Genomic DNA, 57671 nt, shown 5'->3' with positions numbered 1-57671 from the left:
ACGCTGCCCTACGAGATCCTGGCGGGCACCACCGCCGCCGTGGACTTCCTCGCCGCGATCGACCCGGGCACGGGCGCCACCCGCAGGGAGCGGCTCGCCTCTTCGCTGGGCTCCCTGCACCAGCACGAACTGGCGCTGCGCACCAGGCTGGAAGAGGGGCTGCGCGCCCTGGGCGACCCCGTGACCCTGCACTCGAGGGCGGCCGACCGCACCCCGACCCTCCTGATGACCCTCGAAGGCCGCGACGCCCGCGCGGCCCAGACGCATCTGGCCGCGCGCGATGTCCTGGCCCCCGCCGGGTCGTTCTACGCGTACGAGCCCTTCACCGCCCTGAAACTGACGGACCCCGCCCTGCGCGTGGGCCTGGCGCCGTACAACACCGCCGACGAGGTGGACCGGCTCCTCGCCGGGCTTTCCTCCTTCCTCCGGCCGGCCGGAGGGGCCGAGAGCCTGTCCGGGTGACCTCTGATCGGACCCCGGCCAGGGCGGCGAATCGCCGGCGCTCCCCCCGGAAGTCCCGGATCGCCCGATCCACCTCACCGCGCAGGGTGACGTACGGGGCACCGCGTGCTCGTTTCCCGCCCGTGTCCGCAAGGGTCCACCCGACCAACGGACGGTAATAATTACCCGGCGCGCGAGCCTGTTACGGGATTTCTTGCGGGGAGAGGGCCATCACGGGGTAAAAATAAAAACATCCACCCGGCATCGGCGAATAAAATTGCCGCTACCGAATACCCGGTCCATCCCCTGATCCTCGACCAGGAAGATGACATGACCCCACCCGCGAGCGAGCATCCCCCAGCGGTCATCGGCACGGGCGTGACCGGCCTGTCACCGGCGTCCGCGCCGGCCCCGGCGGATCGGCCGGTCGCGGTCCGCCGTGGGCGCGCGCCCCTCGGCCGCATCGGGATCGCCGAGGTCGGCGTACCGGAATCGTGGCCCCTTCGGCAGGTGCCCGATCCGGCCGCCGGCGCCGGGTACGCCACCGCCACCGGGCGCCGTGGCATCGGCATGGCGGCCAACCGGTCCGTCCTCGCGCTCCCGGCCGCGATCGGGCCGGAGGCCGTGGCATGAGGATCTCGCAACGCGCCCGGTCCGTCGCGCCGTTCTACGCCATGGAGTTCGGCAAGCAGACCGCGGCGCTGGAGGCGCGGGGGCACCGGGTCGTCAGACTCGGCATCGGCGAACCGGACTTCGGCGCGCCCCCGGCCGTCCTCGACGCGATGCGCGAGGCCATGGACGGCAGGCCGATGCCGTACACGGCGGCGCTCGGGCTGCCCGCGCTGCGGCAGGCGATAGCGGGGTTCTACCTGGACCGGCACGGTGTCGCGGTCGACCCGGCCCAGATCGTGGTGACCTCGGGAGCCTCGGCCGCCCTGGTGCTGGCCGCCGCCGCGCTGGTCGACCCCGGGGACGAGGTGGTCATCGCGGACCCGTCGTACCCCTGCAACCGGCAGATCGTCGAGGGCTTCGGCGCCCGCGTCACACTCGTCCCGACCGGCGCCGGGACCCGTTTCCAGCTGGACGCGGCCTCCGTACGGTCGCACTGGACGGACCGCACCCGTGGGGTCATGATCGCCACCCCGTCGAACCCGACCGGCACCTCCATCCCGGCGGACGAACTGGCCACGATCTGCGACCTCGCACGCGAGCGCGGCGCGTGGCGCCTCGTCGACGAGATCTACCTCGGCCTGAGCGACCACGACGACCGGGGCGGACCTCCGCGCAGCGCGCTGTCGTCCGACCCCGACGCCATCGTCGTCAACAGCTTCTCGAAGTACTTCGGCATGACCGGCTGGCGGCTCGGTTGGTGCGTCGCCCCCGAGCCCCTCGTACCGGCGCTGGAGCGCCTCGCCCAGAACTACTTCCTCTGCGCCTCCTCTCCCGCCCAGCACGCGGCGCTGGCCTGCTTCACGCCCGAGTCCCTCGCGGTCTGCGAGGACCGCCGCGCCGAGCTCGCGCGCCGACGCGCGCTCGTCCTCGACGGTCTGGAGCGGATCGGGCTGCCGGTTCCCGTGCCGCCCGACGGCGCGTTCTACGTCTACTTCGACGTGGGCCGCACCGGGCTCACGTCCTGGGAGTTCTGCGAGCGCGCGCTCCACGAGGCACATGTCGCCCTCACCCCGGGCCTGGACTTCGGTGTGCACACCGCCGGGACCCATGTCCGTCTCTCGTACGCGGCATCGGCGGACAGCCTCCGCGAAGGCATCGCCCGGCTCGGGGAGTTCATCACCGCACTCCCGAAAGCGACACTCCCGTAAAAGCGACATTCATGTGACAGCGACGCTCGCGTGCGACGCTCGCGCACCCATGACCGGCCGAAGGAGCGAACATGAGCTGGACAATCGAACAGCGGGGGCGGGTCGCCATCGTGACGATGACGACCAATCCGGTCAACGCGCAGAACCGCGCCTTCTTCGCCGACCTGCACGAGGCGTTCGACCGGCTGGAGAGCGAGTACCCGGAGTGTCCCGTCGTGCTGACCGGTACCGGCGCCCGGTTCTCCGCCGGTCTCGACCTCGGCGAGCACTTCCCGCTCTTCGCCGGTGACACGGCGGCCGTCGCGTCCTGGTTCCAGGACTACCGGGCCACGAACATGCGGCTGTTCACCTACCCGCGCCCCACCGTCGCCGCGGTCAACGGGCACGCCTTCGCCGGGGGCCTGATCACCGCCGCCGTCTGCGACTACCGGGTCTCGGTGGCCGAGGGCGCGCGCTTCGGACTCAACGAGGTGCCGATCGGCATCCCCATGCCCGCCGTGTACGTCCGTATGCTCGCCCACGCCTGGGGCGACCCGGTCGCCGCCCGCACCTGCCTGCTCGGCGAGACCTTCACCCCGGACCAGGCGCACGCACTGGGCATGGTGCACGAACTGGCCCCGGCCGATGAGCTGTCGGATCGGGCCGTCGCCATCGCCGGGCAGACCCCCGAGGACTGTATCGAGCAGTACGCGTTCACCAAGCGCGCCTGCCAGGCCGCCGCCCTGCGCGACATCGCCGACCTCGCCGACCCCCTCGACAAGGAACTGCCCGACGGCATGACCAGCGACCAGGCCCGGCACGCCCACCGCCGCTACTGGCAGCAGCTGAAGGGACGCCCCGCGACGTGGTGGACCGGACGGGCGGAGGTCCCCGATGAGCAATGACAGCAGCGACGAGCGGCTCCCGGACTGGGTGACCTGGCGGCCCAGGCCGTTCCCCGACGCCAACCTGCTTCTGCTGCCCGGCCGCCGGCCCGCCCTCGTCGACAGCGGGTTCACCGGTCACGCGGCGGAGACAGCCGCGTGGGCACACGCCCACGCCGGGCGTATCGCGCTGGTCGTCAACACGCACTGGCACTCCGACCATGTCGGGGGCAACGCGCTGCTCCGGGCGAGGGGCGCCGGGATCGCGGCGAGCGCCCCGGACGCCGACGCCGTCGCCCGTCGCGACCCCGGCTGCTGCGGGGCGGAGTACCTGGACCAGCCGGTCGCCCCGTACACCGTCGACGAACCGCTCCACGACGGGCAGGTGCTCCGGCTCGGGGACGCGGACTGGCAGGTCGTCTCCACCCCCGGTCACACCCCCGGCCACCTGTCCCTGTGGCAGCCGGAGGAACGGCTGCTGGCGGTCGGGGACGCGCTGTCGGACTACGACGTCGGCTGGGTGAACCTCGCCCTCGACGGGCCCGGCGCCGCCGCCACCGCGCTCGCCTCCCTGCACCGGCTGGCCGCCCTCGGCCCCCGCGTACTGCTGCCCGCGCACGGGCCGGTGCCCGCCGACCCCGCCGCGGCGTTCGCCACCGCGCTGCGCCGGGCCCGGCGTCTCGTCGACGATCCGGCCGGGGCGGTCTGGTACGGCGCACGGCGGATCTTCGCGTTCGCCCTGATGATCCGCGGTGGGGTGGCCGCCGCCGAGGCGGAGCCGTATCTGCACGCGCGGGCCTGGCTGACGGACTCCGCGCGGCTCCTGGGCCGTACACCCGAGGCACTCGCCGCCGAACTGGTCGACTCGATGCTCCGCAGCGGCGCCGTCGTCCTCCGCGACGGACGGCTGTACGCGTCCGCCGAGCACAGGCCCGTCACGGCGGAGTCCCTGCGGGTGCCGTTCCCGCGCGCCTGGCCGTCGGCCTAGGCCCCCTCCCGACACCGGGGCGTACCCCAACCAGGTTCCGCCATCCCCTTGTTGAGTACTACACCGGGTACTAAATTACTTTCCTCTGTACCGGAACTGCCCCCCCCTTCAGAACGGAAGCAGACCCGCATGCGAGGCACCCCCCGACGAAGGAACCGGCTGAGCGTCTGCGGCGTAGTGATCGCCGCTGTCGTCGCACTGACCGGATCCGCACCCCCCACCACCACCGACGGCCCGGCCACCACCTCGTCCCGCACCACGGTGACGACACCGCGAATGGACTGCGCCGCACTGGCCAAGCGCACGGTCGAGGTGCTGCCGGGCGAGCCGGCCACCATCGACCTCGCCCGCGTCGCACCCGCGACGGCGGACACCCCCGAGCGGTGCGAGGTGACCGCGCTGATCGCACCGCAGCACCAGTTCACCCTGAAGCTGCCGACGAAGACCTGGACCGGGCGGTATCTCCAGTTCGGCTGCGGCGGACTCTGCGGCCTCACCGAGCCGCACGGACAGACGCAGATGGCCGAGCAGTGCCCCGGCTACCAGGACGGTGAGTACGCGGTCGCCTCAGGCAACGGCGGACACGTCGGCTCCAACGGAAGCTTCGCGCTCGACCCGAACCTGGTGGAGGACTATGCCTACGAGGCCGAACACCAGCTCTCCGTGGCATCGAAGAACATCATCGAGCTGTACTACGGAACGCCCCCGGACCACAGCTACTTCACCGGCTGCTCGGGCGGCGGGCGACAGGCCCTGAACCTGGCGCAGCGCTATCCGACGGACTTCGACGGGATCATCGCCGGCGCCCCCGCGGCCAACTGGGTGGCGATGTTCGTCTTCTCCGCCGGCTGGAGCGCGCGGGCCAACCTGGCCGCCGACGGTACGCAGATCCTGACCTCCGAGGACCTGCCGGTCCTGCACAAGGGCGCGCTGGCCGCCTGCGACCGGCTCGACGGGCTCACCGACGGGCTCATCACCGATCCGCGGGCGTGCTCGTTCGACCCGGGGACACTGCGTTGCGAGAAGGGCCGGACGACCGGCTGTCTCACCGCGGCCGAGGTCACGGCGGCGCGCAAGATCTACCGGGGCGCGGTCGACGAGCGCGGTGTCCCGTTCTACCCGGGCCACCCGGGCGGCGGGCAGCCGATCGGTTCGGAGCCGGCCTGGCAGAGCTATATCGTCCGCGACCACCCGGACGTGCCGTCGGGCGACGAGCAACTCGCCGACACCCACCTGCGCTACCTGGCCGCGCCGAACCAGGCGAAGTCGTACGACTGGCGGACGATCTCCTTCGACCGCAAGACGTTCCGCGAGCTGTCGACGATGTCCCCCGTCATGAACGCGAACGACCCGGACCTCCGCCCGTTCCGCGACGCCGGAGGCAAGCTGATCCTCTGGCACGGCTGGAACGACGCCCCGATCCCGGCGCAGGGCACCATCGCGTACTGGGAAGCGGTACGGAAGGTCACCGGCGCCGGCACCGACAGGTTCGCCCGGCTCTACCTCATCCCGGGCATGTACCACTGCGAGGGCGGTGACGGCCCCGACCGGGCGGACATGCTGACCCCGCTCACCGAGTGGGTCGAGGGCGGCGGCGCACCGGACCGCGTCGTCGTCTCCGAGCGCGACGAGGCCGGCACCACGGTCCGTACCCGTCCGGTGTACCCGTACCCCCGCGTGGCCGTGCACGACGGCGTCGGCGACCCGGACAAGGCCGCGAGCTTCACCTCGGGCCCGGGCCGGAACCACCCGCCGGCCCGCTGGGTCGACACGTTCCGCAGCGGCGCCCAGCAGTGGTGCGAGGTCCGCGACGGCAAGCTGGTCTGCACCCCGCACCGAGGCGACAACTGACCCCCGGCGCACCCGCCTGCCGACAGGCGGGTGCGCCGGTACACACCCCCACATCTACCGATAGCCAACTATCGAATGTTACCCTTCCGGCCATGACCCCAGACGCCTCACCCCGGCTGCGAGCCGACGCAGCGCGCAACTCCGAGAGGATCCTGCGGGCCGCGCGGGAGGTGTACGCCGAGAGCGGCCCCGACGCCATGCTGGAGGAGATCGCCCGGCACGCGGGCGTGGGCATCGCGACCCTCTACCGCCGCTTCCCCAACAAGGAGTCGCTCGTCCGGGCGGCCCTGGAGCAGAGCATCGCCGAGCAGCTGTCGCCCGCCATCGAGCGGGCGCTCGGCGACGAGGACCCCAGGCAGGGCCTGGTCACCCTGCTCGAAGCCACCCTCGCCATGGTGGCCCGCGAACACAACACCCTCGCCGCCGCGGACAACTCCGGCGCCCTCACCGTCGAGGTCACCGCCCCGTTCCTCGACTCGCTGATCCTGCTCGCCCGCCGGGGCCAGGACGCCGGTCTCCTCCGCGCCGATCTCGCCCCCGAGGACATGCACCGGATCATGGGCATGCTCGTCAGCGTCCTGTGGAACACGGCCCCCCGGGGCGACGGCTGGCGGCGCTACGTCGCGCTGCTCCTGGACGCCCTGTCCCCCACCGGGGCGAGCCCCCTCCCCCCGGTGACCCCCCTCTCGGGATGCGGCGGCGACATACCCCCGCACCGCCCGTAGCCGTCCGCAGCGGACGCCCTCGAACCCGCAGTACGATGAGGCGTGCCGCAGTACCCGAACAGCCCGGTCCCCGAAGGAAGCGACGTGTCCGTACGGAGCGGTCCGCGCACCGGACGGCGTCCCGCCGGCGCCGGACGCAAGCGCCTCGACGACGAGCGGCGTGCCGAGTTGCTCGGGCGGCTCCGGGAGATCGTCCTGACGGAGGGGTTCGCCCGGCTGACCGTGGACATCCTGGCCGCGCGCCTCCAGTGCTCGAAGTCCACGCTGTACGCGCTCTCCAGCAGCCGCCACCATCTCGTCGCGACCGCGCTCAAGCTCTTCTTCCGGGACGCGGCCGAGCAGGTGGAGAAAGAGGTCTCCGCGGTGGTGGACCCGGCGCAGCGGATCTCCACCTATCTGGCCGCGGTGGGCGCGCAGATGCAGCGGATGTCCGCGGCCTGCTACGACGACATGCTCGACGACGACACGACCCGGGAGATCTACACCGTCAACTCGCTCGCCGCGACGAGCCGGGTCCGGGCGATGATCCACGAGGGTGTGGAGTCGGGCGACTTCCGCTCGGTGCACGCGGAGTTCTTCAGCCAGGCCGTCGGGCTGCTGATCGACGGCATCCACAGCCGTGCGCTGCTCGGTTCGACGAGGCTGTCGTCCGGGGACGCGTTCATCGAGCTGAGCAACCTCGTCCTCGCGGCGCTCTCCAAGACGCCCGACCGCCCCGCCTGAGCCCCATGCCCGAACAGCGGCGTCGGCCGGCGTTACGGAGGCTTCGGACAACGGCCTTCCGGGCGGCGGCCTTTCGGGCGCGGCCTCCCTCAACAGCCCTCTCCCGGACCCTTGATGAACTTTTGATCACGCACTAACGTACGGCCCCCGACACCCCCTCAGGAGCCGCGCCCATGTCCTCGTCCCCCCTCAGCAGACGCACCCTCGTCAAGGCCGCCACCCTGGCGGGAGGGACCGCGGCGTTCGGGCTGCCGCAGATCGTACGGCCCACCCCCGCCGAGGCGTACTCCGTTCCGTCGAAGATGCGCTGGTGGTACCAGGCGCGGTTCGGGATGTTCATCCACTTCGGCTCGTACTCCCACCTCGGCAACGGCGAGTGGGCCATCTACACCGGCGGCTGGTCCAAGGACGACTACCAGACCCAGGTCAGCGCCCCCTTCGACCCGGCCCGCTTCGACGCGGCCACCCTCGCGGAACTGGCCCTGGCCGCCGGGATGAAATATCTGGTGATCACCGCGAAGCACCACGAGGGCTACGCGATGTGGGACTCCGACGTGGCGAGCTTCACCGACACGACCGGCGCCACGCCGTACAACCTGCGCGACTACAGCGGCTACCGGCCCGATCTGCTCGCGGACCTCAAGCGGGAGTGCGAGCGCCGGGGCATCGCGTTCGGGCTGTACTACTCGATCCTGGACTGGAACCACTCCTCCCAGACCGTCGACTACGACGCCACCTTCTCGACCATGGCGTCGCTCTCCGCGCGCACCGCCTATATCGCCGCCATGAAGGAGCAGCTCCAGGAGCTGCTGGACCGTTACGACCCGGCCGTCATGTGGTTCGACGGCGACTGGTGCGGCAACCCGGCCACCCCCGCGCTCGACGACTGGTGGATCGAGTCCGACGGTCAGGACCTGTACGACTGGCTGATCAGCCGCAAGCCCGACCTCATCGTCAACGAGCGGGTCAAGCGCGACCTCGGTCTCGGCGACTTCCGGTGCCCGGAGGAGAAGGTGCCGCCCGCGCCGCTGGACCGGCCCTGGGAAACCTGCGTCACCATGAACGGCGCCTGGGGCTACGACCGGTCGCGGGAGAACTCCTACCGGTCCGTCAGGGACCTCCTCCGGGAGTTCGTCACGGTCGTCTCCCGGGACGGCAACTACCTGCTCAACATCGGCCCCAGGGGCGACGGCACCGTCACCGCGGGCTCCGTGAACATCCTCAGTGGCTTCGGCGCGTGGATGTCCACGTACGGCGACAGCATCTACGGCACCACCGGCAGCCCCTTCACCACCGAGCCCGAGTGGGGCAAGGTCACCGCGAAGCGCGGCAAGCTCTTCGCCCATGTCTTCACCTGGCCCGCGGACGGCGTGCTCCGGATACCCCGGGTCCGCAACGCCGTCCGCCGCGTCCATCTGCTGAACGCTCCCGCGACACCGCTCCCGTACACCGTGCGGGGCGGCGCCCTCCATGTCACCGTGCCGGCCACCGCGCCCCACGCCGATGTCTCGGTGGTCTGCGTCGACGTCCTCGGTACGCCGACCACCGCCCCGGCCGGCGGCTGACCGCCCCCGTCGGCCGGGGCCTACCGGATCAGCCGCCGCACACCCTGCGGTAGGGCGTGTCCGGCAGGTACGTGTGCCACTGGGCCCTGGTCAGGTCGGCGCCGCCGGTCCGGGCGCAGATCCGGGGAACGGCGCGGGCGGGGTCGATGCTGTAGCGCTGCAACGGGTCGTGGGCACCGGCCGCGTACAGGGTGGTGCTGTCGGCGCTGAAGGCGAGCGAGTCGATCTCGTCGCCGGAGGTGGCCAGCCGGCCGCCGAGAGGCTGCCGGGTCGCGGTGTCCCAGAGCTGGAGGGTGCCGAAGTCACCGCCGACGGCGAGGGTGCGGCCGTCCGGGCTGAGCGCGAGGGCGCCGACCTCTTCGGGGTAGTCGCCGAGCGGGGCGGGGAAGACGTTGCGCAGGACACCGGCCCGCCGCCGAACGGCCGCGTCCCACAGCGTGACCCGCCCGGTCTGGTCGCCCGCCGCCAGCCGGGAGCCGTCGGGGGCGAAGGCGAGGGCTCCTATCCCGTCGCCCTGGACAAGGTCGGGCGTACTGGCCGTGCCGGAGGGCAGCCGGATGGTGCGGTTGTCCGCGACGAGCACCCGCCCGTCCGGGCGGACCGCCAGATGGTTGCCGTCCGTCCCCGGGAACACCCCGGTCCTGCGGTGGCCCACGACGTCCCACGCCTCGTTGCTCAGGCTGCCGAGGACCGGTGCGCGGACGGCGTACAGGCTACGGCCCTTGGGGCCGAGGGCCAGAGTGATCACGGTCCCGGGGGACGCGGGCGTCGACAGGTCCAGTGTGGTCCGCTCACGGTTCCGGGCCAGGTCCCAGAACCTGACGCGCTGGTGGACGGTGTCCCGGCCGGGGGCGGCGACGCCGTAGCCGAGGGTGGAGCTGTCCGGACTGAACGCCAGCAGGGCCAGCGTGCCGGAGGGATCGACCGGCGCGGCGGGATCGCGGGAGCCGGGCAGGGCGGGGGCCGGAAGCGTCCGTACGACCTTCCCGTCGCCGGTGTCGCGGAGCTGGACGCGGTACGTATCGCCGGTGCGTTCCGCGGTGGCGAGGGTCCGGCCGTCCGGGCTGAGCAGGACCGCGTCCAGCGGGTGGTCGGTCCAGGCGGAGGTGACGGCCGCCCCGATGTCCAGGGTGTGGACGGTGCCTGCTTCGAGGTAGCGGAGCAGGGGGCGGTCGGGGTCCCAGGCAAGGCCGCGATACAGGTGCTGATTGTTCAGATCCTGGCGGAAGACCGGCGCGTCGGGGGCCGACAGCCGCCACACCTTGATCTCGTCGCCGTCGGCGGTCGCCAGGAAGGCACCGTCCTTGCTGAAGACGGCGGACACCACACCAGGGACGTCGAGAGCGGCGATCCGCCGTCCCGACCTGATGTCCCAGACCTGGACCCCGCTGTCGGTGACGGCGGCGAACCGGCCGCCGTCACCGTCGAACACCGGCGCCGAGCGGTCGTCGTCGTGACAGCGCACGTCGGCCTTCCCCCAGTCACCGGACAGGGCGCGGTGGCGCGCGATGTCCCAGACCTGCGGGGCACGGTCGGAGAAGCAGACGGCCACCAGCCGGCCGTCCGCGCTCTGGGCCACATCCGCCGGGCTGGGCGCCTCGGTCTCGAACAGCGGACGGCCGTCCGTGACCGAGCGCAGCCGTACCCGGTCGTCGCCGTTCGGACCGCTCTCCAGATAGCTGCGCCGGTCGGCGCCGAAGTCCACGCTGTCCACCATGGCCGCGGGCGCGCCGGTCCACCGGCCGGTGGTCGTGTTCCACAGCCTGACGCGGCCCGCGTCCCCGGTGCTCCGGCCGTCGTCCTCGTACAGAGCGACTATCCCGCTGTCCGGATCGGCCGAGGCGACCTGTCCGGTCGGCAGTCGGCCGGAGGCGATACGGCGGTGCGCGGCCACATCCCAGATCCGCCAGGTGCGGCCGTCGACGCTGAGCAGGGTGCGGCCCGAGGCGGAGAGAAAACGGGTAGGGCTGTTCCCGGGCGCGGGGTCGGTGAACGCGTCCGTCTCGGACTGGGAAAGGGCTCCGAGCAGCGCCCGCCGGGTCTCGGGCAGCTGGGCGACGCGCCAGGCGGCGACGCCGAGCAGCTGGGCGGTGCGCGGGTCGGTGGTGCGCAGGGCGTCGGCGACCTCGGCGGCCTGGCGGGCCGTGTCGTCCGTGCTGCGGCGCTGGTTGTCGCGGTGCTGCTGCCAGGCGATCAGCCCGGCGACCAGCGCCACCACCAGGACCGCCGAGAGCGAGGCCATCAGGGTCAGGCCCCGGCGCCTGGCGTGGGTGGCGGCCCGGCAGTCCTCGTCCCTGGCCTCGTACGCGGCGGCCAGGAAGGCCCGCTCGGTCACGGTCAGCGCGGGATCGCCGGTGTGGTCGGGGAACAGTTCCCCGGCGCGGGCCAGCCGGGCGCCCCGGTATAGGGCGCCGGGGTCGCGGTCGTGCTCCAGCCAGACCCGGGCCGCCTCGGTCAGGCTCCGGTGGTAGCGGAGCCGTTCGCGGCCCTCCTCTATCCAGTCGCGCAGCCTCGGCCAGCAGGTGATCAGCGCCTCGTGGGCGAGGTGCAGGCCGTCCTCGTCGACGGTCAGCAGCCGGACCCGGGCCAGCCCCTCCACCACCACCGGGACCGAGGGGTCCCGCCACTCGTCCAGCTCGGCCCGGGTCAACGGGCGCCGGGTGTCGGGGGCGCCCTGGCCCGGTTCGACCATCCGCAGCAACAGCTGTCGGGCGGTGTGCGCCTGCGCCTTGGACAGCTGTCCGTACGCCTTCTCCGCGGTCGCCGCGATGGCTCCGCGTACCCCGCCCGCCGACTCGTACGCGGCGAGGGTCAGTATGCGGCCGCGCCGCCGCCGCCAGGTCTCCAGCAGGGCGTGCGACAGCATCGGCAGACCGCCGGGCTCGTCCAGCACCTCTTCGACGATCCGCGTGGTCAGCTCCCGTTCCACGATGAGTCCGGCCGCCTGCGCGGGTTTGATCACCACGTCGCGCAGCTCGCCCGCGCTCATCGGCCCGACCAGCAGCCCGGCGCCGTGCAGCGCCTGCGCCAGCTCCCGGTGCTCGGCACAGCGCGCGTAGAAGTCGGCGCGTACGGCGATGATCACCTTCAGCCGGCTCTCCGGCTCGCGGGCGGCGAGGAGCAGATCGATGAAGCGGTCCCGCTCCTCCTTGTCCCGGCACAGGGTGAAGATCTCCTCGAACTGGTCGACCACCACCCAGCTCTCCGGCTCGCTCTCCCCGGGGGTGAGCAGCCGCTCGTACGTCTCCACCGGCCGCGCCCCCGGCGTGAACACGCGCAGCACCGCCGGGCGTCCCCGGCCCGCGATCTCCTCCCGCAGCCGGGGCAGCAGTCCGGCCCGCAGCAGCGACGACTTCCCGCTGCCCGAGGCGCCGAACACCACCGCGAACCGGTGCCCGCAGACCAGCGCCCGCAACTCCTCCACCAGCCGGTCCCGGCCGAAGAACAGCCCCCGGTCGCCTGGCTCGAACCGCGCCAGCCCCCGGTACGGCTGCGGCGACGCGCTCTCTTCCTCCCGGGGCTCCTCCGCGACCTGGTCGTCCGTCTCCCGCCACCGGCGCTCCCACTCCGCCGGATCGCCGCCGCATGACTCCACGTACGCGCGGAGCACGGCGAGCGACGGCAGCCGTTCACCGGACGCCGCCTTCGACAACGTTGCCGCGGTGAAGCCCGCGCCCTCCGCCATCGTCCGGTACGAGGGGCCCCCGGCGGCCCGGCGCAGCTCCCGCAGCTCGTGCGCGAACCGCTGCGTCGGCCCGGCCGTCGGATCCACCGGTCTCTCCGGACGCCCCACAGCTCACCCACCTCTTTACGCATTCCACACAAAATCCACACAGCGGATAAACCGATATTCACCGGCGATCACCATACGTTCTCCACCGATCGGACGTCATCTGTTTCCGCTCAGATGTGGCCTTGACGACAACCAGGGGCCAGGTACACGCGTTTACCCCGGCAGACGTCTCCCGGACATTGATTTCCCTGGTGGAAGGGGGGTGAGCATCAACTCCCGCTCCGCCACCGTGGGTGATGGCACCGGCCGCCCTCATCCGGCCAGGATCCCGCCGGCCCCCTACCCGCCGGCCCTGCCGCCCTGCCGACAGGACCGGCGAAAGCCGTGACCGACAAGGCCCGACCACCCCCCGGGCCTTGTCGGCCACCCGCCTTTCGGAGCTTCCCATCGCCATCGCGCCCTCTCTTTCCCGTACCCGGCTCGCGGGACCTCCGCCACAGGGGGCCGCCCCGTGGCACCGGCGCCACCGCCGGGTCGGTCTCACCGTCCTGCCCGCCCTGCTCTCCCTCGCGCTCGGCCTGTGGGGGATCCGGCGGGAGGGAAGCATCTGGCGCGACGAGGTCGTGACGTACGACATGGCCCACCGCAGCCTCGGGGAGCTGCGGGACACGGTCGCGAACGTGGACCTCGTCCACGCGGTCTACTACCTGCTGTTGCACGGCCTGTTCCGCGTCTTCGACCAGGTGGACCCGCTGCTGGTGATGCGGTTGCCCTCGGTCGCCGCCACGGTCGCCGCCACGGCGGGCGCCACCCTTCTCGGCCGGCGGCTCGGCGGGCTCCGTACGGGCCTGCTGACGGGCGTCCTGTTCGCGCTGGTGCCGCAGGTGCAGCGCTTCGCGCAGGAGGGCCGCTCGTACGCCCTGGTCACGGCGTGCGTCGTGTGGGCGACGTATCTCCTGATCCACGCGGTCCGCAGCCGGTCCGCGTGGACCTGGGCCGGGTACGCGGCCTTGACGCTGGCGGCGGCGCTGCTGCACGAGTTCGCGGTCCTCGCTGTCGTCGCGCACGCGTGGGTGGTGCCGCGGGAGGCTCGGCGGCGCTGGGCCGTCGCCGTGCTCACCGCCTGCGCCGGGGTCGCGCCGCTGACGCTGCTGAGCATGGGCCAGTCGGCGCAGGTGTCCTGGATCGGCGTGGACGTCGGCGGGCTGGCCTGGTTCGTGAGCGCGGGCACGGTCTCCGTCCTGTGCGCCCGCTGGCTGCTGCGCCATACCGCGGAACCGGAGACCGAGGCCGCCCGGGAGACCGCCGCGGACTCCGGCTCCGCTTCGGTCTTCGGCCCCGGCCCCGGCTCGCGCTTCGGCCCCGGCCTCGACCACGACGGGGTCAGGCTCCTCGTCCGGACCGCGCTGCCGCTGGCCGTGCTGCCCAGCCTGATCCTTCTGCTGGCCTCGATCCTCCATCCCCTGTTCGTGGACCGCTACGTCCTCTACAGCATCGCCGGACAGGCCCTGCTGGCCGGTGCCGCCCTCGACCGGGGGCTGCGCGGCCGACCGCTGCGCGGCCCGGCGCTCCTCGCCGCCGCCCTCGCGATCCTCATGATCCCGACGTACTCGTGGGAGCTGCGCGCACCCGACAGCCGCCGCGACGACGCCACCGCCATCGCCCACGCCGTCCAGCGGCTGGAGGCGCCGGGAGACAGCGTGCTCTACACGCCGTCCCGCCGCCGCGTATGGTCGCTGACCAGCCCCGGGACCTTCGCGGGCCTCCGCGACATCGCGCTCGACAAGGCCCCGGCCCGGTCGGGATGGCTGTACGGCACCGAGGTGTCCGCCGCCACCCTCCGCGCCCGCATGCTCCAGGAGCGGCGGATCATCGTCCTGCGCGATCCGGAGGGCCAGCCCCTGGACGACACCGCGGAGGAGCAGGTGAAGCAGAACGTACTGTCCCGGTCGTTCGAGGAGTGCCGCACGCTGCGTCCGCAGGGCGCCCGCGTATCGCTCTACGCCCGCCCGGGGCAGTGCTGACACCACACACGCGAGAGGGGGCCGCCGCCCTTCCGACAGCGGCCCCCTCTCGCGTACACCGTCCGGTCAGGAACCGACGAACAGCACCAGCAGCAGCCAGACCACCGGCGCCGTCGGCAGCAGGGAGTCGAGCCGGTCCATGATGCCGCCATGGCCCGGCAGCAGGGTGCCCATGTCCTTGATCCCGAGGTCCCGCTTGATCATCGACTCGCCGAGGTCCCCGAGCGTGGCGCTGGCCGCGACCGCGAGGCCCAGCAGCAGCCCCTGCCACCAGCGGCCACCGTCGATCAGGAACTCCATGCAGAGCGCGCCCGCCACCATGGCGAAGACGACCGCTCCGGCCAGCCCCTCCCTGGTCTTGCCGGGGCTGATGCGCGGGGCGAGCTTGTGCGTACCGAAGCGCCAGCCCACCGCGTACGCGCCCGTGTCGCTGACGACCGTCAGCAGCAGGAACACCAGTACGCGCCGGGGGCCGTCATCCGCCGTGAGCATCATCGCGACGAAGGTGGCCAGGAACGGTACGTAGAACGCGGCGAAGACCCCCGCGGTCACATCCCTGAGGTACCCCTCCGGCGGTTCCGTCATCCGCCAGACCAGCACCGCGAGCGCGGTCAGGGCCATCGCGACCCAGGCGCCCTCGGAGCCGCGCGCGTATCCGGCGACGACCATCGCACCGCCGCCGACCGCCAGCGGTACGAGCGGGGCCTTGATGCCCTTCTTCTCGTTCAGCCGTGAGGTCAGCTCCCACAGCCCGATGACCACGGCGACCGCCACGACACCGACGAACACGGCCTTGACGATGAAGAGCGACGCCGCGACCACCGCGCCGAGCCCCACACCGACCCCTATGGCCGCGCGCAGATCACGGCCGGCCCGCTTCTTCGGCGGGGGCGAGGGAGAGACGGCCATGGGCTCCTGCGGAGTCTCGTCATGGAATTCTTCGCGGGAAGCGCCGAATTCGCCACGGAAAGGGGGGCCGCCCGGCCGAGCGGCCCCCCGGTCGTCAAAGTGATCCCCGCCGTTCGCGGGTCCGTCGGGCACGATGGGCATGGGCCGAGTCTGCGGTGCGCCCTGCCCATCGCAGGCGGGACCCGCCGGGGCGGCCCCCTGGTCGGTCGGTCCCCAGTAACCGGCTACCGGCGGGGCCCCCCGGGAAGAGTCGTTCATCAGACCTCGAGCAGCTCGGATTCCTTGTGCTTGAGCAGCTCGTCCACCTGCGCGACATACTTCGCGGTGGTGTCGTCCAGCTCCTTCTCGCCGCGGCGGCCCTCGTCCTCGCCCACCTCGCCGTCCTTGACCAACTTGTCGATGGTCTCCTTGGCCTTGCGGCGGACGGCGCGGATCGAGATCTTCGAGTCCTCGGCCTTGTTCTTGGCGACCTTGATGAACTCCTTGCGGCGGTCCTGGGTCAGCTCCGGGAACACCACCCGGATGATGTTGCCGTCGTTGCTCGGGTTCACACCGAGGTCGGAGTCGCGGATCGCCTGCTCGATGTTGCGCAGCGCGCTCTTGTCGAACGGGGTCACCACGGCCATCCGCGCTTCGGGCACGGCGAACGAGGCCAGCTGATTGATCGGGGTCAGGGCACCGTAGTAGTCCGCCACGATCTTGTTGAACATCGCCGGGTGCGCCCGCCCTGTGCGGATCGCGGCGAAGTCGTCTTTGGCGACCAGGACGGCCTTCTCCATCTTCTCCTCGGCCTCGAGGAGGGTCTCTTCGATCACCACTTGCTCCTGCGTGTCTTGAGTGGGCCCGGCACGCCAAGCGGCCGGCGGAACCTGCGTCGCGTCTTCTCCTGCACGGTGTCCGACCGGCAGGCCTTTGTCCATCCCGTACGGGACGCCCCGGATCAGTCCCGGGTGCCCTGATCGCTCACGAGCGTGCCGATCTTCTCACCCTTGACCGCGCGCGCGATATTGCCCTCGGTCAGCAATTCGAAGACGAGGATCGGCAATTTGTTGTCCTGGCACAGTGTGATCGCGGTCATGTCGGCGACGCGCAGATCACCCGCGATCACCTCGCTGTACTCCAGCGCGTCGAACTTGACCGCGTCGGGGTTGGTCTTGGGGTCGGAGTCGTACACCCCGTCCACCCCGTTCTTCCCCATCAGCAGCGCCTCGGCGTCGATCTCCAGGGCGCGCTGGGCGGCGGTGGTGTCGGTGGAGAAGTACGGCATGCCCATGCCCGCGCCGAAGATCACGACGCGCCCCTTCTCCAGATGGCGTACGGCACGCAGCGGAATGTACGGCTCCGCGACCTGGCCCATCGTGATGGCGGTCTGGACGCGGGAGTCGATGCCTTCCTTCTCCAGGAAGTCCTGGAGGGCCAGGCAGTTCATGACCGTACCGAGCATGCCCATGTAGTCGGAGCGCGCCCGGTCCATGCCGCGCTGCTGGAGTTCGGCGCCGCGGAAGAAGTTGCCGCCGCCGATGACGACCGCGATCTGAGCGCCGTCCCGGACAACGGCGGCGATCTCGCGGGCCACGGCGTGTACGACGTCCGGGTCGACGCCGAGCGCGCCCCGGCCGGCGAACGCCTCACCGGACAACTTCAGCATGAAGCGCCCGTGCTTCGTACCGTGCTTCTTGCCGTCGTCGCTGTTGTCGGCCTGATTCATGGAGATCTCCTCGTGCACATACGAAGAAGGCCATTGCCGGGGAAGTCCTCTACGGGTTCCCTGTGCGGCAATGGCCTCCTCGTCAGATCTGCGGCCGCCCGGTCGCGTCTGCGAAGCAATGCCGTCAGGCACACGCGGGCGACTGCCTCAGACCCTATCGGGGTCTTTGATTGATCGCGTACGGACTCAGACGCCGACCTTGATGCGCGTGAAGCGCTCCAGGGTGACACCGGCCTCGTCCAGAACCTTCTGGACGGACTTCTTGTTGTCCTTGGCGAACGGCTGCTCCAGAACGACGACGTCCTTGAAGAAACCGTTGACGCGGCCCTCGACGATCTTCGGGAGCGCGGCCTCGGGCTTGCCCTCCTCGCGGGAGGTCGCCTCGGCGACGCGGCGCTCGTTCTCGACCGTCTCGGCCGGGACCTCGTCGCGGTTGAGGTACTTCGGGGCGAAGGCGGTGATGTGCTGCGCGACGTCCTTGGCCACCACGGCGTCTTCCTTGTCCAGCTGGACAAGGACGCCGACCTGCGGCGGGAGGTCGGGCATGGTGCGGTGCATGTACGCGGCCACGTAACCGCCGGTGAACTGCGCGAAGCGGTCCAGGACGATCTTCTCGCCGAGGTTGGCGTTCGCCTCGTCGACGTACGCCTGCACGGTCTTGCCGGACTCGATCTCGGAGGCGAGCAGCGCGGCGAGGTCGGCCGGGGAGGTCGCGGCGACATGCGCGGCGATCGCGTTGGCGACGCTCTGGAACTTCTCGCCCTTGGCGACGAAGTCCGTCTCGCACTTCAGCTCGACCAGCACACCGGAGGTGTGGTCGTCGGCGATGAGGGAGACGACGGCGCCGTTCTCGGCCGAACGGCCCTCGCGCTTGGCGACGCCCTTCTGGCCCTTGACACGGAGAAGCTCGACGGCCTTGTCGACGTTGCCGTCGGCCTCGTCCAGCGCCTTCTTGCAGTCCATCATGCCGACGCCGGTGAGCTCACGGAGCTTCTTGACGTCTGCGGCGGTGAAGTTCGCCATGATCTGTAATTCTCTCTCGAAGGTCTGAAAGATCTACGGGTGAACGGCGGGGACCGGTGGGCCCCCGCCGTCAACTACCGAACCGGTGAAGGTCAGGCCTGCTCGGCGTCCGCGGCCGGGGCAGCCTCGGCCGGGGCCTCGGCGACAACGGCGTCGGCCGGAGCGGCCTCGGCGACCGGAGCAGCCTCGGCGGGCTTCTCGGCGTCGTCCTTCTTGTCGCCCTCGAGCAGGTCGCGCTCCCACTCGGCGAGGGGCTCGCCGGCGGCCTTCTCGCCCGGCTTCGAGTCACCGGTGGCCACGCCGGAACGGGCGATGAGGCCCTCGGCGACGGCGTCGGCGATCACGCGGGTGAGCAGGGTGACGGAGCGGATCGCGTCGTCGTTGCCCGGGATCTTGTAGTCGACCTCGTCGGGGTCGCAGTTGGTGTCGAGGATCGCGACGACCGGGATGTGGAGCTTGCGCGCCTCACCGACGGCGATGTGCTCCTTCTTGGTGTCGACGATCCAGACGGCGCTGGGCACCTTCTGCATTTCGCGGATACCACCGAGGGTCTTCTCCAGCTTGGCCTTCTCGCGCGAGAGGACCAGGAGCTCCTTCTTGGTGAGGCCGGAGGCGGCCACATCCTCGAAGTCGATGAGCTCGAGCTCCTTGAGGCGCTGGAGGCGCTTGTAGACGGTGGAGAAGTTGGTCAGCATGCCGCCCAGCCAGCGCTGGTTGACGTAGGGCATGCCCACGCGCGTCGCCTGCTCGGCGATGGCTTCCTGGGCCTGCTTCTTCGTACCGACGAACATGATGGAGCCGCCGTGGGCAACGGTCTCCTTGACGAACTCGTAGGCGCGGTCGATGTACGACAGCGACTGGAGCAGGTCGATGATGTAGATGCCGTTGCGCTCGGTGAAGATGAAACGCTTCATCTTCGGGTTCCAGCGACGGGTCTGGTGACCGAAGTGGACGCCGCTTTCCAGCAGCTCCCGCATCGTGACGACGGCCATGGCCGTACTCCTTGAGGTACTCGGTTGTCGCGTCCGCCGGACGACGGTCGCGCCTGACGCCCCGATCGCGCGTGCCACGGAGGACCGAGTAGCGCTGGCACCGGCTCGAAAGGGCCGATGGCGGGGCGTGCGAAGTCGATCCGGTGACCCGGATCGCCACGAGAAGTGTACGGGACCTTCGCACCCCCGGGTGACGGCGCTGTCCACAACCGGTCGGTACTCCACAGATCCGGTTCATGATCAGCGCGGTTGTGCCGTTTCCCTCGACACTACTGGCCATGATCACCCTGCGTACACCTGTCGTCCTCGCCGCCCTCGCGGCCTTCGCGCTCATCCTGTCCACGCCGCTGGTGCCGCTGCCGGGGACGGCGCCCGCCGTCGCCCCCGTCTCCGCCCCGGGCCGCGCCGACGACGGCCGCCGGTTCTGGCCGGTGGGCTCGCGCCCGGCGGTCCGGCGCGGCTGGGAGCCACCCGCCTCGGGGTACGGACGCGGCCACCGCGGAGTGGACCTCGCGGCCGTGCCTGGCTCACCGGTACGGGCCGCCGCCGGCGGCCGGGTCTCCTTCGTGGGCCGGGTGGCGGGCCGGGGCGTGCTGTCGATCACGCTCCCCGGCACGGGCGACCCGCCGCTGCGTATCACCTACGAACCGGTGGAGCCGCTGGTCGCGAAGGGCGACGAGGTGGTCGCGGGCCGGCCGGTGGCCACCCTGGCGGCCGGCCCCTCCCACTGCGCGACGGGCTGTCTCCACTGGGGTTTGCTGCGGGGCACGGCCTATCTGGATCCGCTGTCCCTGCTGCCCCCGGAGCTGCTCCACGGGGGCCCGTCGCGGCTGCTGCCCGTCTTCGGCGTCCCGGAGCCACCGTCCAGGACCACGGGCCGGTGATCCCGGAGCCTTACGCGTCCTCGGGGCCCGAGACAACCCGGGGCTCGGACTGCCTCAGGGCTCGGACTGCCCGCCTCGGGGCTCAGAGACCGCCCCGGCCTCCCACGCCCCTCAGCGCCATGGAGACGGTCGCCTCCACGATCTCGTGCGGCGTCTCGGCCACCCCCAGCTCGATCCGCCGGACCGCCGCGTCCACGACGCCCTGGAGCAGCATCGCGGCGAGACGGGGCTGCTCGTGGCCCAGCTCTCCGAGGGCCTCCACGATCATGGCGATCAGGCCGCCGTGCGCGGCGCGGATCTTCTCCCGGGCGCCGGCGTCCAGCTCGCTCGCCGAGATGGCGACGACGGCGCGGTGCCTGCGGTCGCCGACCAGGGCCAGCTGTCGGCGCACATACGCCTCGACCTTGGCCTCGGGGCCGTCCACCCCGGCCATGGCGGCCTCGACCTCGGCCGCCCAGACCGGGAAGTCGACAGCGCACAGCTCTTCGACGACGGCGGCGCGCGAGCGGAAGTACTCGTAGACCGAGGACCTGGCGAGGCCGGTGCGCTCGGCGAGGGCGGGGAAGGTCAGCGCCTCCGTACCGCCTTCGGACAGGAGGGAGCGCGCGGCGTCCAGCAGGGCGCCGCGTTGCATGGTCCGGTGCTCGGCCACGGAGGCCGCTCGAATCCTGGGCACGCACCCACTCTACGGATGGGGCGGCCGCACCACAGCGTCAACGTCCGACGTCGGCCAGCTTGGCCCGCAGTTGCAGCACGGACTTCGTGTGGATCTGGCTGACCCTGCTCTCGGTCACCCCGAGGACATTGCCGATCTCGGCGAGGGTGAGCCCCTCGTAGTAGTAGAGCGTGACCACGGTCTTCTCCCGGTGCGGCAGGGTATTGATCGCGCGCGCCAGCAACCGTCTCAGCTCCCGGTCCTCGGCGACCTCCACCGGGTTGTCGGCGGCGGTGTCCTCCAGGGTGTCCATCAGGCTGAGCCGATTGCCGCCCTCCCCTCCGACATGCAGCAACTCCTCCAGCGCCACCACGTTCGCCAGGGACAACTGGCTGAAAACCGCGTGCAGTTCCTCCAGCGCGATCCCCATCTCGGCCGCCACCTCGGCCTCGCTGGGGGTACGCCGCAGCTGTGCCTCCAGCGTGGCGTAGGCACGCTCGACCGCTCTCGCCTTCTGCCGTACGGAACGGGGGATCCAGTCCAGGGCCCTGAGCTCGTCGATCATGGCCCCGCGGATCCGGGTGATCGCGTATGTCTCGAACTTGATCGAGCGCTCGATGTCGAACTTCTCGATCGCGTCGATCAGTCCGAACACCCCGGAGGAGACGAAGTCCGCCTGCTCCACATTGGACGGCAGCCCCACACTGACCCGGCCCGCGACATATTTCACCAGTGGCGAGTAGTGCAGGATCAGTTGCTCGCGCAGCCGCCCGTCGCCCGTGGTCTTGTACGAACGCCACAACTCGTCGAGCGACGAGGGCGCGGCGGGCCGCACACCGCTCCGGGCAGCCGGAGGTGCTGCCGCGCGGTCAGACCCGGAGGTGTGCTGGGGCATGCGTCGCCTTGAGCCGTTCTGCCGTGAAGTGCGGGGGGACATCCGAGGGGTGGACAGCTGTCCGGACCTCGGTCCGGGCATCCGTCCGGGCCGGAATCCAGGTGAGCGTAGCGTGACTGGGGAGTCGCGCTGCGCGAGGACCGGACGGCGGAGTCCGCCCCGGTGGACCAAGGATCATCGTTCTCACCTTTTCACCCGAATGCTCCAGGTCAAGTACCGCCTCGCCGCGTGGCGGCGGACGGTGTCGGCCGGAAAGTCAACCGCCAGCCGTCGCCGCGCCGTTCGACGAACCCCAACGAGTGGAGTTCGTAGAGCTTGCCGAGCGCCTCGTCCACGGTCGTACCGGCCGCCCCCGCGATCGTCCGCCCATCGGCGTCCCCCTTGGCCGGCAGCGCCTCCAGGACCCGTGTGCTGACGGGATCGAGCAGGTCCCTGGGGAGTACGGGACCCTGGCGCCGCGGCGCCAGCTCACCGATGTCGCCCACCAGCTCGGCGACTTCGGCGGCATCCGTGACCAGCACTCCTTCGCCGCGCAGCAGTTCGTGCACCCCGGCGGAGAGCCCACTGGTGGCCGGCCCCGGCACGCCCATCGTGAACCGTCCGAGCCGCTGGGCGGAGCGCGCCGTGACCAGGGATCCGCTGCGGTATTCGGCCTCCACCACGACGGTTCCCCTGGTGAGGGCGGCGATCACCCGGTTGCGGAGGACGAATCTGCTGCGGGTGGGGTGGTCTCCCGGCGGTAGTTCGCCGATGACCAGCCCCTGTTCCGCGATACGCCCGATCAGCTCGGCGTGGCCGGGCGGGTAGGCCCGGTCGACACCGCAGGCCAGGACCGCCACCGTGGCCCCGCCCGCCGCGAGCGCCCCACGGTGGGCGGCGCCGTCGACCCCGAAGGCCGCCCCGGAGGTCACGACCCAGCCGCGCTCGGCCAGACCGGAGCCCAGGGCCGCCGCCATATGTGCCCCATACGGAGTACACGCCCTGGCCCCGACGACGGCGACGGAGCGCAGCGACCAGATCCTCAGGTCGGCCCCGCCACGCACCCAGAGCCCGATGGGTCGGGTCTCCCCGAGGTCGTCGAGCTGGCTGGGCCACTCCGGGTCACCGGGGCAGACGAACCGGCCGCCGAGCGCGGTGACGGCCGACAGATCGCGCTCGGGGACGGCCGCCGCGGCCTTGGTCCGGTAGCCGCCGAGCCGTCGCTCCGCGATCCCGGTGAGCCTCTCCCGGCCGCCGTCCGGCGAGACGAGCAGTTCCAGCAGCCCCACGGCGCCGAACCGCCGCAGCCACCCCCCGGCGAGCGCGTCCCCCGGCTCGAACACCCGGGTGAGCGCGGCCCGCGCGAGCCGCTCCCCCGGCACCACGGGCGTCATGACACCGCTCCGGCGGCCGCCGCGCCCCGGACGATGCCGGTACGCAGCTCCAGCGCCAGCGCCACATCGCGCTCCCCCGGCCGGTCGCGTCCGGCGAGATCCGCGACCGTCCAGGCCACCCGCAGCACCCGGTCCAGCCCCCGCGCGGTCAGCAGCCCGCGCTCCAGATCGTGTTCGGCCACGGCGAGCGCCCCCGGGGCAAGCGGCCAGCGGGTGCGCAGCTCATGGCCCGGGACCTCGCTGTTCACCGTCCAGGGGGTGCCCTCCAACCGGGCCGCCGACCGGGCTCTGGCCTCCCGCACCCGGGCGGCGACCACGGCCGTCGGCTCGCCCCGGGCGCCCTGTCCCAGCAGATCCACCCGGTTGACGGGCTGGACATCGACCCGCAGATCGACCCGGTCGAGGAGCGGCCCGGACAACCGCGCCTGATACCGCCGGATCGCCGAGGGCGGACATTCGCATCCCGCGCCGTACAGCGTGTGCCGCCCACAGGGGCAGGGGTTGGCCGCGAGGATCATCAGAAAGCGCGCGGGCAGCCGCACCACTCCGGCGCTGCGGGCCACCACGACCTGGCCCGACTCCAGCGGCTGCCGCAGGGCGTCCAGCGCCCGGCCGGAGAATTCCGGGGCCTCGTCGAGAAAGAGCACGCCCCGGTGCGCCAGGGACACCGCCCCGGGTCTCGGCAGCCCGTTCCCGCCGCCTACCAGTGACTGCATGGTCGCCGAGTGGTGCGGTGCGCAGTAGGGCGGCGTCCGGACGAGCGATTCCCCGGGCGGCAGCATCCCGGCCACCGAGTGCACGGCGGTGACCTCCAGGGATTCCTGTTCGGTCAGGGGCGGCAGGACCGCGGGCAGCCGCTCGGCCAGCATGGTCTTGCCCGCACCCGGCGGGCCCTGGAGCAGCAGATGGTGTCCGCCCGCCGCCGCCACCTCCAGCGCCGTACGGGCGGCCCGCTGGCCCGCCACGTCCGCCAGGTCCGGCCGGTGCCCGCCGCCCATGGCCAGTCCGGTGCCGATCCCCGTGCCGGGCACCAGCAGGCCCGCCAGGATCGAGTCCGGACGGCCCTGTTCTGGCTCCCTCGGCTCGTCGGGGACCGGTTCACCGGTCAGTACGGCGATCAGCTGCCGCAGGCTCCGTACCCCGAGGACCGATACCCCGGGCACCAGGGACGCCTCTCCCACGGTCTGTTCGGGGACGACGACCTGCCGGTATCCCGCCTCGGCCGCCGCGAGCACGGCGGGCAGCACCCCGCGCACCGGCCTGACCCGCCCGTCGAGCCCCAGTTCGCCGATCAGCACCAGATCGGCGATGGCCTCCGGGTCGAGGCGTTCGGCCGCCCCGAGCACCGCCGCGGCGACGGCGAGATCGAAGCCGCTGCCGCTCTTGGGCACGGAGGCGGGGCTCAGCCCCACCGTGAGTTTCTTCTGCGGCCACTCTCCACCGGAGTTGACCACCGCCGCCCTGACCCGGTCACGGCTCTCGACCAGGCTCTTGTCGGGCAGTCCGACCAGGGTGAAGGCGGCCACTCCGGGCTCCAGGTCCGCCTGGACCTCGACCACTACGCCCTCGACGCCCACCAGCGCCACCGAGCACGCACGCGCGAACCCCATCAGGCCACCCCCCGCGCGTGCTCGACCACGGGGGCGCCGCGTCTGGGCAGCACCACCCCGATCAGATCGATCCGCACCCCGCCGGGCGGCGGGCCGCCGCACCGGTCCAGCCAGCAGGCCGCGAGCCGTCTGAGCCGGTCGGCCTTCTCCGGCGTGACCGCCGCCATCGGATGTTCGAACGGCCCGGCCCTGCGGGTCTTCACCTCGCAGACAACCAGGACCTCCTCGCCCCGGGCCCCGCCGTCCCTGGCCACGATGTCGATCTCACCCGTCCTGCCGCACCGCCAGTTGCGCGCCAGTACCGTCATCCCCGCCGCGACCAGCCGTCGCGCCGCCAGATCCTCGCCGTACCGCCCGAGTGCCCCCGTAGCGTTCATATCGGCACCACCTCCGGCACCGACTCTGACCCGGTTTCCCGAAACGAGTGGATCTTGGTGGACAGCTCACCGATTGTGGATAACTCCGTCACCCGATGGAGCAAGAAGGCGGGTAAAGGGTGCGCTGGGCGCAGGAAGGCGGGAACGCCGGACAACCCCGGGGAAGCCCCTCCCCCGGCCCCGGGAAGCCCCTCCCCTGCCTCAGCTCCCGGGCATTTCGAGGTCGCTCTTGTTCAGCTCCTCGATATTCACGTCCTTGAACGTGAGCACCCGCACCTGCTTGACGAACCTGGCCGGTCTGTACATGTCCCAGACCCAGGCGTCCGCCATCGTGACCTCGAAGAAGACCTCACCCTGCACCGAGTGCACCTGCATCTCGTAGTCATTGGTGAGATAGAAGCGACGCTCGGTCTCGATCACGTATTTGAACAGACCGACGACATCGCGGTACTCCCGGTAGAGCTTCAGCTCCATCTCGGTCTCGTACTTTTCGAGGTCCTCGGCGCTCATTGCATGCTCCCCTTCCATACGTCCCCCCATTGTGCTCCGGCCCCGCACCCCTAGACGTGTTCGGGGGCGAGGACCACCGGCGCACCCGGAGGGCCCTCGTCGAGCAGCGTACGCAGCAGCTCTGCCAGCCTGGTCGGATACACCGTCTCACGCGCCGCCGACAGTTCGGCGGAGGTCCACCACCTCATCCCCGCGACGCTCCGCAGCTCCAGCTCGGTCAGCCCGGCGGGCGAGGTACCGGTCTGTGCCGTACGTGCCAGGAAGTACCACTCGTCCTGCTCCCAGCGGCGTCCGTCGAACGGGAAGGAGCAGGTCCTGAGCCACAGCACGGGCCCCAGCTCCACCTGTGTGATCCCCGTCTCCTCCGCCAGTTCACGCAGGGCGGCCTCCGCCCGGGTCTCGTCGCCCTCCAGCCCGCCGCCCGGGGTGAACCACCAGGTGTCGGCCGGATCGTCGGGCTCATGGCCGTGCAGCAGCAGGATCCGGTCGTCGGGGTCGAGCAGCACCACCCGCGCCACCCGGCGCGGCCGTTCAGTGCCCGGCATCCGCGACCGCCCCACCGGCCCCACGAGACACAGAGCGGGACCGGGACACCCACCCCGCGACCGGTCCGTACGCCGCCCCGCCGAAGATCAGCACCATCCCGGCCAGCACCGCCGCGACGATCAGCTCCACAGGCCCGGGCCCGGACACCCCGCCCGGCAGCGCCGCGAAAGCGGCCGGCCGGCCGATCAGCCCGCCCCACGGCCAGGCCACCGCGTCAACCCGCGCGTCGACCGCCGAGCGCGGCACCGAGCCCTGCCCCGGGTCCTCCAGATGGACCCGGGAGTCCAGCGACCCACTGCGCTCGTCGCCGAGCAGGAACAGCTGCCCGGCGGGGACCGTGGCGTCGAAGTCGGTCGTGGACGCACGCCCGCCGACCATTCCGCGTACGTACGGTTCCTCGATCGGCTTGCCGTTGACGGTGAGCCTGCCGTCCGCGTCACAGCAGACGATCTTGTCGCCGCCGATGCCGACCACCCGCTTCACCATCGGCATGTCGCCCCACTGCGCGTCGGTGAAGACCACCACGTCCCCGCGCCGCACCTCGTCACCGGATATCCGCTGCGCCAGCACCCGGTCGCCCGCCTTCACGGTCGGGTCCATCGAGTCGGTCGGCACGCTGTACGGCCGGTACTCCACCGCGCCCCAGGCGAATCCGCCGAGGAACAGCACACAGCCGACGGCCACGGCCAGCCCCGACAGCACTCTGCCGACGCGGCCGTGGCCGTCGTTCGTACGTCTTGTCGCGCTCATCCCAGCACTTCCCCCCGTTCCGGAGAACGATCACTCCGCGGCGCGGAGAGTGATTCTCGGAGACAGACAGTCCGGGACGGCACCCTACCCGTCGGTACGCCCGCGGGTCAGCCTCCTTCTGCGCCACAGCACGAGCGGAACAGCTCCCGCGAGACCGAGCACCCCGGGGGCCGCCGCCGTACCGACCGAGGCCGCGGCCTTCAGCCCCGACTGGTCGAAGGTGTCGGGCACCGGAAGCATCGACCAGCGGTTCACCGGCCAGGCGACGACGAACGCGCGGCCGACGACCTCGCTGTTGGGAACGGTCCCGTGGCCCGGCAGCTCCTGGTGGTAGCGCGAGTCCAGCGAGTTCTGCCGGTGGTCGCCCATCACCCAGATGCTGCCCTTGGGCACCTTGACCGGCCCGAACGGCTCGTCGTCACAGGGGGTGTTGCCCGGGTAGATGTAGTTGGTCTCGTTCAACGCGTGACCGTTGACCCGAACCTTTCCACCCTTTTTGCATTCGACCGTGTCACCGCCGATCGCGATGACCCGCTTGATCAGGTCCTTCTCCTCCGAGGAGGGCATCAGACCGATCCAGCTCAGGAACGTCTGCACCGCGTTCGGCTCCGCGGCCGGGGTGTCCCCCAGCCAGTTGTCCGGGTCGTGGAAGACCACGACCTCGCCGCGCTCGGGCTCGGAGCCGAACCAGGGCGTCAGTTTGTCCACCAGCACCCGGTCGCCCCGTTGCAGGGTGTCCTGCATCGAGTCCGAGGGGATGGAGAAAGCCTGTACCAGGAAGGTCTTGATCAGAAGCGCGAGAATAAGCGCGATCCCGATCAGGAGAGGCAGTTCCTTCCAGAAGGAACGGGGCTTCCGCGCCACCGAGGCTCCACCGCCGTCCTCGGTCCCGCCGTTGCCATCGCCGGATCGCGCGTCCCCGCCATCGGACCGCGCCGCCTCGTCCGTCACGGCTTCGGGCGCCCCGGCGAGCTGCTCGCGTCCCTCCTCGGGATCGTTGTGTCCGGATCGTGCGCCGACCGCCACATCCCCCACATCCACTCCTTATTCCGTGCGAATACTCCGTGAGTTCGCCTGCCCCGGAAACGGGACAGGCCCACCACTCCCATAACGAGCGGGAGTTCCGCAGGGGTCGGGAGCCGCATCAATCCGTTGGGATCACGCGGGGACACACTATTCGACATACCTTGGACCGTCGTCGGCGCGGCAGGCGCCACGGGGGCGTCGGGTACGGAGACATAGGTCTCACGCCGTTCCAGCTCGCTCCAGTGGCTGAGCGGCCACGCGATGACCACGGCGCGCCCGACCACCTTGTCCTCGGAGACCGTACCGCCGTCCTCCGCGAGGTGGAAACGGGAGTCCGCCGAATTGGAGCGATGATCTCCCATGACGAAAATACGCCCGGCCGGAACCGTCACATCGAAGGGGATGGTGGACGGCGCGTTCCCGGGATTCAGATACGGCTCGGTGAGCGGCATTCCGTTGACCGTGACCTTGCCACTCTGATCGCAGCATTTGACGGTGTCCCCGCCGACGGCGACGACCCGCTTGATCAAGTCCTGTTCATCGGCGGAGGGCAGCAGTCCGATGAACGTCAGCCCCGTCTTGGCCAGTTTGATGATCGCGGGCGAGTCGTCCTTCGGCAGTTCGTCCGCACCGAGCCAGCCGCCGGGATCCTTGAAGACGACGACGTCCCCACGCTGCGGCTTGGAGCCGAACCACGGGGTCAGCTTGTCCACCAGGACCCGGTCGCTGATCCTGATCGTCTGTTCCATCGACCCGGACGGGATCACGAACGCCTGGACGAGAAAAGTCTTGAGGACGATCGCGATGAACAGCGCCACGGTGATGAGGATCGGGATTTCCTTCATCGCGTTCCGCTGGCGGCGCGTCTTGACCCGGCGCGCGAGCTTGCGCCGCTCCGCACGCCCCGGCAGCGCCCGCCCGGTGGTGGGTCTGCTGCCGGTGGGCAGCCGCGTGTCGGACCCGTGGGCAGCCGTACGTCCGCGCTTACCCATGGGCACCGCCAGGACCCGGCACGTCCCCGAAGACGTCCGTCTGCCCCAGCGTGGCCCGCCGGCCCAGCGGCCAGCCGACCCAGTCCGCCCGTCCGATCACCTTGTCGACGGGCACCATGCCACCGCCCGGCTCCCCGAGATGGTCCCTGGAGTCGCGTGAGTCGCTGCGGTGGTCGCCCATGACCCACAGCGTTCCGTCGGGTACGACGATGTCGAAGGGGACGCTGGAGGGCGCGTCCCCGAAGTACAGATATCTCTCGTCAACCGCCCGGCCGTTCACTTCGACCCTGCCCCTCTTGTCGCAGCAGACCACACGATCACCGCCGACACCGATCACACGCTTGACGAAGTCGGTCCCGGCGGGCTCGGCGAGGCCCAGGGCAGCGGCGGCCCCGTGCAGTACCCCGGTGATGGGGTTCTCCTCCCGCGGCTCCTGGACAAAGGAACCGGTCCCGTCGAACACCACCACATCACCGCGCTCCGGCTCAGTACCGAAACGGTACGCCAACTTGTTGACGAGCACCCGGTCCCCGACCTGGAGCGTGGGCTCCATGGAGCGGCTCGGAATCAGGAAGGGCTGCAGTACGAAGGTGCTGAAGAGGAGTACGAAAACGGCACAGGCAACACTCAGCAGTCCTGTACGTCGCCAGCTGAGAGCGGCGGTCCACCCCGCGGCCCGGTCCACGGCGGTCCGTGGAAAACGCGCGGAGCGCGACGGCTCTTCCGGCCCGGTGGGGGCTTCGGAAGAGCGGTCGCGCTCCGTGGGAGGTGCTTCGGTGTCCATCGGGGCCAGATCTTATCCGGCAGCCCTGTCAGCCCGGTGTGAGTAAGGCCAGGACCCAGTCGGCGGCAGGTTCTACCTGTCGCGCTTCTCCTTGATCTTCGCGGCCTTGCCGCGCAGCTCACGGAGGTAGTACAGCTTGGCGCGACGGACGTCACCGCGGCTCACGAGCTCGATCTTCTCGAAGATCGGGCTGTGGACCGGGAAGGTGCGCTCCACGCCGACGGAGAAGGAGACCTTGCGGACCGTGAAGGTCTCGCTGACGCCCGAACCCTGACGGCGGATGACAACGCCCTTGAACTGCTGGATACGCGAGCGGTTGCCCTCGATGACGCGCACGTGCACGTTGACCGTGTCACCCGGGCGGAACGCGGGCAGGTCGGTGCGGAGCGACGAGGCGTCGAGGACGTCGAGCAGGTTGGCCATGATGGTCTGCTTCCTCGTTGATGCCACAGGTCATCAACGGATGATCGATAATCTGGATTCGGATGGCCGTTCGCGTCGGGCGGCGTCGGTCCCCCTGTGGCAGGGGCGCGCGCCGGACGTACGGCAGCGGCCTATTCTTCCACGGTCTGCGGCCTGCGCCAAAATCGGCCACCGGGCTCCGGGGACCAGCCCATGATCGAGAGCGTCTCGCGGTCCTTCTTGTCGAAGGCCGCGGGGTCGCAGCGCTCGATCAGGTCGGGCCGGTTGAGTGCCGTACGGCGGAACGCCTCGTCACGCCGCCACCGCGCGATCTTCCCGTGGTGCCCGCTGAGCAGCACCTCCGGAATCCCGCGCCCGCGCCACTCGGGCGGCTTGGTGTAGACGGGCCCCTCCAGCAGGTCGGCCATCGCGCCGGGGGCGAAGGAGTCGTCCCGGTGCGACTCCGCGTTGCCGAGCACACCGGGCAGCAGCCGTGCCACGGCCTCGGTGATCACCAGTACGGCCGCCTCGCCGCCGGCGAGCACATAGTCGCCGATGGACACCTCGACGACCGGGATCCGGGTCGCGTACTCGTCGATGACCCGGCGGTCGATGCCCTCGTAGCGGGCGGGCGCGAAGAGCAGCCAGGACCGTTCGGACAGCTCGACGGCGAGTTCCTGGGTGAAGGGACGGCCGCTGGGCGTGGGCACGACGAGGACCGGACCGCCCGCGCCCGCCTCGTACCCGCCCGCCAGCGCGTCGTCCAGCGCCTCGCCCCACGGCTCGGTCTTCATGACCATGCCGGGACCGCCGCCGTACGGGGTGTCGTCGACCGTGTTGTGCCGGTCGTACGTCCACCGCCGCAGATCGTGTACGTGGACATCGAGCCGGCCGCTCGTACGGGCCTTGCCGACGAGCGAGACGTTCAGGGGGTCCAGATACTCCGGGAAGATCGTGACGACATCGAGCCTCACCGGTCGTCGCCCTTGTCGTCGCCCTCGGCGGCCTCGTCGTCGGCGTCCGCGACGCCGGCCTCACGGGCGGAGGCGATCACCGCGTCGTCGTCGATCAGCCCCGGCGGCGGGTCGATGACGGCCCTCTGCTCCTCCAGGTCGATCTCGGTGACGATCTCCTCGACGAACGGGATCATCACCTCGCTGCCGTCCGGCCGCTCCACGATGAACAGGTCCTGCGAGGGCAGATGGGTGATCTCGGTGATCCGCCCGATCTCCGTACCGTCGGCCAGGACGACATCCAGGTCCATCAGCTGATGGTCGTAGTACTCCTCCGGGTCCTCGGGCAGCTCCTCCGGGTCGATCTCGGCGATCAGGAGGATATTGCGCAGGGCCTCGGCGCCCGTACGGTCGCGTACGCCCTCGAAGCGCAGCAGCAGTCTGCCGCTGTGCACCCGGCCCGTCTCGATCGTCAGCGGTCCGGCCGAGGCCGGTTCCGTGGCGAGTACGGCGCCGGGGCCGAGCCGCAGTTCGGGCTCGTCCGTGCGCACCTCGACGGTGACCTCACCCTTGATGCCATGAGCGCGGCCGATCCGCGCCACTACCAACTGCACTAGACACCTCTTCGCGGCCGGACCGCCGTCCACTGGCGCGGGGGCGGTCGCTCACCGTCGTGGTCCTCGATTGATGATTGCGGTCACTGCTGGACACCCGCGGTCGCCACCGAAAACGGCACGGGCCGGGGAAGGACGCGTTCGCCCTCCCCGGCCCGTGCCGGTGTTCAGCTGTGTCAGCGGACCTGGTCCACGTCGACGAGGTCGACGCGGATGCCACGGCCGCCGATGGCGCCCACGACAGTCCGCAGAGCACGTGCGGTGCGGCCGTTACGGCCGATCACCTTGCCGAGGTCGTCGGGGTGGACCCTGACCTCCAGCACACGGCCACGGCGCAGGTTGCGCGAGGCGACCTGCACTTCGTCCGGGTTGTCGACGATGCCTTTCACGAGGTGCTCAAGAGCCTCCTCGAGCATGCTCAGGCCTCGGTCGACTCGGCGGGCGCGGCCTCGGCCTCGTCCGCCTTCTTGTCGGCCTTCTTCGCCTTCGGGGTGATGGCCTCACCCTTGGGCTCGTCGCCGCCGTCCTTCGTGAGCGCCTCGAAGAGCGCCCGCTTGTCGGCCTTCGGCTCCGGCTGGAGCAGCGGCGCGGGGGCCGGGAGGCCCTTGTGGGCCTGCCAGTCACCGGTGAGCTTGAGGATCGCGAGAACCGGCTCGGTCGGCTGGGCGCCGACGGACAGCCAGTAACGCGCGCGGTCCGAGTCGACCTCGATACGCGAGGGGTTCTGCACCGGGTGGTACAGACCGATCTCCTCGATGGCCCGGCCGTCGCGGCGGGTACGGGAGTCGGCGACGATGATGCGGTAGTGAGGCGAACGGATCTTGCCCAGACGCTTCAGCTTGATCTTGACTGCCACTGGAGTGGTGTCTCCTGGTCTTGACGTGGTTGGGCACACCGGGATGCCGCGTGGGGTTGCGGTACCCGATCCGCCCGATGGACGCGTCAGCCGGAGGAGAGAGGGGTCCTATGCGACTGTCGAGTACAGCTGACCATTCTGCCACACCCCCGCGCCGGGGCCCGACCCGGCCGAGGGGCGGCGGCGAATGGCCGTGGCCGTACCAGGACGTCAGCCGGCGGCGGCCACCGTTTCCGGGATGCGGAAGGGCTTGCCGCAGCCGCCGCAGACGATCGGCGCCTGGGCGAGGACCGACGGGACGACCCGGACGTTCCGCCCGCAGTCGCAGACCGCTTTGACCCGGACGCCGCCCCCGGAGGAGCCGTGCCGGGCGGCGGGCCCGCGGAAGCTGCGCTTGGTGTCGGCGGCGGTGGCGACCGTGTGCGCCCTGAGGGCGCGCTGGAGCCGCTCGATGGTGGGACGGTAGCGGCGCTTCGCCTCGGGGCTGAGCACGACCAGGGAGAAGCCGCTGCTGGGATGCGGCTCGTCGGGGTGGTCGAGACCCATCTCCTCGGCGATGGCCAGGAATCTGCGGTTGTGGTAGCGGCCCGCGCGCGAGGTGTCCCGGACACCTCTGGCCGCGGCGATGCCGTGGACCGCTTCGTGAAGCAGTCGTTCGAAGGAGAGTTCGGCGCCGCAGGCGGACGACGACTCTCCGATCAGGGACTCTGGCGCGGCAAGGTCGGGCAGCTCGGGGTGGGACCGCTGAATATCGGCCCACGCCTGTGCCAGCTCTGCGGCGAGAACAGGTGGTGTCGTGCTCACGTCGTGTATAACGAGCCGGAGCGCTCCCGGGTTCCATTACGGGGCATCCCAAATAATTTGCACGTACCCGTCAGTTGGCATTGATGCGTCCCGACGAGGGCGGGTGCGTCGATCTGCGGAGAAGCCTCACAGCTCGCCTCAAGGTGGTACGTAGCGCCGTGTACGCATCGGCGCGTAGAGGATCTACGCCTACCGTTTCCCACCCGAACCCCGTCGGCGCCTCGGCGACACGGAGGCCCGCGCCGCCATCGTCGGGGGCGCGGGCCACAGTACCGGGCGGAGCACCTCCCTCCGGCATCGGATCACCCCTTCACGACCGGCCCCCGGCCCGCGATCCTTCCCCATTTGGCCTAATCTCCGCCCTCCCGCGCACCGGTCCCCGGCCGGGAGCGCCGTACTTCCGCGGAAGACATCGTCCCCCGGCGCCGTCAGAAGGCGCAGACGGAGAGAGAACCAGCCATACGCGCGGGGCGCACTCCCGGAGCGCTCCCCTGGTACGCCCGCTGCGACGCGACATCCACTGGACGCGGGCACGGATGGGGAGTTCCCTGGCATACGGGGGATGCGGACGCGCACGTACACGGGGGGCTGTCCATCAGGGCACTGCCGACCTCTCGGCGGATTGGGGCGCTATCCATGACACGTACGCTCGTCCAGCACCATCAGCACCCACCGGGCACACCAGGCGCACCGGCTCCGGTGGCCGTCCCGGACGCCCGGGCGCGCGCCCGGGACTGGGCCGAGATCCAGGAACGGATGCTGGTGCCGCTCTACGAAGCGGTGTACGAACGCCTGGAGGTCCGCACCGGGACCCGGGTGCTCGGCCTCGGCTGCGGCTCGGGGCTCGCCCTGCTGCTCGCGGCCTCCCGGGGCGCCCGGGTGACCGGCGTCGACTCCGACCGGGAACGGCTCGCGCTGGCCCGCGAGCGGCTGCTCCCGGAGGGGAACCCACCCGCCCCTTCGGCCACCCTGCCGCCGGTGGACCTGGTCGCCGGGACCGCCCCGGAGCCGGGCCGGCCGCCGTACGACCTGATCACCGCCTTCCAGCCGATCGGCTCCCCGACGGGGGACGCGCGGGGGCTGGGGTCCGCGCTCAGGACGGCCCTGCCGCCGGCGAAGCGTGGCACCCCGGTGGTGCTGGCCGGCTGGGGCCCGCCGGAGCGCTGCGCCACGGACGCGGTGCTGCGCGTCGCCGTACGGCTGACCGACCGGCTCCGCAAGGGCGGCTGGCGGCCGGCGCACCGGGACGACCTGGAGGACGTCGCGGCGCGGGCCGGGCTGAAGCCGGACGGCTCGGGGCGGGTCGCCTGCCCGTTCGGGTACGCGGACCAGGAGAGCGCCGTCCGGGGGCTGCTGTCGACCGGGGTGTTCGACGGGGCGATCGGGTCGACGGACCGGCGGCTGGTGGAGAAGGAGATCGGCGAGGCTCTCCATCCCCATCTGCGGCGGGACGGCACGGTCTGGATGGAGAACGTCTTCCGGTATCTGATCGCCCGTACGCCGTGATATCGAAGGCTCACCTGCACCGTCAGCACCACCCGCAACAACGGCCTCACGGGCTCAAGTCCCCCTCGTACAGGCACCCTTGTGAGTATCCAGAATCCTGTTTACTGTCAGTTCATGACCGCCCTGGACGAGCGCTTCCTGACCCGTAACGGCCTCGCGGCCCGGCAGCTGGCCGCCCTTCTGCTGGGCCACGAGCCGGACGCGCGGCTGCCGCGCGTCCGGGATCTCGCCGTGCGGCTGGGCGTCGGGAACGGCACGGTGCAGGGCGCGCTGCAGCTGCTGGAGCGGGCGGGCGCGGTGGAGACCACGGCCCGGGGCCATCTGGGCACCTTCCTGGTCCGCTCGGACCGCGCCATACTCTGGCGGCTCTCCGGGCTCGGCACCCTGCTGGCCGCGATGCCGCTGCCGTACTCCCGACGGTACGAGGGGCTGGCGACCGGGTTGCGCGCGGCCTTCGAGGGGACCGGGGCGCCGTTCGCGCTCACCTTCATGCGCGGGTCCGGGGCGCGTGCGGCCGCGCTGCTCGACGGCAGGACCGATCTCGTGGTGCTCTCGCGCTTCGCCGCCGAGCGGCTCGTCGAGGAGCATCCGATCGAGCTGATAGCGGATCTCGGCCCGGCCACCTATGTCGGCGCGCACGGTCTGCTGCTGCGGCACGGCTCCGACCCCGGCGCGCCGGGGCTGCGCGTCGCCGTCGACAGCGCCTCGGAGGACCAACGGCTGCTCTCGATGCGCCTGTTCGCGGGACGGACGGACATCGAGTGGGTGGAGGCGTCGTACATGAGGCTGCGCGAGCTGTTCGAACACGACCGGGCCGACGCCACGGTCTGGAATCTGGACGAGGTGCGCGCCCTGTTCGGCACGGACGTGGACATACGGCCGCTCGGCGCCGGGATCACCCGTGGTCTGGCGCTGCGCAACTCCAGCGCGGCGCTCATAGGCAGGGCCGGATCCACCCCGGCCTTCGACGCGATACGTGACGCGCTCGACCTGTCCGTCATCACCACGCTCCAGGCCGAGGTGCTGAACGGCGAGCGCACCCCTTCGTACTGACGGGACCGCGGGCGCGGCCCCACCGGAGCCGAGCCATCGAGGACCCCATGGACGACCGACTCGCCCTCCGTATCCGGCTGTTCCACGAGACGGGTCGGGTACGGCCCGAGGTCGCCGCCTTCGTCACGGCGGAGCTGGACGCCCTGGCCGCCGAGGGCCGCGCCGTCACCGAGGACACCGCCGCCCTGCTCACCGGCCACCTGCTGATGGCGCTCACCCGGCTCCTCGACGGCACACCGGTCGCCCCGTCCGATACGGACGGCCGGATCGCCGCCGAACTCGCCGGGCACCCCGGGGCGCTGGCACGCGCGCGTGCCGTCTCCGCACGGGCGGAACGGGAGCTGGGCGCGCCGCTCCCCGATGCCGAGATCAACTTCCTGGGCCTCCATCTGGCCGTACTGGCCCGGGACTTCCCCTTCTGACCCTCCCAGCCCTTCTCGGCTCTTCCGCCCCTTCCTTCCGACAACCCAAGGGTTGCGCCATGGCAAAGATCCTCACCGGTGGTCTCGGCAGGTCCGAGGTGGCCGACACCCTCGCCGCCCTCGGACTCGACGGGCTGGAGGTCGCCCTCTCCAACGACATGGACGGCGCGACCAAGCTCCGTTCGGGGCTGGCCGACTACTACCTCGGCACCTGTCTCACCGGCGCCGGAGCCTCGCTCGGGCTGCTCGTCGGACTGCTCGGGCAGCCCCTCTGCCATACGTTCGGCCGCTCGGTCCCGACCGAGGAGCAGGTCGGCGCGCTGCTCGCGGACGGCAAGCGGGTGTTCGGCTTCGCCGCCGACCGGATCGACGCGGTCGCCCCGGTCGTGGCCCGCGCGATCGTCGCACGCGGCTGATGTCCGCGGGGCTGGACCTCACGGCGGCACAGCAGGCGCTCGTCATCGCCCTGTGCGCGCTGACGGCCCTGGTCGCGCATCTGGCGCTGGCCGTGTTCAACGACGGCGTACGCCCGTTCCTGCTCGACTTCGTCCAGGGCCGCTCCGGGCGCTCCGCCACCGGGGCGGTGGCCTTCGGGCTCTCCGCGGGCTTCGTCTTCGGGCTCGGCGCACCGCTGGCCCTGTCCAGCGGGGTCCTCAACCCCTGGCTGCTGTTCCTGCCCACCGATGTCCTCGGCCTCCTCGCGCCCCGGAGATGGCTCGCGCCGCTGCTCGGCGGCGCGTGGGGCGCGGTGGTGGTGTTCGGTCTCGGCGGGGCGGACCAGCTGGCGCGCGGGCTGCCGGTCGACTTCCTGACGGCGATGCGGCAGATGTCGACCCCGATCCTGTTCCTGTTCACGCTCTTCCCGGTGCTCGCCGTCACCCGCCAGTTCGGGCGGGCGCGCGGCGCGCTGACGGCCGTGCTGGAGCTGGCCCTGACGGTCCTGACCCTGCGGTTCTGGCCGGGGGTCTTCGCCGGTTCGCTCGCCATGGCCGCCGGGCTGCTGCTGCTCATCGGTTTCGCCGTACGCGAGGATCTGCGCGGGCGCGCCGAGGGACAGCCCGCGCAGGACGGTGACGACGCGCTGGCCTCGCTCTTCGGCGCCGGCGCCCTGCGGCTGCGCCGGCATCTGCCGCTGTTCATGGCGCTGGGCGCCGGGGTCTGCGTACTGGCGCAGTCGCATGTCTTCGGCGGCGGCGAGGCGACCAGCTTCCTGATCGGCGAGGGGCGGTACGCCGAGGCCGCGCAGGTCGACTTCTACCGGGTGCTCGGCTTCGTCCCGCTGATCGCGACGACCGCGCTGGCCTCGGGCGCGTACGGCATCGCCGGTTTCACTCTGGTCTGCCCCCTCGGCTATCTGCTGCCGGACCCGCTGTCGGCGGCGGCCGTGGGCGCCGGGGTGTTCGCCCTCGAAGTGCTGGCCCTGTCGTCGCTCGGCCGCGTCCTCGGCGGGCTGCCGAGCGTGCGGAACTCCTCCGAGCAGCTGCGCGGCGCGATCGGGGAGACGCTGGGGCTGGCGATCCTGTTCGGCTCGCTGCTCGCGGCCCATGTGATGGGCGGCGGGTTCGCGATCATGGTCGTCGGCGGGCTCTACCTCCTCAACGAGGCGATGGGCAGGCCCGTCGTACGGATGGCGGCGGCGCCCGTGGCGGTCGTCGCCGGGGGCGTGCTGCTCAATGTCCTGTACTGGCTGGGGCTGTTCACCCCGGCGGAGGGCTGATCCGGTGCCGGACCCGTCGTACGTTCTGCGTACCGTCACCGGGCCGCTGCCCGTCTCCGCCGTACGCGGTCCGGTGCTCGCCCATGAGCATCTGGTGCTCGACCTGCGGCGTACGGGCGAGCGCGCCGCCGTCCTCGACGCCTCGCACCGCCGCGCCGTCACCGCCGAACTGGCCGCGCTGCGCGACGCGTTCGGGCTCCGGCTGGTCGTCGAGCCGACCTGCCGCGGCATGGGCCGCGATCCGCGCGCCCTGGCCCGGATCTCCGCCGATTCGGGGGTCGCGGTGATCGCCGCCACCGGCTGGTACTACGAGCCGTTCCATCCGCCCGAGGTCGCCGCCACGAGCGTCGAGCGGCTCACCGGGATGCTCGTCCACGAGATCCGCTCGGGCATCGGCGGTACGGGCATCCGCCGCGGCGTCCTGGGCGAGATCGGCAGCCACGGCGACCTGCCGAGCCCGCCGGAGAGCCGCGTCCTCCTCGCCTCGGCCCACGCGGCCCTCGCCACCGGCCTGTCCGTCGTCACCCACGCCCGGCTCGGCCGGGGCGGCCTCGCGCAGCTCGGACTCCTCGCGGGTACGGGGCTGGCGCCACACCGGATCGCCATCGGCCACCAGGATCTGCTGGACGCGCCCGCCGTCCACCGCGAGCTGGCCGCGAGCGGCGCGTATGTCTCCTTCGACACGGTCGGCAAGGAGGGCTACCGCAGCGACGACACCCGGCTACGGCTGCTGCTGGCCCTGCTGGAGGCGGGGTACGCCGATCGCGCCCTGCTGAGCTGCGACATCTCGCGGTACGGCTATCTGACATCGGCGGGCGGCCGGGGGTACGGGCATCTCTTCCGCTCGTTCCTGCCGAGGCTGCGGGCGGCGGGGGCGGACGAGGACCTGATCGATCTGCTGACGCGCCGCAACCCGCTGCGGTTCCTCACGGGCGCCGCCGCCGCCGTACCGGAAAGCCCGGACGCCGCCACCGACGTACCGGAGCCAGGACCTCCGCAAAGCCGGGGCCTCCGTAAGCCAGGACCTCCGTGAAAGCTGAGACCTTCGCACAAGCCGACCTTCGTACGTACAGGAGAGCCGAGATGCGCGCGCTGCCGCCGACCCACCCGCTCGCGACCGTCCCCCTGGCGGACGCCGTCGCCCGGCAGTTCCGGCTGCTCGAAGCGACCGCCGCGCACTTCGAGGGGCGGCAACTCTTCGAGGCGGACGCCGGTGTCGTCCCCGGGCTCGGCCGGCCCCGTACGACCGCGCGGGTCGAGGCCGTGCTCGCCGACTGGTTCGGCGCCGAGGACGCCGCGCTCGTCCAGGGCGCCGGTACGGGGGCGATCCGCGCCGCCCTGGCCTCGGTGCTCTCCCCCGGCGAACCGCTGCTGATCCACCGGGCGCCGGTCTACCGGACGACCGCCGTCACCCTGCGCGGGCTGGGCGTCCGTACCGTCGAGGCCGATCTCAACGACCCCGGCGACCTGCGGCGGGCCCTGGAATCCCACGGATTGCGCTGGGCGTACGTCCAGCACAGCCGCCAGCGGCTCGCGGACTCCTACGATCCGGGCGAGGTGCTCGGCGTCTGCCGGGCCGCCGGGGTCCGTACGGTCGTGGACGACAACTACACGGCCCTGCGCGTGCCCGCCTCCGGCGTCGAACTCGGCGCGGACGCCTCCTGCTTCTCGCTCTTCAAACTGCACGGCCCCGAGGGCGTCGGCGCGGTCGTCGGCGCCCGGGACCTCGTCGGGCGGATCCGCGCCGACAACTACTCGGGGGGCGGCCAGGTCCAGGGCCACCAGGCGCTGGACGCGCTGCGCGCCCTCACCCATGTCCCCGTGATGTGGGCGCTCCAGTCCGCGGTGGGCGCGGAGGTGGCGGAGCGGCTCGCGGCGGGTGAGGTGGCGGGCGTCGCCGAGGCGCGGATCGCCAACGCGCAGGACCGCTGTCTGCTCGTACGGCTCGACCGGCCGGTGGCACGGGCGCTGCCCGCCGCTGCGGCCCGCCACGGCGCCGCGCCCTGCCCGGTGGGCGCCAACTCCCGCTACGAGATCGCGCCGCTGGTCTACCGGCTGTCCGGGACGTCGCTCACCGACGCCCCGGAGCTGGCGGACTGGGTGGTACGGGTCAATCCGATGCGGGCCGGGGCGGATCTGGTGACCGGGATCCTCCGCCGCGCGCTGCGCGACCTGGAGCCTGAGCTGATCCGTCCGGAGCCTGTACCGAGCCGTCCCGTACCACTCCGTACTAGTTCATGAACTTCTTGAACTCGTCCGGCAGTTCGAACGCCTTGTCCGGCTCGCCGGCCGGCAGGCCGAGCGCGGCCTCCTCGCGGCGCTGCGCGGCGGCCTGCTCCTCGGCCTTGCGCTTCATCGGGTTGCCCGAGCGCTGCTTGCCCTTGGCCTGCTTGACCTTCTTCTTGGCGCGGCCGGGGCCGCCGCCCATGCCGGGGATGCCCGGCATTCCGGGCATGCCGCCGCCCTGCGCCATGCGGGACATCATCTTGCGGGCGTCGAAGAAGCGCTCGACCAGGTTCTTCACGGCGCTGACCTCGACGCCGGAGCCCCGGGCGATCCTGGCCCGGCGCGAGCCGTTGATGATGACCGGGTCCTGGCGCTCGGCGGGCGTCATGGACTTGATGATCGCGGCGGTGCGGTCCACATCGCGCTCGTCGATGTTGTTGATCTGGTCCTTGATCTGACCCATGCCGGGCAGCATGCCGAGCAGCTTGGAGATGGAGCCCATCTTCCTGACCTGCTCCATCTGGGCCAGGAAGTCGTCCAGGGTGAAGTCCTTGCCCCCCTTGCTGCTCGCCAGCTTGGAGGCCATCTTCTCGGCCTCCTCCTGACTGAACGTCTTCTCCGCCTGCTCGATGAGGGTGAGGAGGTCACCCATGTCGAGGATGCGGGAGGCCATCCGGTCGGGGTGGAAGGCGTCGAACTCGTCCAGCTTCTCGCCGTTGGAGGCGAACATGATCTGCTTGCCGGTGACGTGCGCGATGGAGAGGGCCGCGCCGCCGCGCGCGTCGCCGTCGAGCTTGGAGAGCACGACACCGTCGAAGCCGACGCCGTCGCGGAACGCCTCGGCGGTGTTGACCGCGTCCTGGCCGATCATCGCGTCGACGACGAAGAGGACCTCGTCGGGGCTGACGGCGTCGCGGATGTCCGCGGCCTGCTTCATCAGCTCCTGGTCGATACCGAGGCGGCCCGCGGTGTCGACGATGACCACGTCGTGCAGCTTGGTCTTCGCGTACTCGACGGAGTCCTTGGCGACCTTGACGGGGTCGCCCACGCCGTTGCCCGGCTCGGGGGCGTAGACGGCGACGCCCGCGCGGTCGGCGACGACGGAGAGCTGGGTGACGGCGTTGGGGCGCTGGAGGTCACAGGCGACCAGCAGCGGGGTGTGGCCCTGGCCCTTGAGCCAGAGGCCGAGCTTTCCGGCGAGGGTGGTCTTACCGGCGCCCTGGAGACCGGCCAGCATGATCACGGTCGGCGGCTGCTTGGCGAAGCGCACGACCCGGGTCTCGCCGCCGAGGATGGAGACGAGCTCCTCGTTGACGATCTTGACGATCTGCTGGGCGGGGTTCAGCGCCTTGGAGACCTCGGCGCCCGCCGCGCGCTCCTTGACCTTCGCGATGAAGGCGCGGACGACCGGCAGCGCGACATCTGCCTCCAGCAGGGCGATCCGGATCTCGCGGGCCGTGGCGTCGATGTCCTCCGGGCTGAGGCGCCCTTTGCCCCGGAGGCTCTTGAATGTGGCTGCGAGGCGGTCGGAGAGAGTATCGAACACGGCGGTCGCGGATCCTCAGGTCGGGAACGGATGAGGGAGCTGTCCCCCTCGGTGCGAGGACAGACCGTCCCCCAGGGTATCCGGCCGCACGAGGTGAGGTCTGCCCCGTGTACGGCCGGGGCTGTGCGGGGGACGGTCCTCGCCGTACATCCGGACGTCCGCGGTACGGGACGTCACGGTGTACGGGGACGATCTGCCCGGCAGTCCGGCTGCCCGGCAGTCCGGCAGTCCGGCATCCGGCTTCTCAGCGCAGCGCGACCTCCAGCGCGCGGGCCAGTTCGGCGGCGGCGGTCGCGGACAGCGGCCGGCCCCGGTCCGAGGTGACGTAGAAGGCGTCCACCGCGTTGGCCCCCAGGGTCGACACATGGGCGCTGCGTACCCGTACCGCCGCCGTCTCCAGCGCGTGGCCGATGCGGTGCAGCAGTCCGGGGGCGTCCTGGGCGCGGACCTCGATGACCGTCGCGTGCCGCGAGGCGGTCGGCGCGACGGTGACCCGGGGCGGCGGGGCCTGGACACCCCGGCGGCGCGGGTAGGCGGCCTCGCGCTCGGCGAGCCGCGCGCTGATGTCCAGGGAGCCCTCCAGCGCCCGTACCAGATCCGCGCGCAGCCGCGCGGCCTGGGGCAGGGAGCCGTACGCGGCGGCGACGCGCCAGTTGAGCAGCAGGACCTCGGCGGTGCCGAGTCCGGTGGGCAGCTCGACGGCGCGCAGCTCCGCCGCCCGCACGGTGAGCCGGTGCAGCGCCAGCACCCCGGCGGCGGCGGGCAGGACGCCGGGCCGGTCGGGCAGGGCGATGAGCAGTTCGACACCGACGGGTTCGGGGGTCTCGGGGGCGGTGTCCTGCGGGGTCTCGGGCTGGGCGTGCAGCGCCAGTACGGGCCCCCCGGTGCGCAGCGCCTCGACGGCCAGGCGTTCCTGTTCGGCGTTGGGCGCGGCGGGTTCGGGCTCGGCGGGGTCGTCGCCCGCGAGGACGGCGGCGACGCGGGCGACGAGGTCGTTGACGAGCGAGGCCCGCCAGGACGACCAGGCCGCCGGTCCGGTGGCGAGCGCGTCGGCCTCCGTGAGGGCGTGCAGCAGCTCCAGGGTGGTGACCGAGCCGACCCGGTCGGCGACGGAGCCGACGGTGGCCGGGTCGTCGAGGTCGCGCCGGGTCGCGGTGTCGACGAGCAGCAGGTGGTGGCGTACGACGGTGGCGATGGCCGCCGTGTCCTCGCGGTCGAAGCCCATCCGGGTGGCGACGTCGCGGGCGATGACCTCGCCGGCCACGGAGTGGTCGCCGGGCCAGCCCTTGCCGATGTCGTGGAGCAGGGCGCAGACGAGGAGCAGGTCGGGACGGCCGACGCGACGGGTCAGCGAGGACGCCTGGACGGCGGTCTCGACGAGATGGCGGTCGACGGTCCAGGTGTGGACGGGGTTGCGCTGGGGGCGGCAGCGGACCCGCTCCCAGTCGGGCAGCAGCCGCGTGATCAGCCCCTCGGCCTCCAGGGCCTCCCAGACGGGGACGGTGGACTCGCCGGCGCCGAGCAGCGTGATCAGTTCGTCGCGCGCCTCGGCGGGCCAGGGCACCGGCAGCGGCTTGGTGGCCGTGGCCAGCCGCCGGACGGTGTGCAGGGAGACCGGCAGCCCGGCCTGGGCTGCCGCGGCGGCGGCGCGCAGGGGCAGGACGGGGTCGCGTTCGGGGCGCGCGGTGCGGGCGAGGACGACCTCACCGTCCTGTTCGACGACGCCCTCGGCGAGCGGGGTGCGGTCGGGGGCGGGCTTGTTGCCGAGCATGGCGCGCAGCCGGGGGCGTACGGACCGGGAGCGCAGTACGCGGTTGACCTCGCGCCAGGTGACGTCGGAGGCGTACGAGACGGTGCGCGCCGCCTCGTACACCTGGCGCAGCAGCGCGTCGGCGTCGAGGAGCCCCAGCTCGGTGGCGACGGAGTCCTGTTCCTGGAGGGCGAGCCGGTCGGTGGCGCGTCCGGTGGTCAGGTGCAGGGCGTCGCGGGCGTCGAGCAGGGCGCGGCGGGCGTCGGCGAGCCCTTCGCGGGGGGCGTCGGCGAGCCAGGAGGCGGCGACGGCGCGCAGCGCGGTGGCGTCGCGCAGGCCGCCTCTGGCCTCCTTGAGGTCGGGTTCCAGCAGGAATCGCAGCTCGCCCTGGCGTTCGGCGCGTTCGCGGCAGAGTTCGTCCAGGGCGGGGAGGCGTTTGACGGCGGTGTTGCGCCAGTCGGCGAGGATCGCGGTGCGTACGCCGGTGACCAGTCCGAGGTCGCCCGCGATGTGCCGGGCGTCGAGGAGCCCGAGCTGCACCTTGAGTTCCTCGGCGGCGGTCCCGCGCACCTCGGCGGGGGTACGGACGGAGTGGTCGAGGGCGAGTCCGAGGTCCCAGACCGGGTACCAGACGCGGTCGGCGAGGGCGGAGATGGCGGCGGGGCCGGATTTCCCGTCGTGCAGGAGCAGCAGGTCGAGATCGCTGCGCGGGGACAGTTCGCCGCGGCCGTAGCCACCCACGGCGACGAGGGCGGCACCCTGGACGCCGGTCTCTCCGGCGGCGGTGGTGAACAGCGCGTTCAGCCAGTCGTCGGTCAGCCGGGCCAGGGCGGCACGACGCGGCGGCCCGGACTGCGTCTTCTCCTGGAGAAGGCGCAGCCGGGCCGCCGCGTAGCCGCTGGGTCCCGAGTCTTTCTGTTCGGTGGTCTCTTCGAGGCTCGTCACCCAGTCGTTCCTGTCTTCTAGAGTGCGTCCGGGCCGCGCTCGCCGGTCCGTACCCGGACCGCCGAGTCGACCGGCACGCTCCATACCTTCCCGTCACCGATCTTGCCGGTGCGGGCGGCCTTGACCACTACATCGATGAGCTCTTCGGCGTCGCTGTCCTCGACCAGTACCTCGATACGGATCTTCGGTACGAGGTCGACGGTGTACTCCGCACCCCGGTAGACCTCGGTGTGGCCGCGCTGCCGGCCGTATCCGCTGGCCTCCGTGACCGTGAGGCCATGGACGCCGAAGGCCTGGAGGGCCTCCTTGATCTCGTCCAGCCGGTGTGGCTTCACGACTGCGGTGATGAGCTTCATGCGTCCACCTTCTTGTTCGTCGCCGAGGCGAGGTTCGCGTTCGAGGCGGCGACGCTACTACGGCCCGAAGGGGACCCTCCGACCGCGCTGTAGTCGTAGGCGGATTCCGCGTGGTAGGCCATGTCGACGCCGCTGGTCTCGTCGTCCTCACTGGCCCGGAAGCCGATGGTGGCGTCCACGATCTTGGCGAGGATCCAGGAGACGACGAAGGAGTACGCCATCACCGAGAAGGCGCCGACGGCCTGCTTGCCGAGCTGGGTGAGACCACCGACGCCGCCCGTGGCGAGGAGGCCGACGAGCAGGGTGCCGATGACACCACCGACGAGGTGGACACCGACGACATCGAGGGAGTCGTCGTAGCCGAGCTTGTACTTGAGGCTGACCGCCCAGGAGCAGAGCGCGCCGGCGACCAGGCCGATGAGGATGGCGCCGAAGGGGCTGACGTTGGCGCCGGAGGGCGTGATGGCGACCAGCCCGGCGACCGCGCCGGAGACGGCGCCCAGCGTGGTGAACGCGCCGTGGCGGATGCGCTCGTAGACCAGCCAGCCGATCATCGCGGCGCCGGTGGCGACCTGCGTGTTGAAGGCCATGATCGCGGCGGTGCCGTTGGCGGCGAGCGCGGAGCCCGCGTTGAAGCCGAACCAGCCGAACCACAGGAGCGCCATGCCGAGGACGACGAGCGGCAGGCTGTGCGGCCGCATCGGGTCCTTCTTGAAGCCGATGCGCTTGCCGACCACCAGGACGGCGGCGAGCGCTCCGATACCGGCGTTGATGTGGACCGCCGTACCACCCGCGAAGTCGATCACGCCGAGCTTGAAGAGCCAGCCGTCGGACTGCCACACCCAGTGGGCGACCGGGAAGTAGACGATCGTGACCCAGAGGCCGATGAAGAGCGCCCAGGCGCTGAACTTCACACGGTCCGCGAGGGCGCCGCTCATCAGCGCGGGGGTCAGGATCGCGAACATCATCTGGAAGAGGGCGAAGGCGAAGACCGGGATGCCTTCCTTGCCTCCGGTCAGGGTGTCGACCGAGACGCCGCTGAATCCGATGTGGTCCAGGTTGCCCAGGAGGCCGCCGCCGATGTCGTCGCCGAAGGCCAGCGAGTACCCGTAGAGGACCCACAGCACGCTGACGATCCCGAGCGAGATCAGGGACATCATGAGCATGTTGAGGGCGCTCTTCACCCGCACCATGCCGCCGTAGAAGAATGCCAGGCCGGGCGTCATCAGCATGACGAGCGCGGCACTGATCAGTACGAATGCGGTATCTGCGCCATTCAAGGCCAGCGTCTCCTCGTGGATGGGAACGGCCTGTGCGGATGCTCATGTTTAAAAGGCCGACTGTGCTGAGGAGACTGGCGCAGCGCCGTTTCGGTCAGTACCGCTCGATGTTTCGCACGGGTGACGAAGGCGTCCTGCGTGTTACGAGCCGGTGAACCGGAAGACCTCGGCCAGTGGCTGCGAATGCCCCTTTCCGGCATCGTAAACCGGCCGCGGCGATCACCCTGCTGTCCTGGCGGCGGGGGAGCCGTGTCGGGCTGTACGGGGTGACTGCCGCGGCCGGAGCCCAGGCGGTGCGGGGGATGCCCGCAGCTCAGACGGCCTCCACGGACTCGGGCAGCTCGGAGGCGAGCAGCTCGGTCAGATCGATGACCTCGGCGACGTCCCCGAAGTCCCTGGCGGCGGTGGCGAGTGTCTTGCGGAGCCGGGTGTTGACGCGCTCGGAGCGCACCTTGCGGGCCACCGCCACGGCCCGCTCCGCAAGGGCCGTGGCCTGTTCCGGCTCGCGCTGGAGGAGGTGGACGGTGGCCATCCCGATGAGGTTCAGCGCATACGACCGCTGGTGCTCGTCGTGTTCGAACAGCTCGACGGCGCGCCGCATCACGGGCTCGGCGAGGGAGGCGTAGGTGGGGCTGCGGCCCGCGACATAGGCCAGATCCCGGTACGAGTGGGCGTTCTCCCCGTTCAGCTCGGCCTCGGAGAAGAAGCGGATCCAGTCGGGCTCGGGCTCGCCGTCGAGGCCGATGTCGGAGAAGGTGTCCTCGGCCATCCGGACGGCCCGCTTCGTCCTGCTCGGCTGGCCCATATTGGCGTAGGCCCGCGCCTCCATCGCATACAGCATGGCCTGGGTTCGGGGGGTGGCGCAGTCGCGGCTTCCGTACTGTGCGAGATGGATCAGCTCCAGCGCGTCGTCGGGCCGGTTCAGATGGATCATCTGGCGGCTCATGGAGGACAGGATGTACGAGCCGAGCGGCTTGTCCCCTGCCTCCTTGGCCGCGTGCAGGGCCAGGACGAAGTACTTCTGGGCGGTGGGCTGGAGCCCCACGTCGTAGCTCATCCAGCCGGCCAGCTCGGCCAGCTCGGCCGCGCACCGGAAGAGCCGCTTGGAGGTGGCCTCGGGCTGCGGCTCCTGGAGCAGGTCGGTCAGCTCGTGCAGCTGGCCGACGACGGCCTTGCGCCGCAGTCCGCCACCGCACTGCGCGTCCCACAGCCGGAACATCGCGGTGGTCGACTCCAGCAGGTCCAGCTCGGGGCCGGAGAGCCGGCCCCCGCGCGACACGGGGGCCTCCCGGGGGTCGGGCGCCGCGCTCCGGTCGCCCGCCGGGGCGGGCACCAGCCAGCGCTGCATGGGCTCCACCAGCGCGGGCCCGGCGGCCAGCGCCAGCGAGGTCCCGAGGAAGCCCCGGCGCGCCAGCATCAGATCGCTGCGCGAGAACTCACCGAGCAGGGAGACGGTCTGCGGACCCGTCCAGGGCAGGTCCACCCCGGACACCGAGGGCGACTGGTGCGCGGAGCGCAGTCCGAGGTCCTCCACGGCGACGACGGATCCGAACCGCTCGGAGAACAGCTCGGACAGGATGCGCGGGATCGGCTCGCGCGGCTGCTCGCCGTCGAGCCAGCGGCGTACGCGCGAGGTGTCCGTGCTGATGTGGTGGGCGCCCATCTGCCGGGCCCTGCGGTTGACCTGCCGCGCCAGCTCGCCCTTGGACCAGCCGCTGCGCAGGAACCACGAGCCGAGCTGCCCGTTCGGGCGCTTGCCGGTGTTCGTACCGTCCGCGTCGCTGCCGCCCACTGGAACGCCCCCATCCACCGAAACCCTTTTTTTCGCATCCATGACCGCACTCGGCTCGCCCGCCCGAGCCCGGCTGTCCTCGGCCGCGCGAGCGCTATCAGAATGCCGTGTCCGACCGTCGCCTGTCCGGAGGTTGTACCCCTTCGAACAGGAAACCGAGTTGCCGATGGCATACCCGAGAGACCATTTCACCCGGAGTTCCTCCACCGAAAGTAATCCTACGATCACTCGTCCAGCGAGGGCGACGACAGAAGCGCCACCATTCGCCACCCCTTCACATGAACTCACCTGCGGCGGAGCGCGATTGACTTGACGCGCAACGATCAAACGCGGCGGAGGTCGCACGCCGGGGCGCGCGAATCCGCTCGCACCCCCCTCTGTGCTTCTTCGCACCGCGTCGATCACCCCGGTGGCGACAGAGTGTCACAGGCACACTGCGAGACGTAACCACCGGCGAGTTCGACCCGTTGGAGGGGGCATGGGTTTCACGATCGGCGGTATCCGGGAGATCCGGTCCGGCACCCGCCGCCGCGGCCGCACCACGGAGTGCACCGCGGTGGCCGAGTACACCGGACTCTGGGGCTGGGACGTCGTCCCCGGCGCACGCGCCTCGGGCGGCCGGTGCTCCTGCGACGACCCCGGCTGCGCGGCGCCCGGGGCGCATCCGCTGGGCGCCGGCCCGGAGATCCCGGCGGGCGCCGCCCTCGACGACGTCATCAGGGCCTGGTCCCAGGTCCCGGGGGCGACGGTGCTGCTCCCGGTGGGCCGGGGCTTCGACATCATCGACGTGGCCGAACCGGCGGGCAGCCGGGCGCTGGTCCGGCTGGAGCGGATGGGGCTGCCCCTCGGCCCGGTGCTGGCCACCCCGGCCGGCCGGGCCCACTTCTTCGTCGCCCCCGGCGCCGCGGCCGAACTGCCCGAGCTGCTCTACCGCATGGGCTGGGACGACGCCGACCTCGACCTGCACGCCCTCGGCCCCGGCACCCACATCACCGCCCCGCCGTCCCACCCCGGCCCCGGCCAGGTGCGCTGGCTCAGACCGCCGTCCCTGGACACGGCGGCCGACCCGCCGCAGGCGCGGCTCCTGCTGGGCACCCTGGCGTACATCTGCCACAGATCCTCGGCCGTATAGCGGTACGGGCCGGGCGTGGCCCCCGCGCCACGCCCGGCCCGCGCCGGACACCCCGTACTGAACACGGACATCGCGTACCGGGGCTCAGTCCCCGATCAGCGCGTCGACGAACGCCTCCGGTTCGAACGGCGCCAGGTCGTCCGCCCCCTCGCCCAGGCCCACCAGCTTGACCGGTACGCCCAGCTCGCGCTGGACCGCGATCACGATGCCGCCCTTGGCCGTACCGTCCAGCTTGGTCAGCACGATGCCGGTGATGTCCACGACCTCCGCGAACACCCGCGCCTGCACCAGCCCGTTCTGGCCGGTCGTGGCGTCCAGGACGAGCAGCACCTCGTCCAGCGGGCCGTGCTTCTCCACGACCCGCTTGACCTTGCCCAGCTCGTCCATCAGCCCGGTCTTGGTGTGCAGCCGACCCGCCGTGTCGATGAGGACGACGTCCGCGCCCTCCGCGATGCCCTCCTTGACCGCGTCGAAGGCGATCGACGCCGGGTCGCCGCCCTCCGGGCCGCGTACCGTACGGGCACCGACGCGCTCGCCCCAGGTCTGGAGCTGGTCGGCGGCGGCGGCGCGGAACGTGTCCGCCGCGCCGAGCACCACGGAGCGCCCGTCCGCGACCAGCACCCGCGCGAGCTTGCCGGTGGTCGTGGTCTTGCCGGTGCCGTTGACCCCGACGACCATCACGACCGCCGGGGTGTCCAGCCCGCTCTCGGTCTTGACCGTACGGTCGAACTCCGGGTCCAGGAGGGCCACCAGCTCCTCCTTGAGCAGCGCGCGCAGCTCACCCGGCGTACGGGTGCCGAGCACCCGCACCCGCTCGCGCAGCCGCTCGACCAGTTCCTGGGTCGGCATGACACCGACATCGGCGATGAGGAGGGTCTCCTCGATCTCCTCCCAGGTCTCGTCGTCGAGGTGCTCCCGGGACAGCAGGGTGAGCAGCCCCTTGCCGAGGGAGTTCTGCGAGCGCGCGAGCCGCGCGCGGAGCCGGATCAACCGCCCGGCGGACGGCTCCGGGATCTCGATCGCGGGCGGGGCCTCGGGCTCCTCCACCCCGACCGCCGCGCCACCGGAGTCCGGGAGGCCGACCTCCTCGATCGTGCGGCGCGATTCGTCGCGCGGGGTCTCCGCCTCGTCGCCGACATGCGGCTCGGCGGGGGGAGCTGTGATGGTCGGCGTGCTCGACGGAGCCGGGGGAGGCAGCTTCTTTTTCCTGCGGCTGCCGACCACGAGGCCGCCGATCGCGCCGACGGCGACCAGGGCGATAACTACAACAAGGATGACGATTTCCACACCTCATCTTCGCAGGGACCGTCCACTCCGCCGATGAGGGAACGCGTCCCGCCGCTCCGGCCGTACGGAAAGTGGCGACCCCGTCACGCTCCGCGAGATGGGGACGCGCCACGCGGCCCCGGCCGCGACCGCCGTACTAGTGCCGGGAGGGGCACTAACCCATCTCCTCCAGCGTCTTCCCCTTCGTCTCCCGTACGAACAGGAGCACGAACGGGATGGAGAGCACCGCGAAGCAGGCGTAGATCACATACGTCCCGGAGAGGTTCCAGTCGGCCAGGCTCGGGAAGCTCGCGGTGATGGCCCAGTTGGCGATCCACTGCGCCGAGGCGGCGACACCGAGCGCGGCCGCGCGGATCCGGTTGGGGAACATCTCGCCGAGGAACACCCAGACGACGACACCCCAGGACAGCGCGAAGAAGAGCACGAACACATGGGCGGCGACCAGCGCCACGGTCCCCTCCGGGCTGGGCAGTTTGCCGTCCACGAGCTTCGCGGAGAACGCCCACGCCTCGCAGGCGAGCGCGACCGCCATCCCGGCGGAGCCGACGAGCGCGAGCGGCTTGCGGCCGACCCGGTCGACCAGCACCATCGCGATCACGGTGCCGATGATGTTGACGATCGACGTGGTGAACGAATAGAAGAACGAGCCGGACGGGTCGATGCCGACCGACTGCCAGAGCGTGGCCGAGTAGTAGAAGGCGACGTTGATGCCGACGAGCTGCTGGAAGACCGAGAGCCCGATCCCGACCCACACGATGGGCAGGAAGAGGAACCGACTGCCCATCAGGTCCTTGAAGGTGGACTTGTGCTCGCGGTGCATCGCGTGCTCGATCTCCGCGACCCTGGCGTCCAGGTCGACGCCCTTGCTCTCGACCTCGGCGAGCACCTCCTTGGCGCGGTCCACCCGGCCCACGGAGATAAGGAAGCGCGGCGACTCGGGGATCGCGAAGGAGAGCAGACCGTACAGCAGCGCCGGTACGACCATCACACCGAGCATCCACTGCCACGCCTCCAGCCCGAGCAGCTTGCCGCGCTGGTCGCCGTCGGCGAGCTGGAGGATGCCGTAGTTGACCAGCTGGGAGACGGCGATACCGATGACGATCGCGGCCTGCTGGAAGGAGCCGAGCCGGCCCCGGTACGCCGCTGGAGAGACCTCGGCGATATAGGCGGGGCCGATCACCGAGGCCATCCCGATCGCGAAGCCGCCGATGATCCGCCAGAACGCGAGGTCGTAGATGTCGAAGGGCAGCGCCGAGCCGATCGCGCTGACGGTGAAGAGGACCGCGGAGATCTGCATGCAGCGGATCCGGCCGATGCGGTCGGCGATCCGGCCCGCCGTGGCGGCCCCGATCGCGCAGCCGATCAGCGCGATGGCGATGACCTGGGCGAGCGCCGTGGAGCCGATGTCGTACCGGTCCCTGATGGCCTCGACGGCTCCGTTGATCACCGAGCTGTCGTACCCGAAGAGGAAGCCGCCCATCGCCGCGGACGCCGCGATGAAGATGACATGGCCGATGTGATCCGGGTGAGCCGCCCGGCCGCCGGACGGCGGAACCTGCGCTGTGCTGGTCACGTGTACTCCTGAGCCGCCCGGCGGCGTTGCCGGGCGTGGGGGTGGGCGAGCCCTTCAAGTGAGACATAACGTCCCATCAGTCACCACTTGAAGGCAAAAACAACGTGGCAGAGGATATTCCTCCACCTTTCGAAGCCATAAGCCGGATATCCGGATCGTCTAACCATCACGCCACCAGATGATCTTCAAATGGTGAAGCAAGGCAGGTACGGGAAAACCCGCGCCGGATCCGCGAGGGCGCGGCGGACCTCGGCGGCAGACCTCGGCGGCAGACCTCGGCGGCAGACCTCAGCGGAGCCGCTGGCTGATGACCTTGGAGACCCCGTCGCCCTGCATCGAGACCCCGTACAGCGCGTCCGCGACCTCCATCGTCCGCTTCTGATGCGTGATCACGATCAGCTGGGAACTCTCCCGCAGCTCCCGCATGACCCCGATCAGCCGCTGGAGATTGGTGTCGTCGAGCGCCGCCTCGACCTCGTCCATCACATAGAACGGACTCGGTCTCGCCTTGAAGATCGACACCAGCAGCGCCACAGCGGTCAGGGACCGTTCGCCGCCGGAGAGCAGGGACAGCCGCTTGACCTTCTTCCCCGGCGGCCTGGCCTCGACCTCGACCCCCGTGGCCTGCATGTTCCCCGGGTCGGTCAGGATCAGCCGCCCCGCACCACCCGGGAAGAGCCGCGCGAAGACCCCCTCGAACGCCTTCGCCGTGTCCCGGAACGCCTCGGCGAAGACCTGCTCGACCCGCGCGTCGACCTCCTTGATCACCAGCAGCAGATCGGCCCGGGTCTTCCGCAGGTCGTCGAGTTGCTCGGAGAGGAACGCGTGCCGTTCCTCCAGCGCCGCGAACTCCTCAAGAGCCAGCGGATTCACCTTCCCGAGCTGCTGATACGCCCGTTCGGCCGCCCGGAGCCGTTTCTCCTGCTCCGGGCGCGCGTACGGGACCGGCCGGTTCCGCGGATGCCCGGGGTCCTCGGGCGGCTCCTCGCCCCCGGCGGGCGGCGACGGCGGTACGGGCTGGTCGGGGCCGTACTCCGCGATCAGTACGGCCGGTTCCACCCCCAGCTCCTCCAGCGCCCGCGCCTCCAGCTGCTCGATCCGCAGCCGCTTCTCCGCCCCGAGGACCTCGCCCCGGTGGACGGAGTCGGTGAGCCCGTCCAGCTCGCCCTTGAGCTCACGGCCGCGTGCGCGCTCCTCGGCCAGCGCCCGGTCGTGCTCGCCCCTGGCCGTCTCGGCGGCGGCGCGCTCGGCCTCGGCCCGTACGACCGACACCTCCACATGCGCGAGCAGTTGCCGCGCGCCCGCCGCGACGGCCCCGGCGACCCGCGCCTCGTGGCGCAGCCGCGCCCGCCGCCGCTCCGCGCGCGCCCGCGCCTCGCGCTCGGCGCGCGCCGCCCGGTCGAGCGCGTCCGCGCGCCCCGCGAGCCCCTTGACCCGCTCCTCGTGGGTACGGACCTGGAGCCGCGCCTCCATCTCGGTCTGCCGCGCGCCCGCGCCGTCGGCGGCGAGCCGGTCCCGTACGGAGGTGTCGGGCTCCTCCTCCGCCGGCGCCTCCTCGGCGACGAGCAGCCGCTCGGCCAGTTCCTCGGCCTCGGCGGTGGCGCGCTCCAGCGCGGCCCGGGCCCCGGCCGCGGCCGTCGCCGTCCGTTCGGCCTCGCCCTCGGCGCCGCGCGCCTGCCCGGCCAGCTGCCCCAGCCGCCCCGACACGGCGGACCTCTCCCGGTCGGCGGCCCTGCGCCGCTCCCCCAGCTCCTCGACGAGCGCGCCGCACGCGTCCCGCGTCGCGCCGGCCGCGCGCTCGGCCCCGGCCAGCTCCGCGCACCGTACGGCCAGCTCCGCCAGGTCCGCCGTCGCCGCGTCGACGGAGGCCCGCACCTCCAGCGGACTCGGCGCCCCGGCCGACCCGCCCTGCGCGAAGTGCGCCCCGAGCACATCGCCGTCCGCCGTCACGGCGGTGAGCGCGGGGTGCGCGGCGATCAGCTCCTCGGCGTCCTCCAGCGTGGCGACGACCACCATGTCCTGTACGAGACGGTGTACGGCGCCCCGGAGCGCGTCGGGCGCCCGGACCAGCTCCCCGACGCGGGGCGCGGCGGTACGGACGGCCCCGGCTCCCGGCTCGGGTCCGGGCGCCGGCTCCGGTTCGGGCCGGCGGTCGGACCGGGGCTCGCACGGCGGCCGCTCCCCGCCCTGGCCCGGCACACCACCGGCCGCCGCGCCACAACCGCCGCCCGGCGCCTGCCCCGGCACGGCGCCCGGCCCCCGGCCCGCCGGGTCGCCCAGGAGGAACGCCGCCCGGCCCGCGTCCTGTTCGCGCAGGAGCCGCAGCCCGGCAGCGGCGGCGGCCGGGCCCGAGACGGCGACGGCGTCGGCGGCCACCCCGAGGGCGGCGGCGACCGGGATCTCGTACCCGGGGACGACCGTGAGCAGCCCGGCGGCCGGGCCGAGCAGTCCGGCGAGCCGGTCGCCCGCGGCGAGCAGGGCCCCGGTGCCGTCCTTGCGGCGCAGCCCGAGGGCGAGCGCGTCACGGCGGGCGCCGAGGGCCGCGTGTGCGCGGTCGGCCGTGGTGGTGGCCGCGCGCGCGGCGGTCAGGGCCTCCTCCGCGTCGGACAGGGCGCGCCGGGCGCTCTCATGGCGTCCGACGAGCGTGTGGTCGTCGGCGTCCAGCCCGGCGACCTCCGCCCCGAGCCGCTCGTACTCCCGACGCGCGGCGGCCGCGCGGGCGACGGCCTCGTCGCGGGCGGCGGCGAGCCGGACGGTCTCGGCCCGCGCGGAGGCGGCCCGGCCGCGCGCCGCGTCGACCCGGCCGGCGAGCCTGACCAGGCCCTCACGGCGGTCGGCGAGGGCGCGGGCGGCGTCCTTGAGGCGGCGCTCCTCGGCCGCGAGGAGGCGCTCCAGCTCGGCGCGGTGGCCGACGGTGTCCTCGCGGGCGTGCTCGGCGGCCGCCAGCGCGGCCGTCAGCTCGGCCTCCCGTTCCCGGATCCGCTCCGCCTCCCGCTCCAGCTCCTCGGGGTCGCGGCCGGGGCGCTCCTCGGCGGGTGCCCCGGCCGCGCTCCGCACCCGGGCGTCGGCCAGTGAGACGGTGCCGCGCACCCGCTCGGCCAGCCGGGACAGCTCGTACCAGGTGTGCTGCGCGCGCTGGAGGCGCGGCGCGAGCCGTCGTACCTCCTCCTCCAGCTCCGCCTCGCGGGCGAGCGCGGCCCCGAGCCTGCTCTCCGCGTCCTCCTTGCGCCGTTTCAACTCGGCCTCGTCCGCGATTTCGATGCGCAGCGCGTCACGCAGTGTCACCAGATCATCGGCGAGCAGCCGGAGCCGCGCATCGCGCAGATCGGCCTGGATGACGGCGGCCCGTCTGGCCACCGCGGCCTGCCGTCCGAGTGGTTTGAGCCTGCCGCGGAGTTCGTCGTTGAGATCCTGGACGCGGGCGAGATTCGCCTTCATCGCGTCGAGCTTCCGCAGCGCCTTCTCTTTCCGCTTGCGGTGCTTCAGAACGCCGGCCGCCTCCTCGATGAAGGCGCGGCGCCCGAGCGGATCCGCGTGCAGTACGGAGTCCAGTTGGCCCTGTCCGACGATGACATGCATCTCGCGGCCGATACCGGAGTCGGAGAGCAGTTCCTGAATATCGAGCAGTCGGCAGGTATCACCATTGAGCTGGTATTCGCTGCCGCCGTTGCGGAACATGATCCGCGTAATAGTGACTTCGGCATAGTCGATGGGCAACGCGCCGTCGGAGTTGTCGATGGTGAGGGAGACCTCCGCGCGGCCGAGCGCGGGCCGTCCGGTCGTACCGGCGAAGATCACGTCTTCCATTTTTCCGCCGCGCAAGGACTTCGCGCCCTGTTCTCCCATGACCCAGGAGAGCGCGTCCACCACATTCGACTTGCCCGAGCCGTTCGGGCCCACGACACAGGTGATGCCCGGCTCGAAGCGCAGCGTGGTGGCGGAGGCGAAGGATTTGAACCCGCGGAGGGTCATTGCCTTGAGGTGCACGCCGCCGGACTCTACCCGGCACCGATCGCTCACCGGCGGTTTCACCGCGGAACGCGCAGGGCACATCAGTCGTTAAGAAAGAGGCGGCGGCCAACAGCGCTTCGTACAACGGGAGATGGAAAGAAAGAAGGGACGCCGAAGCGTCCCTTGCATATCTTGCGGGAGTGTCTCTCACCTGACCCCGACGGGGGCTGTCATCGGGTGAGCGCGGGCTCCGCCTGAGGTACGTCAATGTCGATGCCGTGGAGCAGCGACTCTCCGGGGTGCTGTGCGACAGCGGCGTTCAGCACGTCATTCTCGGACTGGATCCGTACGAGTTCGGATTCGAGGTCCTGGACGCGCTGCTGGAGCCGTCGCATCTCGGCGAGGAGTCGCGGGTCGGAACCGCCGACATAACCGAGAAGCGCCTTTGCCATGATGAATGGTCCTCCACACTGAGTGACCGACCGAATGCGGTGTGGGTCGAGAGGGAAATCGCACCCGCGGTGCCTGGCAGCGCTTGTTCTTCACTGCGTTCCTACTGCGGTTCCTACTGCGGTTCTTACTGCCAAACAGCTGAGGTGCGCGGGGATTCCAGAGTCTCACCAAAAAGTTTGACGGTCAACACGATCACAGCGCGTACCGACGGGCGACCCGGGGGCGGGCGCCCGTCACGAGCACGGCGCCGGCTCTCTCGCGGGCCCCGGGGGCATGGAGATCGTCGTTGACCGGGCAGCCTGGCACGACCGGCCGTCCTTGGCAACCGCCAGGTCATCGCCGAAGTGGGCATATGCCCCAGGCATGACGACCCGTCCCCGGCGCCCCTCCGGGCTCCGCGATCACCGGATCGCGAAGCTCTCGTAGCCTCCGCGCGGGGTGTCCCAGATCTCAGTGACTCCGTCCACTCTCCCGGGTGTGTCGACGGAGCGGAGCCACTCCAGCAGGCGGTGGCAATTCTCACGCGGCCCCTCGGCCACGATCTGCACCCTGCCGTCGTCCAGATTGAGGGCGAATCCGGTGAGCCCGCCGATCTCCAGCGCGTTCGCCCTGGTGAACCAGCGAAAACCCACTCCCTGCACTCGTCCGCGCACCCAGGCCGTGAGTCGTACGTCTTCGTTCATGCCCCGCAAGCTAACGAACCGAATCCCCGCGGAGCCCGGCACCCCCACCTGGGCATGCCGTACAGTCCGGTCGCAGTGACCTCACTCGTACGAGTGAGGTCACTCGCCGTCGAAGTCCATGAGGAAGGCACAGCAGATGGGACGCCACGGACGCTCCGACGAATCCGGCGCGCCCGCCGACGCGCCCGCGAACGGCGGCGCGGCGGCCGGACGCGAAAGCGCCGCTCGGCGCAAGGGCCGGGCCGTCAAGCCGGTACGCACCGGACTGCTGGGCGCCTCCGCGGCCATGGCGGTCGGGGCCGTCGCGGTCGCCTCGGGGCTGCTGCCCGGCGGCGGCCAGTTCACGGTCAGCGGCGGCGGGGCCACCGGCGAACAGATCCGCGGCGACATCGTGCCGGAGCTCCAGCAGCAGGGCGGCGCCTCGGCGGAGCCGACGGACGACGCCTCGGCCTCCCCCGGCGCCGCCCCCGGGTCGGCGGCGAAGAAGCCCGCGAAGGAGGCCGCGCCCGCTCCCGCCAAGCCGACCGACCCTCCCTCGAAGGAGACCAGGGCCGTCGCGATCACGCCGAAGGCCAAGCCGTCCGCGGCGCCGTCGGACGGCCC

At 71.6% G+C, this 57671-nt stretch carries 52 protein-coding genes and 1 pseudogene (2 of these 53 only partly in view); 20 read left to right on the top strand and 33 right to left on the bottom strand.

All coding sequences use genetic code 11. From position 1 onward, the window contains the following. The 9 genes from ACIP8W_RS01640 to ACIP8W_RS01600 all read left to right on the top strand — a co-directional run. Window positions 1-462, top strand: the 3' portion of a protein-coding gene (locus ACIP8W_RS01640) for a cysteine desulfurase-like protein (RefSeq protein WP_401953672.1). It extends 771 nt beyond the left edge of the window; only the last 462 of its 1233 coding nucleotides appear in the window; its start codon lies beyond the left edge, outside the window; the stop codon is at window positions 460-462. A gap of 309 nt (window positions 463-771) precedes the next feature. After that, window positions 772-1074 (top strand): hypothetical protein, encoded by a 303-nt coding sequence (locus ACIP8W_RS01635; protein WP_402150768.1) that lies wholly within the window; start codon window positions 772-774, stop codon window positions 1072-1074. Next, window positions 1071-2261, top strand: a complete 1191-nt coding sequence (locus tag ACIP8W_RS01630) for a pyridoxal phosphate-dependent aminotransferase (protein WP_402201587.1) — start codon at window positions 1071-1073, stop codon at window positions 2259-2261. Before ACIP8W_RS01635 ends, ACIP8W_RS01630 begins: the two co-directional genes overlap by 4 nt. A gap of 71 nt (window positions 2262-2332) precedes the next feature. After that, window positions 2333-3145, top strand: a complete 813-nt coding sequence (locus ACIP8W_RS01625; protein ID WP_402201586.1) for an enoyl-CoA hydratase/isomerase family protein — start codon at window positions 2333-2335, stop codon at window positions 3143-3145. Further along, window positions 3135-4112, top strand: a complete 978-nt coding sequence (locus tag ACIP8W_RS01620; protein ID WP_401953684.1) for an MBL fold metallo-hydrolase — start codon at window positions 3135-3137, stop codon at window positions 4110-4112. Before ACIP8W_RS01625 ends, ACIP8W_RS01620 begins: the two co-directional genes overlap by 11 nt. Before the next feature lie 129 nt (window positions 4113-4241). Further along, window positions 4242-5963 (top strand): tannase/feruloyl esterase family alpha/beta hydrolase, encoded by a 1722-nt coding sequence (locus ACIP8W_RS01615; RefSeq protein ID WP_401953687.1) that lies wholly within the window; start codon window positions 4242-4244, stop codon window positions 5961-5963. A gap of 92 nt (window positions 5964-6055) precedes the next feature. Beyond that, a complete protein-coding gene (locus tag ACIP8W_RS01610; RefSeq protein ID WP_402150757.1) occupies window positions 6056-6688 on the top strand; it encodes a TetR/AcrR family transcriptional regulator in 633 nt (210 codons plus the stop codon). 84 nt (window positions 6689-6772) lie between these two features. After that, window positions 6773-7411 carry a TetR/AcrR family transcriptional regulator gene (locus ACIP8W_RS01605; RefSeq protein ID WP_401953690.1) on the top strand — a complete coding sequence of 213 codons (639 nt, stop codon included), beginning with the start codon at window positions 6773-6775 and terminating at the stop codon, window positions 7409-7411. A gap of 173 nt (window positions 7412-7584) precedes the next feature. Beyond that, window positions 7585-8976 carry an alpha-L-fucosidase gene (locus tag ACIP8W_RS01600; protein ID WP_402201585.1) on the top strand — a complete coding sequence of 464 codons (1392 nt, stop codon included), beginning with the start codon at window positions 7585-7587 and terminating at the stop codon, window positions 8974-8976. Between the two features lie 28 nt (window positions 8977-9004). Here the strand turns inward: ACIP8W_RS01600 and ACIP8W_RS01595 are convergent, their stop codons facing one another. Beyond that, entirely contained in the window at window positions 9005-12769 is a 3765-nt protein-coding gene (locus ACIP8W_RS01595) for a hypothetical protein (RefSeq protein ID WP_401953696.1), read from the bottom strand. Between the two features lie 356 nt (window positions 12770-13125). Here ACIP8W_RS01595 and ACIP8W_RS01590 point away from each other — a divergent pair, with 356 nt between their 5' ends. Then, entirely contained in the window at window positions 13126-14733 is a 1608-nt protein-coding gene (locus tag ACIP8W_RS01590; protein ID WP_402201584.1) for a glycosyltransferase family 39 protein, read from the top strand. Window positions 14734-14799: 66 nt separating this feature from the next. Here the strand turns inward: ACIP8W_RS01590 and ACIP8W_RS01585 are convergent, their stop codons facing one another. The 5 genes from ACIP8W_RS01585 to rpsB all read right to left on the bottom strand — a co-directional run bounded on the left by ACIP8W_RS01585 (window position 14800) and on the right by rpsB (window position 19365). Then, complete coding sequence (locus ACIP8W_RS01585) at window positions 14800-15900, bottom strand: phosphatidate cytidylyltransferase (protein WP_401953702.1); 1101 nt, start codon at window positions 15898-15900, stop codon at window positions 14800-14802. Then, window positions 15900-16457, bottom strand: a complete 558-nt coding sequence (gene frr / locus ACIP8W_RS01580) for a ribosome recycling factor (RefSeq protein ID WP_401953705.1) — start codon at window positions 16455-16457, stop codon at window positions 15900-15902. Before frr ends, ACIP8W_RS01585 begins: the two co-directional genes overlap by 1 nt. Window positions 16458-16582: 125 nt before the next feature. Further along, a complete protein-coding gene (gene pyrH, locus ACIP8W_RS01575; RefSeq protein ID WP_401953708.1) occupies window positions 16583-17350 on the bottom strand; it encodes a UMP kinase in 768 nt (255 codons plus the stop codon). Window positions 17351-17536: 186 nt separating this feature from the next. Further along, the gene (gene tsf / locus ACIP8W_RS01570; RefSeq protein ID WP_401953711.1) at window positions 17537-18373 is read right to left on the bottom strand and encodes a translation elongation factor Ts; all 837 of its coding nucleotides are present in this window, start codon (window positions 18371-18373) and stop codon (window positions 17537-17539) included. Between the two features lie 92 nt (window positions 18374-18465). Then, window positions 18466-19365 (bottom strand): 30S ribosomal protein S2, encoded by a 900-nt coding sequence (rpsB, locus tag ACIP8W_RS01565; protein WP_401953714.1) that lies wholly within the window; start codon window positions 19363-19365, stop codon window positions 18466-18468. Window positions 19366-19601: 236 nt separating this feature from the next. Between rpsB and ACIP8W_RS01560 the strand changes: the two genes are divergently transcribed. Continuing rightward, complete coding sequence (locus tag ACIP8W_RS01560; RefSeq protein ID WP_402201583.1) at window positions 19602-20249, top strand: peptidoglycan DD-metalloendopeptidase family protein; 648 nt, start codon at window positions 19602-19604, stop codon at window positions 20247-20249. Window positions 20250-20331: 82 nt separating this feature from the next. Here the strand turns inward: ACIP8W_RS01560 and ACIP8W_RS01555 are convergent, their stop codons facing one another. The 17 genes and pseudogenes from ACIP8W_RS01555 to ACIP8W_RS01475 all read right to left on the bottom strand — a co-directional run bounded on the left by ACIP8W_RS01555 (window position 20332) and on the right by ACIP8W_RS01475 (window position 33396). Next, on the bottom strand, window positions 20332-20901 hold the full coding sequence (locus ACIP8W_RS01555) for a TetR/AcrR family transcriptional regulator (RefSeq protein ID WP_402201613.1): 570 nt from the start codon (window positions 20899-20901) through the stop codon (window positions 20332-20334). A 61-nt stretch (window positions 20902-20962) separates the two neighbouring features. Continuing rightward, on the bottom strand, window positions 20963-21799 hold the full coding sequence (whiG, locus tag ACIP8W_RS01550; protein WP_401953720.1) for an RNA polymerase sigma factor WhiG: 837 nt from the start codon (window positions 21797-21799) through the stop codon (window positions 20963-20965). A gap of 209 nt (window positions 21800-22008) precedes the next feature. Next, on the bottom strand, window positions 22009-23172 hold the full coding sequence (gene dprA, locus ACIP8W_RS01545; protein ID WP_401953723.1) for a DNA-processing protein DprA: 1164 nt from the start codon (window positions 23170-23172) through the stop codon (window positions 22009-22011). Further along, the gene (locus ACIP8W_RS01540) at window positions 23169-24782 is read right to left on the bottom strand and encodes a YifB family Mg chelatase-like AAA ATPase (protein WP_402149803.1); all 1614 of its coding nucleotides are present in this window, start codon (window positions 24780-24782) and stop codon (window positions 23169-23171) included. Before ACIP8W_RS01540 ends, dprA begins: the two co-directional genes overlap by 4 nt. Further along, complete coding sequence (locus tag ACIP8W_RS01535) at window positions 24782-25159, bottom strand: YraN family protein (protein WP_401953729.1); 378 nt, start codon at window positions 25157-25159, stop codon at window positions 24782-24784. The genes ACIP8W_RS01540 and ACIP8W_RS01535 overlap by 1 nt, the downstream gene beginning before the upstream one ends. Before the next feature lie 201 nt (window positions 25160-25360). After that, window positions 25361-25669 (bottom strand): DUF2469 domain-containing protein, encoded by a 309-nt coding sequence (locus ACIP8W_RS01530; protein WP_387215710.1) that lies wholly within the window; start codon window positions 25667-25669, stop codon window positions 25361-25363. Between the two features lie 50 nt (window positions 25670-25719). Beyond that, entirely contained in the window at window positions 25720-26214 is a 495-nt protein-coding gene (locus tag ACIP8W_RS01525; protein ID WP_401953733.1) for an NUDIX hydrolase, read from the bottom strand. Then, a complete protein-coding gene (lepB, locus tag ACIP8W_RS01520) occupies window positions 26201-26965 on the bottom strand; it encodes a signal peptidase I (RefSeq protein WP_402201582.1) in 765 nt (254 codons plus the stop codon). Before lepB (ACIP8W_RS01520) ends, ACIP8W_RS01525 begins: the two co-directional genes overlap by 14 nt. 84 nt (window positions 26966-27049) lie before the next feature. Further along, window positions 27050-27991, bottom strand: a complete 942-nt coding sequence (gene lepB, locus ACIP8W_RS01515; RefSeq protein WP_402201612.1) for a signal peptidase I — start codon at window positions 27989-27991, stop codon at window positions 27050-27052. Continuing rightward, window positions 27912-28983 (bottom strand): annotated as a pseudogene (gene lepB / locus ACIP8W_RS01510) (signal peptidase I); the annotation flags it as partial. The pseudogene lepB (ACIP8W_RS01510) and the gene lepB (ACIP8W_RS01515), both read right to left, overlap by 80 nt. After that, entirely contained in the window at window positions 28976-29767 is a 792-nt protein-coding gene (lepB, locus tag ACIP8W_RS01505; protein WP_401953742.1) for a signal peptidase I, read from the bottom strand. The pseudogene lepB (ACIP8W_RS01510) and the gene lepB (ACIP8W_RS01505), both read right to left, overlap by 8 nt. Before the next feature lie 72 nt (window positions 29768-29839). Then, a complete protein-coding gene (gene rplS, locus ACIP8W_RS01500) occupies window positions 29840-30190 on the bottom strand; it encodes a 50S ribosomal protein L19 (protein WP_401953745.1) in 351 nt (116 codons plus the stop codon). Between the two features lie 131 nt (window positions 30191-30321). Beyond that, window positions 30322-31143, bottom strand: a complete 822-nt coding sequence (trmD, locus tag ACIP8W_RS01495) for a tRNA (guanosine(37)-N1)-methyltransferase TrmD (RefSeq protein ID WP_402149804.1) — start codon at window positions 31141-31143, stop codon at window positions 30322-30324. Next, the gene (gene rimM / locus ACIP8W_RS01490) at window positions 31140-31736 is read right to left on the bottom strand and encodes a ribosome maturation factor RimM (protein ID WP_402201580.1); all 597 of its coding nucleotides are present in this window, start codon (window positions 31734-31736) and stop codon (window positions 31140-31142) included. Before rimM ends, trmD begins: the two co-directional genes overlap by 4 nt. 176 nt (window positions 31737-31912) lie before the next feature. After that, window positions 31913-32152, bottom strand: coding sequence for an RNA-binding protein (locus tag ACIP8W_RS01485; protein WP_020868149.1), 240 nt, complete (start codon window positions 32150-32152; stop codon window positions 31913-31915). A 2-nt stretch (window positions 32153-32154) separates the two neighbouring features. Continuing rightward, window positions 32155-32592: a 30S ribosomal protein S16 gene (rpsP, locus tag ACIP8W_RS01480; RefSeq protein ID WP_401953754.1), complete on the bottom strand. Its 438-nt coding sequence runs from the start codon at window positions 32590-32592 to the stop codon at window positions 32155-32157. 210 nt (window positions 32593-32802) lie between these two features. Then, window positions 32803-33396, bottom strand: coding sequence for a hypothetical protein (locus tag ACIP8W_RS01475; RefSeq protein WP_402149807.1), 594 nt, complete (start codon window positions 33394-33396; stop codon window positions 32803-32805). A gap of 636 nt (window positions 33397-34032) precedes the next feature. Between ACIP8W_RS01475 and ACIP8W_RS01470 the strand changes: the two genes are divergently transcribed. The 7 genes from ACIP8W_RS01470 (at window position 34033) to ACIP8W_RS01440 (ending at window position 40335) form a co-directional block, all read left to right on the top strand. Beyond that, window positions 34033-34902 carry a class I SAM-dependent methyltransferase gene (locus ACIP8W_RS01470; protein WP_401953760.1) on the top strand — a complete coding sequence of 290 codons (870 nt, stop codon included), beginning with the start codon at window positions 34033-34035 and terminating at the stop codon, window positions 34900-34902. Between the two features lie 114 nt (window positions 34903-35016). Then, entirely contained in the window at window positions 35017-35955 is a 939-nt protein-coding gene (gene yhfZ, locus ACIP8W_RS01465; protein WP_401953763.1) for a GntR family transcriptional regulator YhfZ, read from the top strand. 47 nt (window positions 35956-36002) lie between these two features. Then, window positions 36003-36377, top strand: a complete 375-nt coding sequence (locus ACIP8W_RS01460; protein ID WP_401953766.1) for a transcriptional antiterminator — start codon at window positions 36003-36005, stop codon at window positions 36375-36377. Window positions 36378-36436: 59 nt separating this feature from the next. Then, window positions 36437-36793: a DUF2620 family protein gene (locus tag ACIP8W_RS01455; RefSeq protein ID WP_401953769.1), complete on the top strand. Its 357-nt coding sequence runs from the start codon at window positions 36437-36439 to the stop codon at window positions 36791-36793. Then, on the top strand, window positions 36793-38094 hold the full coding sequence (locus ACIP8W_RS01450; protein ID WP_402201576.1) for a YhfT family protein: 1302 nt from the start codon (window positions 36793-36795) through the stop codon (window positions 38092-38094). Before ACIP8W_RS01455 ends, ACIP8W_RS01450 begins: the two co-directional genes overlap by 1 nt. Further along, entirely contained in the window at window positions 38051-39127 is a 1077-nt protein-coding gene (locus ACIP8W_RS01445; RefSeq protein WP_402201575.1) for a phosphotriesterase, read from the top strand. Before ACIP8W_RS01450 ends, ACIP8W_RS01445 begins: the two co-directional genes overlap by 44 nt. A 50-nt stretch (window positions 39128-39177) precedes the next feature. Next, window positions 39178-40335, top strand: coding sequence for an aminotransferase class V-fold PLP-dependent enzyme (locus ACIP8W_RS01440; protein WP_401953777.1), 1158 nt, complete (start codon window positions 39178-39180; stop codon window positions 40333-40335). Here ACIP8W_RS01440 and ffh read toward each other — a convergent pair. The 5 genes from ffh to ACIP8W_RS01415 form a co-directional block, all read right to left on the bottom strand. Next, window positions 40325-41866 (bottom strand): signal recognition particle protein, encoded by a 1542-nt coding sequence (gene ffh / locus ACIP8W_RS01435; protein ID WP_401953780.1) that lies wholly within the window; start codon window positions 41864-41866, stop codon window positions 40325-40327. The genes ACIP8W_RS01440 and ffh overlap by 11 nt on opposite strands. 244 nt (window positions 41867-42110) lie before the next feature. Further along, window positions 42111-44561 carry a [protein-PII] uridylyltransferase gene (locus ACIP8W_RS01430; RefSeq protein ID WP_402201572.1) on the bottom strand — a complete coding sequence of 817 codons (2451 nt, stop codon included), beginning with the start codon at window positions 44559-44561 and terminating at the stop codon, window positions 42111-42113. A gap of 17 nt (window positions 44562-44578) precedes the next feature. Further along, the gene (locus ACIP8W_RS01425) at window positions 44579-44917 is read right to left on the bottom strand and encodes a P-II family nitrogen regulator (RefSeq protein ID WP_401953786.1); all 339 of its coding nucleotides are present in this window, start codon (window positions 44915-44917) and stop codon (window positions 44579-44581) included. Next, window positions 44914-46197 carry an ammonium transporter gene (locus ACIP8W_RS01420; RefSeq protein WP_401953789.1) on the bottom strand — a complete coding sequence of 428 codons (1284 nt, stop codon included), beginning with the start codon at window positions 46195-46197 and terminating at the stop codon, window positions 44914-44916. The genes ACIP8W_RS01425 and ACIP8W_RS01420 overlap by 4 nt, the downstream gene beginning before the upstream one ends. 313 nt (window positions 46198-46510) lie before the next feature. Continuing rightward, the gene (locus ACIP8W_RS01415; RefSeq protein WP_401953792.1) at window positions 46511-47989 is read right to left on the bottom strand and encodes a hypothetical protein; all 1479 of its coding nucleotides are present in this window, start codon (window positions 47987-47989) and stop codon (window positions 46511-46513) included. 478 nt (window positions 47990-48467) lie between these two features. On the opposite strand from ACIP8W_RS01415, the gene ACIP8W_RS01410 reads away from it, so the two are divergent. After that, entirely contained in the window at window positions 48468-49121 is a 654-nt protein-coding gene (locus tag ACIP8W_RS01410) for a bifunctional DNA primase/polymerase (RefSeq protein WP_401953795.1), read from the top strand. Between the two features lie 84 nt (window positions 49122-49205). On the opposite strand, the gene ftsY is transcribed toward ACIP8W_RS01410, so the two are convergent. The 5 genes from ftsY to ACIP8W_RS01385 form a co-directional block, all read right to left on the bottom strand. Next, entirely contained in the window at window positions 49206-50408 is a 1203-nt protein-coding gene (gene ftsY / locus ACIP8W_RS01405) for a signal recognition particle-docking protein FtsY (protein WP_401953798.1), read from the bottom strand. A gap of 154 nt (window positions 50409-50562) precedes the next feature. Further along, complete coding sequence (locus ACIP8W_RS01400) at window positions 50563-51981, bottom strand: sugar porter family MFS transporter (RefSeq protein ID WP_401953801.1); 1419 nt, start codon at window positions 51979-51981, stop codon at window positions 50563-50565. Between the two features lie 288 nt (window positions 51982-52269). Continuing rightward, entirely contained in the window at window positions 52270-55968 is a 3699-nt protein-coding gene (locus ACIP8W_RS01395; protein WP_402201569.1) for a chromosome segregation SMC family protein, read from the bottom strand. Window positions 55969-56162: 194 nt separating this feature from the next. Continuing rightward, the gene (locus ACIP8W_RS01390) at window positions 56163-56384 is read right to left on the bottom strand and encodes a hypothetical protein (protein WP_401953807.1); all 222 of its coding nucleotides are present in this window, start codon (window positions 56382-56384) and stop codon (window positions 56163-56165) included. A gap of 402 nt (window positions 56385-56786) precedes the next feature. Then, window positions 56787-57068, bottom strand: a complete 282-nt coding sequence (locus ACIP8W_RS01385; protein ID WP_401953810.1) for an acylphosphatase — start codon at window positions 57066-57068, stop codon at window positions 56787-56789. A gap of 136 nt (window positions 57069-57204) precedes the next feature. Between ACIP8W_RS01385 and ACIP8W_RS01380 the strand changes: the two genes are divergently transcribed. Beyond that, on the top strand, window positions 57205-57671 hold the 5' end (the start) of the coding sequence (locus tag ACIP8W_RS01380) for a CAP domain-containing protein (protein WP_402201567.1). The gene runs 502 nt beyond the window's last position; 467 of the gene's 969 nt are visible here — the first part of the coding sequence; it begins with the start codon at window positions 57205-57207; its stop codon lies beyond the right edge, outside the window.

This window comes from Streptomyces sp. NPDC088554, assembly GCF_044752945.1.
Taxonomy (GTDB): Bacteria; Actinomycetota; Actinomycetes; order Streptomycetales; family Streptomycetaceae; genus Streptomyces.
Note: the sequence above shows the minus strand (reverse complement) of the source record. Positions and strands in the feature narration are given on the sequence as shown.

Bases quoted from the DNA above. Each gene is read 5' to 3' on its own strand.
- dprA (WP_401953723.1), bottom strand. From the start codon at position 23,172: ATGACGCCCGTGGTGCCGGGGGAGCGGCTCGCGCGGGCCGCGCTCACC.
- ACIP8W_RS01410 (WP_401953795.1), top strand. From the start codon at position 48,468: ATGGGTTTCACGATCGGCGGTATCCGGGAGATCCGGTCCGGCACCCGC.
- lepB (WP_402201582.1), bottom strand. From the start codon at position 26,965: ATGAGCGCGACAAGACGTACGAACGACGGCCACGGCCGCGTCGGCAGA.
- ACIP8W_RS01530 (WP_387215710.1), bottom strand. From the start codon at position 25,669: ATGAGCGCCGAGGACCTCGAAAAGTACGAGACCGAGATGGAGCTGAAG.
- whiG (WP_401953720.1), bottom strand. From the start codon at position 21,799: ATGCCCCAGCACACCTCCGGGTCTGACCGCGCGGCAGCACCTCCGGCT.
- rpsB (WP_401953714.1), bottom strand. From the start codon at position 19,365: ATGGCCGTCGTCACGATGCGGGAGCTGCTGGAAAGCGGCGTCCACTTC.
- ACIP8W_RS01630 (WP_402201587.1), top strand. From the start codon at position 1,071: ATGAGGATCTCGCAACGCGCCCGGTCCGTCGCGCCGTTCTACGCCATG.
- yhfZ (WP_401953763.1), top strand. From the start codon at position 35,017: ATGACCGCCCTGGACGAGCGCTTCCTGACCCGTAACGGCCTCGCGGCC.
- ACIP8W_RS01455 (WP_401953769.1), top strand. From the start codon at position 36,437: ATGGCAAAGATCCTCACCGGTGGTCTCGGCAGGTCCGAGGTGGCCGAC.
- ACIP8W_RS01585 (WP_401953702.1), bottom strand. From the start codon at position 15,900: ATGAACGACTCTTCCCGGGGGGCCCCGCCGGTAGCCGGTTACTGGGGA.
- lepB (WP_401953742.1), bottom strand. From the start codon at position 29,767: ATGGACACCGAAGCACCTCCCACGGAGCGCGACCGCTCTTCCGAAGCC.
- ACIP8W_RS01445 (WP_402201575.1), top strand. From the start codon at position 38,051: ATGTCCTGTACTGGCTGGGGCTGTTCACCCCGGCGGAGGGCTGATCCG.
- ACIP8W_RS01560 (WP_402201583.1), top strand. From the start codon at position 19,602: ATGATCAGCGCGGTTGTGCCGTTTCCCTCGACACTACTGGCCATGATC.
- ACIP8W_RS01620 (WP_401953684.1), top strand. From the start codon at position 3,135: ATGAGCAATGACAGCAGCGACGAGCGGCTCCCGGACTGGGTGACCTGG.
- ACIP8W_RS01600 (WP_402201585.1), top strand. From the start codon at position 7,585: ATGTCCTCGTCCCCCCTCAGCAGACGCACCCTCGTCAAGGCCGCCACC.
- pyrH (WP_401953708.1), bottom strand. From the start codon at position 17,350: ATGAATCAGGCCGACAACAGCGACGACGGCAAGAAGCACGGTACGAAG.
- rplS (WP_401953745.1), bottom strand. From the start codon at position 30,190: ATGGCCAACCTGCTCGACGTCCTCGACGCCTCGTCGCTCCGCACCGAC.
- ACIP8W_RS01440 (WP_401953777.1), top strand. From the start codon at position 39,178: ATGCGCGCGCTGCCGCCGACCCACCCGCTCGCGACCGTCCCCCTGGCG.
- tsf (WP_401953711.1), bottom strand. From the start codon at position 18,373: ATGGCGAACTTCACCGCCGCAGACGTCAAGAAGCTCCGTGAGCTCACC.
- ACIP8W_RS01540 (WP_402149803.1), bottom strand. From the start codon at position 24,782: ATGGGGTTCGCGCGTGCGTGCTCGGTGGCGCTGGTGGGCGTCGAGGGC.
- ACIP8W_RS01635 (WP_402150768.1), top strand. From the start codon at position 772: ATGACCCCACCCGCGAGCGAGCATCCCCCAGCGGTCATCGGCACGGGC.
- ACIP8W_RS01450 (WP_402201576.1), top strand. From the start codon at position 36,793: ATGTCCGCGGGGCTGGACCTCACGGCGGCACAGCAGGCGCTCGTCATC.
- ACIP8W_RS01385 (WP_401953810.1), bottom strand. From the start codon at position 57,068: ATGAACGAAGACGTACGACTCACGGCCTGGGTGCGCGGACGAGTGCAG.
- ACIP8W_RS01460 (WP_401953766.1), top strand. From the start codon at position 36,003: ATGGACGACCGACTCGCCCTCCGTATCCGGCTGTTCCACGAGACGGGT.
- ACIP8W_RS01485 (WP_020868149.1), bottom strand. From the start codon at position 32,152: ATGCTCGAGGAGGCTCTTGAGCACCTCGTGAAAGGCATCGTCGACAAC.
- ACIP8W_RS01390 (WP_401953807.1), bottom strand. From the start codon at position 56,384: ATGGCAAAGGCGCTTCTCGGTTATGTCGGCGGTTCCGACCCGCGACTC.
- ACIP8W_RS01610 (WP_402150757.1), top strand. From the start codon at position 6,056: ATGACCCCAGACGCCTCACCCCGGCTGCGAGCCGACGCAGCGCGCAAC.
- ACIP8W_RS01470 (WP_401953760.1), top strand. From the start codon at position 34,033: ATGACACGTACGCTCGTCCAGCACCATCAGCACCCACCGGGCACACCA.
- ACIP8W_RS01625 (WP_402201586.1), top strand. From the start codon at position 2,333: ATGAGCTGGACAATCGAACAGCGGGGGCGGGTCGCCATCGTGACGATG.
- ACIP8W_RS01525 (WP_401953733.1), bottom strand. From the start codon at position 26,214: ATGCCGGGCACTGAACGGCCGCGCCGGGTGGCGCGGGTGGTGCTGCTC.
- ACIP8W_RS01535 (WP_401953729.1), bottom strand. From the start codon at position 25,159: ATGAACGCTACGGGGGCACTCGGGCGGTACGGCGAGGATCTGGCGGCG.
- ACIP8W_RS01425 (WP_401953786.1), bottom strand. From the start codon at position 44,917: ATGAAGCTCATCACCGCAGTCGTGAAGCCACACCGGCTGGACGAGATC.
- ACIP8W_RS01615 (WP_401953687.1), top strand. From the start codon at position 4,242: ATGCGAGGCACCCCCCGACGAAGGAACCGGCTGAGCGTCTGCGGCGTA.